31 protein-coding genes, 2 tRNA genes and 2 pseudogenes are annotated in these 47,106 nt (G+C 44.0%); 21 read left to right on the top strand and 14 right to left on the bottom strand.

Annotated features, from left to right (window positions below; genetic code table 11):
- From C234_RS18050 to gnd, 4 genes and pseudogenes are all read right to left on the bottom strand, one after another.
- Positions 1 to 172: pseudogene (locus C234_RS18050) on the bottom strand (IS982 family transposase); the annotation flags it as partial.
- A 185-nt stretch (positions 173 to 357) separates the two neighbouring features.
- Complete coding sequence (pgl, locus tag C234_RS0109940) at positions 358 to 1,107, bottom strand: 6-phosphogluconolactonase (RefSeq protein WP_027325635.1); 750 nt, start codon at positions 1,105 to 1,107, stop codon at positions 358 to 360.
- Positions 1,104 to 2,600: a glucose-6-phosphate dehydrogenase gene (gene zwf, locus C234_RS0109935; RefSeq protein WP_027325634.1), complete on the bottom strand. Its 1,497-nt coding sequence runs from the start codon at positions 2,598 to 2,600 to the stop codon at positions 1,104 to 1,106. Before zwf ends, pgl begins: the two co-directional genes overlap by 4 nt.
- Positions 2,601 to 2,768: 168 nt before the next feature.
- Positions 2,769 to 4,244 carry a decarboxylating NADP(+)-dependent phosphogluconate dehydrogenase gene (gene gnd / locus C234_RS0109930; protein ID WP_027325633.1) on the bottom strand — a complete coding sequence of 492 codons (1,476 nt, stop codon included), beginning with the start codon at positions 4,242 to 4,244 and terminating at the stop codon, positions 2,769 to 2,771.
- Positions 4,245 to 4,379: 135 nt separating this feature from the next.
- Between gnd and C234_RS16315 the strand changes: the two genes are divergently transcribed.
- From C234_RS16315 to C234_RS0109905, 5 genes are all read left to right on the top strand, one after another.
- Entirely contained in the window at positions 4,380 to 5,606 is a 1,227-nt protein-coding gene (locus C234_RS16315; protein WP_051290239.1) for a dicarboxylate/amino acid:cation symporter, read from the top strand.
- 80 nt (positions 5,607 to 5,686) lie between these two features.
- On the top strand, positions 5,687 to 6,757 hold the full coding sequence (gmd, locus tag C234_RS0109920; RefSeq protein WP_027325632.1) for a GDP-mannose 4,6-dehydratase: 1,071 nt from the start codon (positions 5,687 to 5,689) through the stop codon (positions 6,755 to 6,757).
- Between the two features lie 6 nt (positions 6,758 to 6,763).
- Complete coding sequence (locus C234_RS0109915; RefSeq protein WP_027325631.1) at positions 6,764 to 7,834, top strand: GDP-L-fucose synthase family protein; 1,071 nt, start codon at positions 6,764 to 6,766, stop codon at positions 7,832 to 7,834.
- 108 nt (positions 7,835 to 7,942) lie between these two features.
- The gene (locus C234_RS0109910; protein ID WP_027325630.1) at positions 7,943 to 9,601 is read left to right on the top strand and encodes an AMP-binding protein; all 1,659 of its coding nucleotides are present in this window, start codon (positions 7,943 to 7,945) and stop codon (positions 9,599 to 9,601) included.
- A gap of 46 nt (positions 9,602 to 9,647) precedes the next feature.
- Positions 9,648 to 10,799: an LA_2272 family surface repeat-containing protein gene (locus C234_RS0109905; protein ID WP_027325629.1), complete on the top strand. Its 1,152-nt coding sequence runs from the start codon at positions 9,648 to 9,650 to the stop codon at positions 10,797 to 10,799.
- Here the strand turns inward: C234_RS0109905 and C234_RS0109900 are convergent.
- From C234_RS0109900 to C234_RS0109890, 3 genes and pseudogenes are all read right to left on the bottom strand, one after another.
- Positions 10,783 to 12,777, bottom strand: coding sequence for a fructose-bisphosphatase class III (locus tag C234_RS0109900; RefSeq protein WP_027325628.1), 1,995 nt, complete (start codon positions 12,775 to 12,777; stop codon positions 10,783 to 10,785). The genes C234_RS0109905 and C234_RS0109900 overlap by 17 nt on opposite strands.
- A 105-nt stretch (positions 12,778 to 12,882) precedes the next feature.
- Positions 12,883 to 14,548 (bottom strand): annotated as a pseudogene (locus tag C234_RS16310) (putative transporter).
- Between the two features lie 125 nt (positions 14,549 to 14,673).
- A complete protein-coding gene (locus C234_RS0109890) occupies positions 14,674 to 15,117 on the bottom strand; it encodes a hypothetical protein (RefSeq protein WP_027325627.1) in 444 nt (147 codons plus the stop codon).
- A gap of 263 nt (positions 15,118 to 15,380) precedes the next feature.
- On the opposite strand from C234_RS0109890, the gene C234_RS0109885 reads away from it, so the two are divergent.
- The 4 genes from C234_RS0109885 (at position 15,381) to C234_RS0109870 (ending at position 18,180) form a co-directional block, all read left to right on the top strand.
- A tRNA-Ser gene (locus tag C234_RS0109885) sits at positions 15,381 to 15,467 on the top strand.
- Positions 15,468 to 15,897: 430 nt separating this feature from the next.
- A tRNA-Glu gene (locus tag C234_RS0109880) sits at positions 15,898 to 15,969 on the top strand.
- 68 nt (positions 15,970 to 16,037) lie between these two features.
- Entirely contained in the window at positions 16,038 to 17,348 is a 1,311-nt protein-coding gene (locus C234_RS0109875) for an NCS2 family permease (RefSeq protein WP_027325626.1), read from the top strand.
- Positions 17,349 to 17,595: 247 nt separating this feature from the next.
- On the top strand, positions 17,596 to 18,180 hold the full coding sequence (locus tag C234_RS0109870) for a Crp/Fnr family transcriptional regulator (protein ID WP_027325625.1): 585 nt from the start codon (positions 17,596 to 17,598) through the stop codon (positions 18,178 to 18,180).
- A gap of 32 nt (positions 18,181 to 18,212) precedes the next feature.
- On the opposite strand, the gene C234_RS0109865 is transcribed toward C234_RS0109870, so the two are convergent.
- Positions 18,213 to 19,115, bottom strand: a complete 903-nt coding sequence (locus C234_RS0109865; RefSeq protein ID WP_027325624.1) for a helix-turn-helix domain-containing protein — start codon at positions 19,113 to 19,115, stop codon at positions 18,213 to 18,215.
- Positions 19,116 to 19,208: 93 nt separating this feature from the next.
- A complete protein-coding gene (locus tag C234_RS0109860) occupies positions 19,209 to 20,954 on the bottom strand; it encodes a bifunctional metallophosphatase/5'-nucleotidase (protein WP_027325623.1) in 1,746 nt (581 codons plus the stop codon).
- Positions 20,955 to 21,077: 123 nt separating this feature from the next.
- Here C234_RS0109860 and C234_RS0109855 point away from each other — a divergent pair, with 123 nt between their 5' ends.
- Positions 21,078 to 23,210: a Tex family protein gene (locus C234_RS0109855; protein WP_027325622.1), complete on the top strand. Its 2,133-nt coding sequence runs from the start codon at positions 21,078 to 21,080 to the stop codon at positions 23,208 to 23,210.
- On the opposite strand, the gene C234_RS0109850 is transcribed toward C234_RS0109855, so the two are convergent.
- The gene (locus C234_RS0109850; RefSeq protein WP_021644697.1) at positions 23,181 to 24,065 is read right to left on the bottom strand and encodes a CPBP family intramembrane glutamic endopeptidase; all 885 of its coding nucleotides are present in this window, start codon (positions 24,063 to 24,065) and stop codon (positions 23,181 to 23,183) included. The genes C234_RS0109855 and C234_RS0109850 overlap by 30 nt on opposite strands.
- Positions 24,066 to 24,169: 104 nt before the next feature.
- On the opposite strand from C234_RS0109850, the gene C234_RS0109845 reads away from it, so the two are divergent.
- Positions 24,170 to 25,219 (top strand): leucine-rich repeat protein, encoded by a 1,050-nt coding sequence (locus tag C234_RS0109845; RefSeq protein WP_021644696.1) that lies wholly within the window; start codon positions 24,170 to 24,172, stop codon positions 25,217 to 25,219.
- Positions 25,220 to 25,500: 281 nt separating this feature from the next.
- Here the strand turns inward: C234_RS0109845 and C234_RS0109835 are convergent, their stop codons facing one another.
- Positions 25,501 to 27,117: an ABC-F family ATP-binding cassette domain-containing protein gene (locus C234_RS0109835; protein WP_027325620.1), complete on the bottom strand. Its 1,617-nt coding sequence runs from the start codon at positions 27,115 to 27,117 to the stop codon at positions 25,501 to 25,503.
- A gap of 201 nt (positions 27,118 to 27,318) precedes the next feature.
- Between C234_RS0109835 and C234_RS0109830 the strand changes: the two genes are divergently transcribed.
- Positions 27,319 to 27,900, top strand: coding sequence for a nucleotide exchange factor GrpE (locus C234_RS0109830; RefSeq protein WP_027325619.1), 582 nt, complete (start codon positions 27,319 to 27,321; stop codon positions 27,898 to 27,900).
- Positions 27,901 to 27,954: 54 nt separating this feature from the next.
- Positions 27,955 to 29,133, top strand: coding sequence for a molecular chaperone DnaJ (gene dnaJ, locus C234_RS0109825; protein ID WP_027325618.1), 1,179 nt, complete (start codon positions 27,955 to 27,957; stop codon positions 29,131 to 29,133).
- 499 nt (positions 29,134 to 29,632) lie between these two features.
- On the opposite strand, the gene C234_RS0109820 is transcribed toward dnaJ, so the two are convergent.
- Together C234_RS0109820 and C234_RS0109815 are read right to left on the bottom strand one after the other, a co-directional pair.
- The gene (locus C234_RS0109820) at positions 29,633 to 31,267 is read right to left on the bottom strand and encodes a RagB/SusD family nutrient uptake outer membrane protein (RefSeq protein WP_034537410.1); all 1,635 of its coding nucleotides are present in this window, start codon (positions 31,265 to 31,267) and stop codon (positions 29,633 to 29,635) included.
- A 14-nt stretch (positions 31,268 to 31,281) separates the two neighbouring features.
- Positions 31,282 to 33,981: a SusC/RagA family TonB-linked outer membrane protein gene (locus C234_RS0109815; RefSeq protein ID WP_248596500.1), complete on the bottom strand. Its 2,700-nt coding sequence runs from the start codon at positions 33,979 to 33,981 to the stop codon at positions 31,282 to 31,284.
- Between the two features lie 496 nt (positions 33,982 to 34,477).
- Between C234_RS0109815 and C234_RS0109810 the strand changes: the two genes are divergently transcribed.
- From C234_RS0109810 to C234_RS0109775, 8 genes are all read left to right on the top strand, one after another.
- Positions 34,478 to 35,041: a DUF3575 domain-containing protein gene (locus C234_RS0109810; RefSeq protein ID WP_027325615.1), complete on the top strand. Its 564-nt coding sequence runs from the start codon at positions 34,478 to 34,480 to the stop codon at positions 35,039 to 35,041.
- A 10-nt stretch (positions 35,042 to 35,051) separates the two neighbouring features.
- Complete coding sequence (locus C234_RS16305; RefSeq protein WP_052001936.1) at positions 35,052 to 36,503, top strand: OmpA family protein; 1,452 nt, start codon at positions 35,052 to 35,054, stop codon at positions 36,501 to 36,503.
- 69 nt (positions 36,504 to 36,572) lie between these two features.
- The gene (locus tag C234_RS0109800; RefSeq protein WP_027325614.1) at positions 36,573 to 38,213 is read left to right on the top strand and encodes an Mfa1 family fimbria major subunit; all 1,641 of its coding nucleotides are present in this window, start codon (positions 36,573 to 36,575) and stop codon (positions 38,211 to 38,213) included.
- 88 nt (positions 38,214 to 38,301) lie between these two features.
- Positions 38,302 to 39,282 carry a FimB/Mfa2 family fimbrial subunit gene (locus tag C234_RS0109795; protein WP_027325613.1) on the top strand — a complete coding sequence of 327 codons (981 nt, stop codon included), beginning with the start codon at positions 38,302 to 38,304 and terminating at the stop codon, positions 39,280 to 39,282.
- Positions 39,283 to 39,358: 76 nt separating this feature from the next.
- The gene (locus C234_RS0109790; protein ID WP_027325612.1) at positions 39,359 to 40,843 is read left to right on the top strand and encodes an Mfa1 family fimbria major subunit; all 1,485 of its coding nucleotides are present in this window, start codon (positions 39,359 to 39,361) and stop codon (positions 40,841 to 40,843) included.
- A 7-nt stretch (positions 40,844 to 40,850) separates the two neighbouring features.
- Positions 40,851 to 42,320, top strand: a complete 1,470-nt coding sequence (locus C234_RS0109785) for a DUF4906 domain-containing protein (protein WP_034540891.1) — start codon at positions 40,851 to 40,853, stop codon at positions 42,318 to 42,320.
- Between the two features lie 12 nt (positions 42,321 to 42,332).
- Entirely contained in the window at positions 42,333 to 44,633 is a 2,301-nt protein-coding gene (fimD, locus tag C234_RS0109780; RefSeq protein WP_027325610.1) for a fimbrial tip adhesin FimD, read from the top strand.
- A 6-nt stretch (positions 44,634 to 44,639) separates the two neighbouring features.
- On the top strand, positions 44,640 to 46,448 hold the full coding sequence (locus C234_RS0109775) for a hypothetical protein (protein ID WP_027325609.1): 1,809 nt from the start codon (positions 44,640 to 44,642) through the stop codon (positions 46,446 to 46,448).
- Between the two features lie 425 nt (positions 46,449 to 46,873).
- Here the strand turns inward: C234_RS0109775 and C234_RS16300 are convergent.
- On the bottom strand, positions 46,874 to 47,106 hold a 233-nt coding region (locus C234_RS16300), incomplete at its 5' end, for an integrase core domain-containing protein (protein ID WP_034538313.1).

Raw genomic sequence — 47,106 nt, 5'->3', positions numbered from 1 at the left:
CGTGAAAGAGAATCATTATCAGCATAACTTCTGCTTTGGACATAGTGGAGGAACGATGATACTTTCTCTTGTGAACCAGCCTTATAGTATATTTTGCCATCATGGCATCAAAAAACTTGCAGAAATCGTCTGCCATACAAAATATTTCAATAACTTTGTCTTCGGTGATCATAGCGATTTTTGTTTGTAATCCTTTGTTTTTTAGTACTATAAAGTTACAACAAATTTCGCTAATCACCAAATTTATAAGCACTTACAATTCGTCGAACTCACGTTAAGTTATGTTTGCTTGCTTCATTGTTCGGTATCCGGAGATTTTGCCGGAAGACAACAGTTTGAAAACAGGTTGGATTGCAATCAACTCGATTTTTCTTCGTTGTTGCAACTTTCTGAGGAGCAAATATATGCCGCTGCTACCGCATCGACAAATAAAGCCATGTGATTCTTCGCATGGTGAGCTATATAAGCTGCGGGTCCTGCATCAGCAGATTTACACATGTCTTTCACGACCTCAGCCTTTCCTTCCCCATTGATAAGAAAAATAACGTGGCGTGCATTCATTATCGGATATCCGGTCAATGCAATACGTTGCTGGCCGGTAGAGGGATGCACGCTGACCGCATACACAGAATCGGAAAACAATAAATTTTCTTGTCCCGGGAAAATGGAAGAAGTGTGTCCGTCATCGCCCGCTCCCAAAAGCACCACATCAAATTCCGGCCAACCATTCTGGGAAGGCACTTGTCCACTCACCAGTTCTGAATAGCGTTCGGCTTCTTCTTCCGGGTTCTTTTCTCCACGAATACGAAAAACATGATCGGATGAAACCGGAACAACACTTAATAAGAGCTTTCGTGTCATTCCGTAATTGCTGTCCACACTTTCGGGAGGGACGCAACGTTCGTCCACCCAATAAATTCTTATGCGCTCCCATGAAGTAACATTCGCATATTCATTGGCCCATAATTCGAACATTCGGGCAGGAGTGCTTCCACCACTTACTGCGATATTGAATATCTTGTCAGGCTGTTCGTCTATCAATCCGAGCAAATGTTTTATTAACGCACGAGCCGTTTCTAACGGCGAAGAGTAAACAAACAGTTTCATAGTTCGCAATATTGATCGGTATTAGTGAGATTCTTACACGGATTAGTCCATTCTGCACCATGTTCGTGCATCATGGCTTCACTCTCGAGAGGTCCCCATGTTCCTGCAGGGTATCCATAAAGCGGAGCGTCGTGATTTTGATTCCAATACTTAAGTATCGGGTCGAAGAATTTCCATGAAGCCTCCACCGCATCGCTGCGTGTAAACAAAGTCGGATCGCCTTGTATACAATCATCAATTAAACGAGCATAAGCATCGCCGCTCGGCACTCCTCCCAATTGGTCGTAGCTGAAATCCATCGTTACCTGACGAACTTCAAACCCAGCGCCGGGAACTTTCATACCAATTTTCAGCACAATCCCTTCATTGGGCTGAAGGCGCAAAATAAGCTTGTTGGCACGAGGGCAATTGCCGTCTGCACAACGAAACATCTGGTGAGGTGTTTCACGGAAATGAACCACAATCTCCGTAACCTTTGTCGGCATTTGCTTTCCTGTCCGGATATAAAAAGGCACACCGCTCCAGCGCCAATTGCTGATACCCAACTTCATCGCAATATATGTTTCTGTACGGGATTCCGGGGCGACGCCCTTCTCTTCACGATATCCTTTTTTATCTCCTGAAGCCGTATACTGTCCACGGACAATATGTTCGTTTAAATCGACATCATCGAGCGGCATTAACGAGTCATATACCTTCACAACCTCATTACGGAAATTATCGGCATTAAAGATTGCCGGCGGTTCCATCGCCGTAAGAGCCACAAGCTGAATAAGATGATTTTGAACCATGTCACGCAAAGCGCCTGTTGTCTCATAAAAACCTCCCCTGTCTTCAATTCCCAGATTCTCTACGGCAGTCACTTCCACGTAGTCGATGTAGTTCCGATTCCATAACGGTTCGAATATTCCATTCGCAAAACGGAAAGCAAGTAAATTCTGCGCAGTCTCTTTGCCCAGAAAATGATCGATACGATAAATCTGGCGTTCTTCGAAAACAGAGGTGTAAATACGATTCAGTTCACGCGCCGATTCCAGATCATAACCGAATGGTTTCTCTATAATAATCCGCGACCCTGAAGTATTCAACCCGGCTTCTTTCAGATGCAAAGGCACTAATCCATAAAGCGATGGCGGTGTGGCCAAATAATATAAAAGATTGTCAGGCTGTTCGTCATGAGTCAGTTTCTCCAGTCTTTCGCGAAGCGTAGCATACCCATCGGGTTTTGCGGGATCCATCGGAAGATAATAGAGATGAGACACAAAGGAATTCATAATCTCCTCGTCCCGATCTTCAGCTTTGACGAAATGCTGTAATTCTTTCAATATATAAGAGCGGAATTCTTCATCGGAGTATGCTGTACGGGCAATACCCAATATAGAGAAAGCACCGGTGAGACGCTTATCCCGATAAAGAGAATAAAGCGCCGGCATCAGTTTACGCTTTGTCAGGTCTCCGGAAGCACCGAAAATAATCATTGCAAATTTATCCATAGTTTCTATTTTTTCAATGTTTTCTTTCAACTCATCTTTCTTTCTAAGCGGCAACCATTCTCTCTGATATCGATAAAAGATGAATATTCAAGATTATAAAGACGAATCGATCCATACGGCACACTCCTGATATATGAAGCGTACCGGGTTGAAGCGATCTCTTTTTTATTATACGTTATACGTTCCCGACTTTGTATCGCCTCCATGTCCGGTCCAATTCTCATGAAAGAAATCTCCTCGGGGAGTATCTTTACGTTCAAAGGTATGAGCGCCGAAATAATCGCGTTGGGCCTGCACCATATTGGCAGGAAGATCGGCAGAGGTCAGCGAATAGAAGTAATTTAAAGCCGAAGAGAATGCGGGAACGGGCAACTCCTCAGTCATCGCTTCGGTGACAAGTGCTTTCCATTCGGGAAGCAGACTTCTTATTTCTTGTGAGAAGTAAGGTGCCAATAACAGATGTGCAGGTTTGTCGTCAGCTTCAAAAGCAGATGCGATATCGTTCAGAAAAACGCTTCGGATGATACACCCGCCACGCCACATACGGGCAATCGACGCCAAGTCAAGATTCCATCCGAAAGTATCGGAGGCTTGTTGCAAAACAGCGAATCCCTGCGCATAGGAAACCAGTTTGGAAGCATAAAGTGCAGAAAAAATCTTCTTTACCAAATCCGATTCCGTGTAATTCTCTTTTTGATTCGTTTTTTCAAAATGACGGGCTGCCCGATTACGTAATTCCTTTTGCGCCGAGAGGCTGCGTTCAAACACAGCCGTGGCAATTAACCCTAATGGCATACCCAGTTCCATGGCATTGATGACCGACCATTTGCCGGTTCCTTTTTGTCCCGCGGCATCCAGGATCTTATCAATCAGATAATCTCCGTCGATATCTTTATGCCGCAGGATATTTCCTGTAATCTCAATCAGATAGCTTCGGAGTTTTCCTTCATTCCAACGAGTGAACACATCTGCCATTTCATCATTGCTCATATCCGTCAGGTTTTTCATTACCCAATATGCCTCGGCTATTAGTTGCATGTCGCCATATTCAATACCATTATGAATCATTTTCACGAAATGTCCTGCTCCTTCAGGGCCTACCCATTGACAACAAGGAGAACCATCGTCCGCTTTCGCTGCAATACTTTGCAAGACAGACTTAATCTCCGGCCAGGCTTTCGCTGACCCTCCGGGCATAATAGAAGCACCGTTCAATGCTCCTTCTTCACCACCAGATACACCACTGCCGACAAACAGAAAACCTTTCGACTCGGCCAACGCAACACGTCGGTTCGTATCTTCATAATTGGAGTTCCCACCATCAATCAATATATCTCCGGGAGAAAGCAGCGGGAAAAGCTGCTCCATCAGTTCGTCGACAGGTTTCCCTGCACGAACCATCATCATAATTTTACGCGGAGTGGCGATGGATTCAACAAAAGCTTTCATTTCAGTGAATCCTTTAAAATTTTTATCCTTACCGCGTCCGTTAACGAAACGTTCAACCACGCCCTCCTCCACTCCGGGTAATGTACGATTGTATACAGACACTCTCCATCCCTTGCTTTCCATATTCAAGGCCAGATTCTCCCCCATCACAGCCAAGCCAATCAATCCGATATCCGATTTATAACGATTTTCCATATTTCTTTGATTTACGACATTTTATTGAATTATTATGTGGATAACAGATGAAAACGAACAAATGTTCGTAGATTTTACAGATTAAAATATTATTTTTGCGTTTTATCAAACCTTAAATCAAACAAAAACAACCCAATGAGAAAACTTAAAATAGGTTTATTGCCGCGTATCATCATTGCAATTATACTGGGCATCGCCGTAGGCACTATTTTCCCGGCTTCGCTAGTACGACTTTTCGTTACATTCAACGGTATTTTCAGCGAATATCTGAATTTTTCCATCCCGCTTATTATTCTCGGGCTGGTTACCGTTGCGATAGCCGATATCGGAAAAGGAGCAGGAAAAATGTTACTTTTTACAGCTCTGATAGCTTATGGAGCAACCTTGTTCTCGGGTTTCTTGTCGTATTTTACAGGTGCTACTATATTTCCTTCTCTCATTCAGACTGATGTTCCTTTGGAAGAAGTGAGTGAAGCGCAAGGAGTACTGCCATATTTTTCTGTCTCCATTCCTCCGTTGATGAATGTGATGACAGCGCTTATTTTCGCTTTCACATTAGGTTTGGGACTCGCCTCATTAAATACAGAAGCATTGAAAAACGTAGCGCGTGATTTCCAGGAAATAATTATTCGTATGATAAGCGCAGTCATTCTTCCGTTGCTTCCACTCTACATATTCGGTATCTTTCTGAATATGACACATTCCGGACAGGTTTTTTCCATTTTGATGGTTTTCATCAAAATCATAGGTGTCATTTTCATTCTACATATTTTTTTGCTGATTTTGCAATATGTCATTGCATCTCTTTTTGTACATAAGAATCCGTTCCGGCTTTTATGTCGAATGATGCCTGCCTATTTCACAGCGTTAGGTACTCAATCTTCGGCCGCCACCATTCCCGTCACTTTAGAGCAAACAAAAAAGAACGGAGTATCTGCCGATATCGCAGGTTTCGTAATACCACTTTGTGCCACAATACATCTTTCGGGGAGCACCCTTAAAATTGTTGCCTGCGCACTTGCGCTGATGATGATGCAAGGAATGCCGTTCAACTTTCCCATGTTTGCGGGCTTCATATTTATGTTGGGCATAACAATGGTGGCCGCACCGGGAGTTCCTGGAGGAGCCATCATGGCAGCGTTGGGAATCCTGCAATCGATGTTGGGGTTCGACGAATCGGCACAGGCATTAATGATTGCGCTTTATATTGCCATGGATAGTTTCGGAACAGCTTGCAATGTAACAGGCGACGGAGCCATCGCTCTGATTATCGACAGAGTAATGGGGAAAAAGCAGTTTGCTACAGTAAACAACTTCTCACCAGAAGTCTTGAAAAAACATTCTCCAAAGGAATTCTCTTAAGAAATAAACATAAAGAATCTTGCGTATCTAACAGCAATTAGCGACATTTGCAACAAATACTCAAACAAAATAATTAGCGTATGAAAAAAGCTCTTATTTCAGGTATCACAGGTCAAGACGGTTCTTTTCTTGCTGAATTTCTTTTGCAAAAAGGCTATGAGGTTCACGGAATTCTCCGCCGTTCTTCCTCTTTCAATACAGGCCGGATTGAGCATTTATATTTCGACGAATGGGTGCGTGACATGAAACAAAAACGTACCATTAATCTTCATTATGGCGACATGACAGATTCCAGTTCGTTGATACGTATTATCCAACAAATTCAACCGGACGAGATATACAATTTAGCAGCGCAAAGTCATGTAAAAGTGTCTTTTGACGTTCCTGAATATACTGCCGAAACCGACGCAATCGGCACACTGCGTATGCTTGAAGCCGTACGGATATTGGGACTGGAAAAGAAAACCCGCATTTATCAGGCTTCCACTTCCGAATTATTCGGCAAGGTGCAAGAAGTTCCTCAAAAAGAAACGACTCCTTTTTATCCGCGCAGCCCATACGGCGTAGCCAAACAGTATGGGTTCTGGATTACTAAAAATTACAGAGAAAGTTACGGCATGTTCGCGGTAAACGGTATTTTATTCAATCACGAGAGCGAACGCCGCGGAGAGACTTTCGTAACCCGCAAAATAACATTGGCGGTAGCCCGAATAGCCCAAGGTGAACAGGATAAATTATATTTGGGAAATCTGGATGCCCTTCGCGACTGGGGATATGCAAAAGATTACATCGAATGTATGTGGCTGATGCTTCAGCACCATACTCCCGAAGATTTTGTAATTGCCACCGGAGAAATGCATACTGTACGCGAGTTTGCCACATTGGCTTTCAAAGAGGCCGGAATCGAAATCCGTTGGGAAGGTAAAGGTGTCGATGAAAAAGGATTTGATGTGGCTACAGGAAAAGCATTGGTCGAGGTAGACCCGAAATACTTCCGTCCGGCAGAAGTGGAACAATTGTTGGGAGATCCTACAAAGGCAAAGACAGTATTAGGATGGAACCCCCGAAAAACCTCATTTGAAGATTTGGTTAAAGTGATGGTCAGACACGATATGGAAAAGGTGAAACGCATGATTGCCGGTAAACATTAATCAATCATGGAAAAAGACGCAAAAATATATGTAGCGGGACATCTGGGACTTGTAGGTTCCGCTATTTGGAAAAACCTTCATGAAAAAGGATATACCAATTTAATAGGACGCAACCATAGAGAGTTGGATTTACTGGATGCAGTAGCTGTACGTCGTTTTTTCGATAAAGAACGCCCGGAATACGTTTTCCTTGCGGCAGCTTTTGTAGGGGGAATTATGGCAAACAGTACCTATCGGGCCGATTTTATCTTCAAAAATCTACAAATTCAGCAGAACGTTATAGGCGAAAGTTTCCGACATCATGTAAAAAAATTACTCTTCTTGGGAAGTACCTGTATTTACCCACGCGATGCCGAGCAACCCATGAAAGAAAATGCGCTTCTCACTTCTTCACTGGAATATACAAACGAGCCATACGCAATTGCTAAAATAGCAGGACTTAAAATGTGCGAGAGCTTTAACCTGCAATATGGCACAAACTACATCGCTGTAATGCCGACCAATCTATATGGTCCCAATGATAATTTCGACCTTGAGCGCAGCCATGTGCTTCCCGCCATGATTCGAAAAATACATTTGGCGCACTGCCTGAAAGAAGGGAATTGGGAAGCTATACGCAAAGATTTAAGCAAACGACCGATAGAAGGGGTCGATGGAGAAAGTTCTCAGGAGAAAATATATGCTGTTTTAAACAAATACGGCATTAGTAAAACTGAAGTAACTTTATGGGGTACGGGTACTCCCCTTCGGGAGTTTCTATGGAGTGAGGAAATGGCGGACGCCAGCGTGTTCGTAATGGAGCATGTCGATTTTAAAGATACGTACAACGAAAATGAAAAAGAAATTCGAAACTGTCATATCAACATCGGAACCGGAAAAGAAATCAGCATACGGGAATTAGCGGAACAAATTGCTACAACTGTGGGATATAAAGGGTTAATAACCTTCGATAGGAGCAAACCCGACGGAACGATGCGCAAACTTACCGACCCGTCTAAACTTCATGCATTAGGTTGGCATCATCAAATCGAAATAGAAGAAGGTGTCCGGAAAATATACGAATGGTATTTGCAGTAACAACTTACGAAAGAATATTCGGAATCAAATTCATTTTAATTCTATATTTTTTCATTATTAATTTAATAATACTATCTTTGCACAGTTTAAAACAGAATGTGCAAAACAATGGAACAAAGTTTTATAGCTTACGTAGAAAACAGTATTAAGAACCATTGGGATTTAGATGCCTTGACAGACTATAAAGGCGCCACCCTACAGTATAAAGATGTAGCCCGCAAAATTGAAAAACTCCACATTATATTTGAAGAAAGCGGTATCCGCAAGGGAGATAAAATAGCCGTTTGCGGACGAAACAGTTCCCATTGGGGAGTAACCTTTCTGGCAACACTGACATACGGTGCGGTTATTGTTCCCATTCTCCACGAATTCAAAGCCGATAATGTACATAATATAGTCAATCACTCCGAAGCCAAATTGCTATTTGTAGGAGATATGATTTGGGAAAACCTCAACGAGTCCGCTATGCCTTTGCTTGAAGGAATTCTGTTGATGACAGATTTCAGCGTATTGGTTTCCCGTACCGAACGTCTCACGCATGCGCGTGAACATCTGAATGAAATGTTCGGAAAAAAATATCCGAAAAATTTCCGCAAAGAACATATTGATTACCATAAAGATCAGCCTGAGGAGCTTGCAGTAATCAACTATACCTCAGGTACTACAAGTTACTCCAAAGGAGTCATGCTTCCTTATCGAAGCCTATGGTCGAACACTAAATTTGCTTTTGAGGTGCTTTCGTTAGAAGCAGGAGACAAAATCGTATCCATGCTGCCAATGGCTCATATGTACGGTTTGGCTTTTGAATTCCTATATGAGTTTTCCGCCGGATGCCAGATTTACTTCTTGACACGCATGCCCAGCCCAAAAATTATTTTCCAGGCTTTTGCGGAAATCAAGCCGAAACTCATTGTAGCCGTGCCGTTGATTATCGAGAAAATTATCAAGAAAAACGTACTGCCTAAATTAGAGACTCCTACGATGAAATTGCTCTTGAAAGTTCCTTTCATTAACGACAAGATAAAAGCAACCGTACGTAACGAGATGATCAAGGGTTTCGGCGGAAATTTCGTACAAGTAATTGTAGGCGGAGCTGCTTTCAACCAAGAAGTGGAGCAATTGCTGAAGATGATCGACTTTCCTTATACGGTAGGATACGGAATGACAGAGTGCGGTCCGATTATTTGCTATGAAGATTGGACAAGATTCAAACGAGGTTCTTGCGGAAAATCGGCTCCTCGTATGGAAGTAAAGGTACTTTCGCCCGATCCTGAAAATATTGTGGGAGAAATCATTTGCAAGGGTCCGAACATGATGGTAGGGTATTACAAAAACGAAGAAGCCACCCAGCAAGTAATTGACAAAGACGGTTGGCTTCATACCGGCGATTTGGGATTGATTGATGCCGAAGGAAACGTCACAATCAAAGGTCGGAGTAAAAACATGCTGCTTAGTGCCAGCGGACAAAATATTTATCCGGAAGAGATAGAAGATAAATTGAACAACTTACCATACGTAGCTGAAAGCATCATCGTACAGCAGAACGAAAAATTGGTAGGACTTGTTTATCCCGACTTCGATGAAGCCTTTGCACACGGTCTGCGAAACAGCGATATCGAACGGGTAATGGAAGAAAACCGTTTGGCGCTGAACGAAATATTACCGGCATACAGTCAGATATCTAAAATGAAGATATATCCCGAAGAGTTTGAAAAGACCCCGAAAAAGAGTATTAAGCGGTATCTATACCAAGAAGCAAAAGGATAAATTTTATGCTTGGGAAATACCGTTAAATGTATTAAATATAACTAAGATGAAGGTAAGTAAAACAATATGTACGGCAGCTATTCTAATGGCTGCCGCTTGTTTATCGGCTCAGAATAAAAGCGCCGGAATCAATCTTTCTCTGTGGAAAGACATCAGTACTCAGCCTGTGGACAGTACGCAAACCAGCTATCTGAACCTCGGTGTTCTTACAAATATGAACCGGCTTAAAGGGATGGGAATAAACATTTTGGGAAGCGTTGTTCAGACAGATGTCAGAGGTGTACAGCTTTCGGGCATAGCAAATATAATAGCCAATGATATGAAAGGTATTCAGTTTTCCGGAATCACCAATATCAACGGAAGAAAAATGACCGGAGTTTCCGCAAGCGGTCTGGTAAATATTACCGGGCAGGACGTTACAGGAGTTGTTTTATCAGGACTTATCAATATCGGGGGAGATCGTGTTGCGGGATTGGCAATCAGTGGGGGAATAAATGTGAGCGGAGAAAGAACTTCCGGCATTCAACTTTCGGGATTGGCAAACATTACAGGTGAAAATATGAACGGTTTAATGGCATCCGGCTTTCTAAATGTAAACGGCAAAAGCGTCAACGGGGCGCAAATAGGCGGCATAGGAAATATAGCAGGCAATGCAATGAACGGAGTACAAATCGGGTTATGCAATTATGCTACTAAAGTACATGGTCTGCAAATCGGCATTTTAAACTACTACAAAGAGGAGATGAAAGGTTTTCAAATAGGTTTGGTAAATGCAAATCCCGATACCAAAATCCAAATGATGCTCTATGGAGGAAACACTACGATTGCCAATATAGGAGTCCGTTTCAAGAATCAACTATTCTATACGATTATCGGATTGGGAACCCAACGCAGACATCTGAACGATAAGTTTTCGGCTACCGCTTCCTATCGGGCGGGATTGGCTCTTCCACTCTATAAAAAACTTTCCGTCAGCAGTGACTTAGGTTATGAGCACATCGAAGCTTTCGACAACAAAGACGAACTGATACCCCGACGTCTGTATGCTTTGCAGGCACGCGTCAATCTGGAGTATCAGCTCACGGAAAAATTCGGATTATTCGGCACCGGTGGGTATGGTCTTACACGCTACTATAATCGTTCCGGCAATTATGACAAAAGACCGATTATAGAAGGAGGACTTATATTTTCTCTTTAATCAATCCTGTACGGTAAGCAACGAGCAACTTTTTCAAATCCTGGATTTGCATTATCAGCTCTTTCCCCTTATCAGTATCTTTCACCATCATGCGCTGAGAGTTTAGCTCAAGCACGAAGCTGATAGACTTAATGTCGAGGCCTTCCTCTATAGCCTTCTGTCTTGATTGGAATGGCTCGTGCTGCACTAGTTGCAAACCGTGAGAATGATATACAAGCGTATAGCCGGCGATTCCTGTTTCCGGCTGATAGGCTCTCGAGAATCCCCCATCGATTACAAAAAGCTTACCATTGGCTTTTATCGGTTGTTCACCTTTGATAGTCTTTACAGGCACGTGTCCATTGATGATATGAGAATGAGGTCCCGAAGCGCCGAACTCTTCTAAGATCTTATTACAAATTTCTTCCTGATTGCGTAATGTGTAATAATGTCCTTTCTTTTCCTTATGCAACTCTTTATCGGCAATAAAATAGCGTTCAAAAGTCGCCATTTTATTTTTATCGAACAACGGAGCGTCAGGACCACACCACATATACCAGATAAAGTCCATGGCATAAGCTTTGTCCTCTTCACTCTCTTCATCAAAATAAGCGATGCGAATCAGTTGGTCTGATTTTTCCAACAATTTACGCCCCCAATATTTTTTACCGCGTATTTTTACATGCCTGAAACTTCCGTCTTCGTTCATGGGGACAGAGGCATGATAAAGCAAATTCGAATTGCACAACAGATACATTCCTCCGTAAGTGAACAAACAGCGCATATGCTTTTTCAGCTTTTCGCTATTCATAAACGAAGAGTGAATTTTGTCCATTAATTCTTGTTCTTCTTCAGTCAGCCGATAGGGGTCGGCAGGGTCTATTGTCGGAAAATTTGTATCCTGCAACGGATATTCCTTTCCTTCGTACACGAGAACCCCTTTTTCAAAATCTATTTTGTGCAGCAATTTTCTATTTTCCATGCCGAACTCAGGACGACGATCGATAATAGCAGCCTCCAGTTTAAACTGGATAATGGCGATAGCTTTATGCATCTGAGTAATCAGGCGTACTGTCTTTTCATTGTAAGATGCATCGGCAAAACTCATTTTAGGAGTAAATACCGTACATGGATCATCGGCGTAAGTATCCATGGCGAATGTGGCCAACGGAAGCAAGTTGATACCATATCCGTCTTCAAGCGTAGACAAATTGCCGTAACGCATAGAAATACGAATTACATTCGCAATACAACTGTCATTCCCCGATGCGGCTCCCATCCAAAGAATATCATGATTTCCCCATTGAATGTCGAAATTATGATAATTGCACAAAGTGTCCATAATAATGTGCGCCCCCGGGCCACGGTCATAAATGTCTCCTACAATATGCAACGAATCAATCGTCAGCCGCTGAATCAAGTTGCACATCGCAATGATAAAATTATCCGCCCGCCTGGTTGAAATTATCGTCTTTATTATCACATCGATATATGCGTGCTTATTCGGCTCGACCGATGACTCGTGCAGCAACTCCTGAATAATGTAAGAGAATTCGGGGGGTAAAGACTTACGAACTTTAGAGCGGGTATATTTGGAAGATACGTTCTGACAAACTTTTACCAACTGGTTCAACGTGATCAAATACCAGTCGTCCAAATCCTTTTCTCCGGCTTTCACCAGTTGAATCTTCTCTTCCGGATAATAAATCAACGTGCAAAGCTCTTTCTTCTCGGCTTCTCTCAATGTATTGCCGAAAATCTCGTTGACTTTTCTTTTCACTGATCCGGAAGCGTTTTTCAGCACATGCTGAAAAGCTTCATATTCACCATGTATATCAGTCAGGAAGTGTTCAGTACCCTTTGGTAAATTTAAAATCGCTTCCAGATTGATAATTTCCGTACTTGCATCGGCTATTGTAGGAAAACTCCGGGACAATAGCTGCAAATAGCGAAGATCGCTTTCAATACTTTCAGATGTTATATTACTTTGGGCAGTCATAAGTTGTTAGGGTTTTATAGTATGTTAATTTATGATATAAGAATTGGCGTAAAAAGATGTTCAGGATTTGGTCGTTTATTACGCTTTATTAACACATCATAGAGGTCAACCCAATAGAAACATCAACAAGACTTGCGCAATAATTACCCGCAAGAACATACACAATGGATATACAGTAGCATAAGCTACAGAAGGATTATCGCCCGGGATGGTATCATTGGCATAATTCAACGCCATCGGATTGGCCATACTGCCACACAGCATCCCGGATACGCTGCCGAAATCGATTTTCATGAATTTGAAAGCGACAAAACCTACCAATAAAACCGGAATAATAGTCAACCCGGCGCCTAATCCAATCCACAAGAGACCTTCAGGACGGATTACCGTTTCAAAAAAATGGGCGCCGGAATCCAAACCGAGGCAAGCCAAATACATCGAAAGTCCCAATGCGCGAAGCATTAAATTGGCACTTCGGGTAGTATACGTAATCATGTGCAAGCGAGGACCGAAAGTTCCCAACAAGATACCTACAATTATCGGACCGCCTGCCAGCCCCAATTTTACAGGCGTGCTGATGCCCGGAATAGAAAACGGGATAGCCCCCAAAGCCAACCCCAAGACAATACCGATAAATACCACTACAAGATTGGGTTCCTTTAAACTTTTGACGGCATTCCCCAACACTTTTTCCACATTTCGTATAGCTGCCGCCTCCCCCACTACGGTCAGCCGGTCGCCGAGTTGGAGCCGCAATTCCGGTGTAGCCAACAATTGTACGCCCGAACGATACACCCGGCTGATATTAATGCCGTAATGGTTTCTCAGGCGAAGCGAACCCAGTTTTTTCCCGTTAAGTTCGGTGCGAGTCACCAAAATACGTTCGGAAATCAATTCACTGTCAATGGCATTCCAGTCGATATCTTCTTTATTCCAATCGGTGCTTTCCTGTTCACCGAAAAGCACGGTCAACGCCATCACGTCTCTCTCTGATGTAATGACGAGCAAGCGGTCTCCTTCTTTCAATATTTTTTCCGATGTAGGGATACTCACATGTCCGTCTCTCCACAAACGGGAAATCACGAACTTAGGATAGCTCATGCTTGCAATATCTTTAATACTTTTATTAAAAACGGCAGGGTTATGAATTTGGAAAGCGGCAACATATACTTTATTCGTATCATCTTTTTCCCTTATTTCCAAGTCTTCGGGACGCGTGAGTAATTTACGGAGAAAAAGAATGGCTAAAATTACGCCTACCACACCCATCGGATATGCCACCGCACATCCTAAAGCAGGCGAATTGCTCGGCATTCCCATTTGTACCAATGTTTGTTGAGCAGCTCCCAAAGCAGGCGTGTTAGTCGTCGCTCCGCAGAGTATCCCCACCATGTCGGGCAGAGAAACTCCCGTAGTATAAGCGGCTATAACCGTCATTAAAGTACCCAAAAGAACAACCCCCAGAGCAAGCATATTCAATGTCATTCCGCCTTTCCTGAAAGAGCTGAAGAAACCGGGACCGACTTGCAAACCAAGGGAATAAACAAAAATAACCAACCCGAAGCTTTCCGCATAATTCAACATCTGCGGATCGACGGAAAGTCCGAAATGGCCTGCCAGAATTCCTGCAAAAAAAAACAAAAGTGACTCCCAGGGAAATCCCCCAGAAATGCACTTTCCCCAAGCCCAACCCAATGGCTGATATTAATGAGATAACTACAACAGCCTGTAAAGCAGAATGTTCGATAAATAAGCTATATAACCATTCCATGTACAATTTGTAATAAATGTAGAGTGCAAAGATAGAAACTATTTAGCCGCGTTCAAAGCTTTTCGTTTCCATTTTGCACCCTCCGCCTAAGGTCTCAGGTTATCTTCTTGAAACAACGAATGTTATCATTTTCCTCTATACTCTACATAATTATCCCGCCCGTCCAAATATCCGGTCAATCGGTTGCCACCGATGTAAACGCCATCAAGGAAAGAAACATCTTTCGGACCGTAAACCATTCGAAGGGAGGTCTGCGCATAGTTATCCCAATTCCAACGGAAATGATTCTCCAATACTTTCACATATCCATCGGGATATTCCACACGAATAAAGTCGACTCCTGTGCGGTTCATATAAAAATCCAACTCTTGCCGGCAGTGATTCCCTTCAGCATCGATATAAAAACTCACCCACGTCCGGCTGCACAATTCGGAAGAACGATTGTAATAACCTCCACCTATATTATCGTCATCGTAAAAAGTGGCGACTTCGACATCGCAGGATGTCAGCCCTATCACCAACATAGCCATTAAGGCTATTCCCCAGTATTTAAAATTCTTCGTTCTCATACTCCTTTATTTTTATGGTTGTTATGTCATTATTCTTTTTTGGATACGACAAAGGTAAAAGATGAATTTTCCCCTTGAAACTGAAAATCCCTATCGGACGGGAGGAATTTGCCTAAATAATAAATACCTGTTTTTAACATTTGAGACTTAGCCGTTTATCTTGTTATTGACGAAATAAGATAAAAAATCATGCTAAAAGATTTGCGTAGTCCAAAAGATACTTCTATATTTGCACCGCATTTGAGAGAAAATGCAAGTTCAAAGGAAGTTTGGGTGAGTGGCTGAAACCACCAGTTTGCTAAACTGACGTACGGGTAACCGTACCGGGGGTTCGAATCCCCCAGCTTCCGCAAAACATAAAGAAAACAAACAAAGAAAATCCCGCCGGTATAATTACTTGGCGGTTTTTTTATTTATGAACCGAACAAGCTGTGCGAGGATTGAAAAAAACACGGCGGGCTTTGAAAAAAAGGCGGCGGGCTTTGAAATCAAACACGGCGGGCTTTTTTAAAAAGGCGGCGGGCTTTTAAAAAGCAAGAATCGCGTTTGGTTTTCTTTTAATCATATATCCCGCTTTTCATAGCCTGGCGGTACATAAGAAAAATGAGAATCCGATTTGCTGAAGTAGAAAAAACAACATTCGTGTGGTAAAAAAACAGGTCTGAAGACTTGCATATATCAAAAGTATGGTCTACATTTGCATCCGTTATCGAAAAAAGCGATTGTCACGTTTCCTAAAAGGCAACAAAGCTTACAGAAATGATACAATACGGTTTATCCGGTGGGTTCGTCTAACGGTTAGGACACATGCCTCTCACGCATGCAATACGGGTTCGATTCCCGTACCCACTACAATCTTTTAAATAGCTATTTACCTTTTTCGTAAATAGCTTTTTTTTATTCCATAATACTATAAACCCATGTTACAAAAACTTTTTAAGCTAAAAGAACACAAAACGAACGTACGCACGGAAATTGTCGCAGGCATTATTACGTTTCTGACAATGTCGTACATTCTGGTAGTAAACCCAAACATCTTGAGTCAGGCAGGTATGGACCGCGCAGCGCTGTTCACCGCAACAGCTATCGCCAGCGTGGCAGGAACTTTGTTCATGGCGCTGATTCCCAATCTTCCCATCGCGCAGGCACCGGGAATGGGTTTAAACAGTTTTTTCGCTTTTTCGGTTGTCCTCGGGTTGGGATATTCTTGGCAGATGGCTTTAACGGCGGTGTTCATCGAGGGTATCATCTTTCTCGTCCTGACCGCCTGCAACATCCGGGAAATGATTGTCAACACCATTCCCAAGTCGATAAAGGATGCCATTCCCGTTGGAATCGGACTTTTCATCGCGCTGATCGGTATGCAAAACGCCGGGCTGATTGTGAAGAATCCCAACACGATGGTTTCTATGGGTAGCATGTCCGATCCGCACATTTGGGTGGCTCTATTGGGGCTGGCGGTCACTGCCGTGCTTTTCATTAAGAATGTGCACGGTTCTTTCCTCATCGGCATCATCGCATCGACCATATTCGCCGTATTCCTCGGCCTTGTGAAGTTGCCCGAAGAGGGGATTTTTTCGTTGCCCCCCGACATATCTCCGGTGTTCATGAGTTTTGAATGGAAACACCTTTTCTCACTCGACATGCTGATTGTGGTGTTCACATTCCTCTTTGTGAATCTGTTCGACACCATCGGAACCTTGCTGGGAGTTGCGTCGAAAGCCAACTTATTGGATGAAGAAGGCAATTTCCCTCAGATTAAAAAAGCCTTGTTTGCCGATGCTTTGGGAACTACCGTAGGCGCCATTCTCGGTACAAGTACGGTTACTTCGTTTGTGGAAAGCACTTCGGGAGTCGCTTCGGGCGGACGTACCGGACTCACTTCGCTGTCTACCGCCATGATGTTCGCCTTGTCGCTGCTGCTTGCCCCGCTGTTTCTGATGGTTCCGGCAGCAGCCACCGCTCCGGCACTGATTATTGTCGGACTGTTCATGATAAGCTCTGTTTTGAAAATTAACTTCAACGATTTGTCGGAATCATTCCCCGCTTTCCTCACCATCGTCATGATGCCTTTTTCGTTCAGCATCGCCAACGGAATCGTTTTCGGAATGCTGTCATTCGTCATCCTCAAAGCTTTGAGCAGCAGAGTGAGACAAATATCACTCACGATGTGGGTTATTTTCACCCTCTTTATAGTCAAACTTACTTTAGAAGGAATGAACATCCTCTAAGGCAACCGCCGAATATAACGGAATAAAAAAAGTCCGACAAAACAATCGGACGCTCACATTATTAAACGCGCATTCATCCAGAAACATGTAACGGAGCTTTATTCTTTACGTGAATCTGAATGGATACGCGTTTTTAAAATATGCTTATCTACACTCTAAGCTTTCCTTTTCTCTCTTCTTTTCAAAACCGGCTTGATTTATGTCAATCGTTTTAGTAATTTTGCGCACAATATGACTGAATAATCAAATGGATACATTATTAAGAGATACGGTAAACGCCGTTGTAAACTCCCGGTTTCCGGAAATGAGCGCGGAAGGGCGGCGGTTGATAGAAAGCATCCTGATACGCAAAGACCTCCCTAAAGGTATAATCGCCCTCAACGAAGGGGAAATAGCCCGTGAAATTATCTTCGTGGGCAAAGGCATGCTCCGACAATATTATTATAAAAACGGGAAAGACGTCACCGAACATTTCTCGTACGAAGGGTGCATATTGATGTGCATTGAAAGTTTCTTGAAACAAGAACCCACCCGCCTTATGGTAGAGACTTTGGAGGCGGCCGTAATTTATCAGTTCCCTTACGCGACGCTTCAGAAGCTGACAAAAGAGAATCCGGAAGTAGACATGTTCTACCGTAAAATACTGGAGCACTCGTTAATCACCTCGCAAATCAAAGCCGATTCATGGCGATTCGAATCCGCGCGCGAGCGATACCATCTTTTATTCGAAAGACATCCGGAGATTATCAAACGCGCGCCGTTGGCAAACATCGCTTCGTACTTATTGATGACACCCGAAACACTGAGCCGGGTACGTTCGGGTGTTTTATAAACACATCGCAGCATGAGCGGAATTCATTTCCGCTATCTGCTTTTACGGTATTCTTTCGGAGACATGCCGGTGTAATGCTTAAAATATTTTCCAAAGAAAGATTGATTGGCAAAATTAAGCTGATCGGCAATTTCCTGAATGTTCAAGTTAGAAGAGTTCAGAAGCGCTTTCGCTTCGAGGATGACAAATTCATCGATCCACTCTCCCACCGTTTTCCCGCTCACACTCTTTACTACGCCCGATAAGTGTTTCGGAGTCAGACACAACTGATCGGCATAAAACTTCACACTGCGCTCCGATTGATAGAAATGAACCAGCGACTCATAAAACCGCTCGAATATATATTCTTTACGGCTTTTGTTTTTAGGCGAACGAGAAACAACCGGAGTATGATCGTGAAAAATACTGTACAGCTCAAAGAAGAAACTTTGCATCAATCCGAATGCCAAATCCCTCCGATAAGCATTCTGCTTGTCTTTCAAACGTTTTCTGATGAAAGCGTAATATTCTTTCACAAGCATTTGTTCTTCGATAGTAAGATCAAGACACGGATAATCTTTCAGATACAGAAAAAGCGACAGCATATTCCTGATTTGCGGCAACAACTCCAGCATATTCATTGAAACAGCAAGGAAGATACCTCGAAATCCATCGCTCTCTCTCCGATATTCCATTATCTGATTCGGTAAAATCACCACCATACGTCCCGGAACCAATTCATACTCGCGAAGATTAAGATTAAGTATAGTACGTCCTTCCAGGCAAAGTCCGATACTCAGAACCTCCAATTTACTCGGTCCGTCGAATAAAGAAAGTATACTCTCCGTATCGAATAGAGCCATATCGTTGTCCACAAACTCAATATTCGCCGGGTCTACACGCTTGGAATGAAAAACAGAAGAAATCCCTATCTTCGGAACACTTTGAACATTCATAAACTCTTATTTTTTAGGTCAAAGATACCAATAATAAAATCATTCGCCTACCCATACAAGAGATTATCAGTTAGAAAGAACAATTATACCTACTTATCGACCATCATCGTACAAATATTCCCGATCGCGGTTAGCGGCAGGAAGTGTCCACTCTTCGGGAATAAACGTCCAATGATTCAAAGGCTTCGGATCAACGATTCCTGCTTTCTCGATGTATTTCATCAGGTAAAACCTCAAGTCTTTGTCGGTAGAAAAGAGCCTGCGTTCGTCAAGTTTTTCCTTCGGTATGCCCGCTCCTTTGGTCAATAATTCGCCTCCGCCGTTTCCCCGATACGAGTTTAATGCCACTTTATAATGTTTGGTGAAAGAAAACGGGGTTCCGTCCGCCATACCGACAATATGTATTTTCTTTCCTTTAGGCTGTCTGACGTCGACCGTATAAATGATACCCGCCGCCGAATCGAAGTTATAACTGTAGTTCTGCAATGCCGACCGCTTTGCAGAGTCGTTGCCACGCGGCTCTTTAAACCACAACAGATGGTCGTCGGGCGAGTTCATCCGGTTGGTCCACAAGTAGTACGACTCCTCCAGATAATCCTTGATTTCCTGCCCCGACAGTCGCATCACGTAAAGCAGATTCTCGTACTTATACAAGTTGAACATGTCGCTGACGTATAAATCTCCCTTTTTTATTTCGGCGTTCGGCGAGAGCGGAGCCGCGAACGAAATATCCGCTCCGCTGATGGCAAGCTGCAAGGAATGGATAAAGTCTACAAAGCTCGAAGGACCGAAAAAGGCAGAACGCGCGGATATCGTTCTCTCGGCTTTTCCTATTTTCTTCGAAACGAACTTGCCGACGGCTTGGTATTGCCCGTCGAAATACCGCATAAAATCCTCGTCCGCCTCGTAGTTCCTCATATCCGCAAGGCTTCCCTCTATTTTCTTGGTCTTCACTTTGCCGTTTTCCAACGTCAAAGCGATGCTTACGGCAGACACAACCAGAGCATTGTTGGCAGGATTCATCACCAACACCGAATCGCCGTCCACATTTACAACCTTTCTGCACTCCCGCATGTGGTCGTGCCCCATCAGCACAACATCGAATCCGGGCACGTTCCTCGCCACTTGCAACGAAGCGTTCTCATTGCATTCTCCCGGCATCGGAGGTTCTTCCCGCTGTCCCGCATGAAACAGGCCGATCACCACATCCGGTTTTTCCTTCTCCCGGATTACGTTCATCCGGCGGCGCGCGGTTTCTTCCATATCGTCAAAGCGCAGTCCTTTCCATAAGTTTTCGGGGAGCCACACCGGCACGGCGGGAGTAATCATGCCCAGAAGAGCGACTTTCACTCCTTCGCGTTCGAAAACTTTATACGGAGGAAGATACGGTTCGTCGGTAGACAAATCGACTATGTTGGCTCCCAATATGGGGAACCGACAGCTCTCCACCCAACGGTCGAACACGGCATGCCCGGTTTCCACATCATGGTTTCCCATATTGCCGGCGTCATACCCCATATAGTTCATTATTTCGGCACAGAGATGCGGCGAAACCGTATCGATGAAATTATAGTAGTATGCCGTAGGCTGCCCCTGCAGAATATCTCCGTTGTCGAACAGCAACAAATTGTCTTTATAGCACTCCCGCTCCTGCTTCACGAAAGAATGCACGCGGGCAAGGCTGCCCTCCCACCCCGTGCGGGTGATAAAATCATAAGGATAATAATTGCCGTGGACATCACTCGTCTGCACTATTTTCAGATTCACGGTCTTTTCTTGCGCCGCCGCCGTAAACACAAGAGAAAGCAGCCAGAGATAAACAAACGCTATTCGATTCATCGTATCATCAATTTCAATTCAGAGATTCATCAATATTAAAAACCTAACGCAAATATAACCAAACTTACCGTTCGTAAAAGATTTATGCGTACTTTTGTGATTCATTTACATAGAAAAAGCGTTATGGAATTATTTCATCAAAAGATATCCGAAGCATTGAACATAGCGGAGAAGCAGGTCGGAAACACCCTTCGCCTGCTGGAAGAAGGCGCTACCGTTCCTTTCATCAGCCGTTACCGGAAAGAAGCGACGGGCGGTCTGGACGAAGTGCAGATAGAGCACATCAAAGAACAATACGATAAGCTATGCGAAATAGCCAAACGTAAAGAAACCGTGTTGAGCACCATCGACCAACAAGGCAAACTGACTGCGGAACTCGAGAAACGAATCCGCGACACATGGAGCCCGACGGAGTTGGAAGACATTTATCTGCCTTTCAAGCCGAAGCGGAAAACCCGTGCGGAGATTGCCCGGCAGAAGGGTTTGGAACCGCTCGCTACCCTATTGATGCTGCAAAGAGAGGGCAATCTCTCGGCAAAAATATCGGCTTTCGTGAAAGGAGAGGTGAAAGATGCCGAAGACGCGTTGAAAGGCGCGCGCGATATCATCGCCGAACGGGTGAACGAAGACGAACGGGCGCGCAACGCCGTACGTCATCAATTCGGCAGGCAAGCCGCGATTACCGCCAAGGTGGTGAAGGGAAAAGAGGAAGAAGCAGTCAAATACCGGGATTACTTCGACTTCTCCGAACCCTTGAAACGTTGTTCTTCGCACCGCTTGCTGGCCGTTCGCCGGGCGGAATCGGAAGGTCTGCTCAGAGTCTCCATAAATCCTGATGACGATGCCTGCACCGAGCGTCTGGAGCGGCAGTTCGTTCGTGGCGACAACGAATGCAGCCGCCAGGTGAGCGAGGCGGTTGCCGATGCTTACAAACGATTGCTCAAGCCTTCCATCGAAACGGAATTTGCCGGACAGTCGAAAGAGAAAGCCGACGATGAAGCCATCCGCGTATTCGCGGAGAACTTGCGGCAGCTTCTTCTGGCGTCTCCGTTGGGACAGAAGCGCGTGTTAGCCATCGACCCCGGTTTCCGCACCGGCTGCAAGGCGGTTTGCCTGGATGAGCAAGGCAATCTTCTGCATAACGAAAACATCTACCCCCACCCTCCCGTAGGCAAAACAGGGGAAGCGGCGTCGAGGCTCCGCAAGATGGTGGAGGCTTACCGCATAGAGGCTATAGCCATAGGCAACAGAACAGCCGGACGCGAAACCGAAGACTTTATACGCCGGCAGACATTCGACCGCCAGATTCCGGTATTCGCAGTGAGCGAACAGGGAGCCTCCGTTTATTCGGCATCGAAAACGGCGCGCGACGAATTTCCCGACTACGATGTCACGGTGCGCGGCGCGGTTTCTATCGGACGCCGCCTGATGGATCCGCTTGCGGAACTGGTGAAGATCGATCCGAAGTCTATCGGTGTGGGACAATACCAGCACGACGTAGACCAAAATAAATTGAAAAAGGCGCTCGACCAAACGGTAGAAAGCTGTGTGAACTTGGTAGGAGTAAACCTGAATACGGCAAGCAGCCATTTGCTGACGTACATTTCGGGATTAGGGCCGCAACTGGCGCAGAACATTGTCGACTACCGCACCGAAAACGGAGCGTTCGATTCGCGCAAGGCATTGATGAAAGTGCCGCGTATGGGAGCCAAGAGTTTCGAACAATGCGCAGGCTTCCTTCGCATTCCGGGGGCGAAGAATCCGCTGGACAACACCGCCGTGCATCCCGAGAGCTATTGCATCGTGGAGCAGATGGCGGCCGACCTGAAATGTACGGTCGCCGAGTTGATCGCAGATAAAGAGCTTCGCCGGAAGATAAACATATCCGATTACATCACTCCTGCGGTCGGGCTGCCTACCTTGCAAGACATTATGCAGGAGCTCGACAAGCCGGGACGCGACCCGCGCAAGGCTATCAAAGTGTTCGAATTCGATAAGAATGTCCGCACGTTGAACGACCTTCGCGAAGGAATGATTCTTCCGGGCATCGTAGGCAACATTACGAACTTCGGCGCTTTCGTGGATATAGGAATCAAAGAAAACGGGCTGGTACACTTGTCTGAAATGGCGGAGCGTTTCGTTTCCGACCCCACTGAAGTGGTATCCATCCATCAGCACGTGATGGTGAAAGTGATAGGCATCGATGCCGAACGTAAGCGTATCCGGCTAAGCATGGCGGGTGTGCCGCAGGAGTAGCCGCTTTTCTCCCCAAAGAACGATGACGGCCGTGCCCAGAATCATGAGCACGGTGCAAATAAGCGATCCTTCGAAACCGAAGGATCCGCCGTTCCACACCGTTTCTTGAGGCAGATGCAGGTCAAGTATACCCTCCCTCTCATTGCCGCTCACCTGATAACCGAGCACAGGACCTTGCAGCCAATTCCAGAAAAGATGCAGAGAAATGGGAAACCAGAGGTTGCGGGTGTAAAGAAAAGAAGCTCCGAGCAGGGAACCCGCAAGCACGAGGTTGATCATCGGCAGCAGGCCAAAGTTAGGATTGAACATATGCAACAGGCTGAATAACAGCGAGGAGATAAAGAGGGCAAGAAACCTGTTTACGTTGTGCCTCAGCATCATCCCCAGCAGATAGCCGCGCGCCATGATCTCCTCCGCCAGCGCCACCAACAGATAGAAACCCCACGAAGCGATCAGGGACAAGAGGGAGAAATGCACCCCTGCCACTTCGACTTCACCGGTAACGAGGCAGAGACCGAAGCCTATGGCGTATATCGACAAAGCCATCAGCATGCCGTATCCGATGTCGGCGGCGCGTCCTTTGACCGAAAGTCCGAGTTCGGAAAATCCCCGTTGCTCCATCCTAAGCAATACGGCAACCGAAGTAAGCACCGCCAGCAGCAGGGCTATTTCCATTACGAACAATACCCAAAGGCTGTCGCTATTCTCCGGGTTTTCCTTCAGCAGAAGCAGGATTCCGCCGGCTATACCGCCGTAAAACAAAGAGCAGACGAATAGCAACACCATAAAAGCCGCCAAATAAATACATACGGCAAAGCTTCCGGATACGAGTTTCTTTCTTTCGGTCTCTTCCATATCAGAGTTAAGTTTATTAAATCGCAAAAATAGATATAAAACGCAAAAAACCGCTACTTCTTCCCTATTTTTCTTATATTTGCGTGTAAAAGAATCTTATTATCATGACTATTAAGCAATTATTGACGAGCCTGCTACTGGCAACCGGTGCGATAGGCATCTCCGCTCAAACGAGCAAGACCTTTTATGTGAGCAAACCCGGAACTTTGATTTCGATGATGACGGAGGCGGAAGCCAACAGCATCACGCATCTGACGCTCACCGGCAAACTGAATGCCGAAGACTTCAGGCATCTGCGCGATGAGTTCGCGCAACTGAAAGTTCTCGACATTTCCAATGCCGAAATCAAAATGTACGCCGGCAAATCGGGTACTTACCCCGACGGCAAGTTCTACATCTACATGCCCAACTTCATACCCGCCTACGCTTTCTCGGACGTGAAAGACGGGGCAACCAAAGGAAAGGAGACGCTGGAAAAGGTGATACTGTCGGAGAAAATCCGGAACATCGAAGACGCCGCTTTCAAAGGATGCACCCGCCTGAAGATCTGCCAGATACGTAAAAAGACACCTCCCAACCTGCTTCCTGAGGCATTGGCAGACAGTGTGACGGCCATCTTCGTACCGCTCGGCAGTAGCGACGCGTATCGCAACAAGAACCGGTGGGAATCTTTCGCCTTCATCGAAGGAGAACCTGTAGAGGCAACATTGCGGGTGGGAATGATGGGAACGCTGGAAGAATCGATCTTAAAAGCAGGGTTGCAGCCGAAAGCTATTAATTTCCTGACGGTGGAAGGCAAGCTCGACAATGCCGACTTCAAACTGATTCGCGACTATATGCCCAATCTGGTTGCCATCGACATGGAACGTACAAATGCGACGGCTATCCCCGACTTCACGTTCGCGCAGAAAAAGTATCTGTTGAGGGTGAAACTTCCGAAACACCTCAAATCCATCGGTCAGCGCGTATTCAGCAATTGCGGGCGGCTTTGCGGAACATTGACGCTCCCGCCCGAAGTGACGGCCATCGAATACGGCGCTTTTATCGGATGCGACAACCTGCGCCATGTATTGGTGACGGGAAAGCAGATTACCACGCTGGGCGACAACTTGTTCGGAAGCGAAACGGGCAGCAAGTTGATTTACAAGAAATAGCATACGCACGCGTCCGATGCAGCAGAGCAATAAAAAGGGTTCCTTTGTTCAGCCGGAACAAAGGAACCCTTTTCGGTTAAACGGAATTTCCGGTTGTTTTCAGCAAGATTACCGTAAAGCTCCGTATAATCCGTTTTCGGTTCAATGAAAATTTTCAGAATATTTCGGCAAACGTTTAGCTTCAATCAAACAGAGCTTCTGTTTATTCCAAACAAAAGCTCCTTTTCAATCAAACAGAGCCTCTGTTCGCTCCAAACAAAGGCTCCGTTCCACCGACATCGTTATTCGCCGTACATACGTGCCCTCAACTCCTTGATGTGATCGGAAGCGATGTACTCGTCATATTCCATCATCTTGTCGATGATTCCGTTGGGCGTCAGCTCGATGATACGGTTTGCCACGGTCTGGATAAACTCATGGTCGTGAGACGAGAAAAGGATGTTTCCCTTATAAGTCTTCAGGTTATTGTTGAACGCCTGAATCGATTCCAAGTCCAGATGGTTGGTCGGAGTATCCAGAATCAGACAGTTGGCATTCCGCAATTGCATCCGGGCTATCATGCAGCGCATCTTTTCTCCTCCCGAAAGCACGCTTACTTTCTTCAGCACTTCCTCTCCCGAAAACAACATACGCCCCAAGAATCCTTTCATATATACCTCGTTGCCCTCGCCGTACTGGCTCAGCCAGTCGACCAGATTCAAGTCGGTATTGAAGAAATCCGTATTGTCGAGCGGCAGGTAAGCCGTGGTGATAGTCACCCCCCAATTGAAGTGTCCCGCGTCAGGCTTCAAATTGCCGTTGATGATTTCGAAAAATGCCGTCATGGCACGAGGGTTGCGCGAAAGGAAAACAATCTTGTCTCCCTTTTCCACATTGAAATTAACATCGTTGAAAAGAACAACCCCCTCTTCCGTCGTTTTGCTTAGTCCCGACACTTCCAGTATCTGATTCCCCGGTTCGCGTTCGGGGGTGAAAATAATTCCCGGATACTTTCTCGAAGAAGGCTTGATTTCTTCCACATTCAGCTTCTCGAGCATCTTCTTGCGGCTTGTAGTCTGCTTGCTCTTCGAAACATTGGCGCTGAAACGGCGGATAAACTCTTCCAACTCCTTTCTTTTCTCCTCAGCTTTCGCCTTCTGGTTCTGCTGCTGGCGGAGGGCCAACTGGCTCGATTCGTACCAGAAACTATAGTTGCCGGCAAACATATTAATCTTTCCGTAGTCGATATCCACGGTATGCGTACACACGGAATCGAGGAAGTGGCGGTCGTGACTCACCACCAATACGGTGTGTTCGAAATTCGAAAGATACTCTTCGAGCCAAGCCACCGTCTCCATATCCAGGTCGTTCGTCGGCTCGTCGAGCAACAGATTGTCCGGATTGCCGTACAAAGCCTGCGCCAGCATCACACGCACCTTCTCTTTTCCGCTAAGCTCGCCCATCAGCGTATAGTGCTTGTCTTCCTTCACTCCCAGCCCGCTCAGCAGCATCGCCGCGTCGCTCTCGGCATTCCATCCGTCCAACTCGGCGAATTTCTCTTCCAACTCGGAAACTTTCAGGCCGTCTTCGTCCGTAAAATCCTCCTTGGCATACAAAACTTCGCGCTGCTTCATGATGTCCCACAACACGGTATGGCCCATCATTACAGTGTCCATCACCGTGTAAGCATCCCACTTGAAGTGGTCCTGGCTCAGTACGGACAGACGTTCGCCCGGTCCTTGCGTAATTGTTCCGGTGGTGGGATCCAAATCACCGTATATAGTACGGAGGAAGGTTGATTTCCCTGCTCCGTTGGCACCGATGATGCCATAACAATTACCGGCGGTAAACTTCAGGTTTACATCATTGAACAATACTCTTTTACCAAACTGCACCGAAACGTTTGAAACTGTAATCATCTTATCTATTTACTATTTTACTATTGACTGTTTTCTGTTTGAGCCGGCAAAGGTAGTCATTTAAAATGAATAATGAGCCATAAGGTATGTGCCAATCTGACATAAAAGTATTACCTTTGCGGCGTTTTACGAGCAGGAAAGCCAAAATGGCAAAGTTTTTGCTGAGGAAAGCAGTAGCATGAATATAAAGAAAATTAAGATATGGATCCAAAAGAAAAAAAAGTGAGAGAAGAAGAGCTGAACGTTGAGGAAACTCACGACGCAGCCGCAGAAGAGACGCAAGACCAACAAACGGAAGAGCAAATCCCGTTGACCCGCGAAGAAGAGTTGGAAAAAGAATTGGAAGAGGCTCAGGCCACCATTGAAGAGCAAAAAGATAAGTTCTTGCGCTTGTCTGCCGAATTCGACAATTACCGCAAACGCACCCTCAAAGAAAAAGCCGAACTGATACTGAACGGCAGCGAAAAGAGTATCGGCAGTATTCTTCCGGTGATCGACGATTTTGAACGCGCCATCAAAACAATGGAAACCGCTACGGACGTAGCTGCCGTGAAAGAAGGAATAGAGCTGATCTACAACAAACTCATGACTACCCTCGGGCAGAACGGAGTAAAGGTAATAGATACGAAAGAGCAGCCGCTGGACACCGATTACCATGAGGCAATCGCCGTAATCCCCGCGCCTTCGGAAGAGTTGAAAGGGAAAATTCTGGATTGTGTACAAACCGGTTACACGTTGAACGACAAGGTTATCCGTCATTCGAAAGTAGTAGTCGGAGAGTAAATAAGTTGATTGGTATCGAACGATACGTTGAATTTTCCCATAACTGAATAAAAAATGGCAAAAAGAGATTATTATGAAGTGCTGGAGGTCTCGAAGGGCGCTACGGCAGACGAAATAAAAAAAGCTTATCGCAAAAAAGCGATTCAATACCACCCCGACAAGAATCCGGGCGACAAGTCGGCGGAAGAGAAATTCAAAGAAGCGGCGGAAGCATACGATGTATTGAGTAATCCCGACAAACGGGCGCGCTATGACCAGTTCGGACATGCCGGAATGAGCGGAGCTGCGGGTAATGGCGGTCCGTTCGGAGGATTCGGCGGTGAAGGAATGTCTATGGACGACATCTTCTCCATGTTCGGCGACATCTTCGGAGGGCGTGGCGGATTCAGCGGGGGCTTCAGCGGATTCGGAGGATTCGGAGGCGGAAGCACTCAACAACGCCGGCATCGCGGAAGCGATCTTCGCGTGAAGGTGAAGCTGACACTGAAAGAGATTTCCACAGGAGTAGAGAAGAAATTCAAACTGAAAAAATATGTGTCCTGCAATCACTGTCACGGAAGCGGGGCGGAAGGCGACGGCGGTTCCGAAACGTGCCCGACTTGTAAAGGCAGCGGAACAGTGATCCGCAATCAGCAAACCATTCTGGGAACCATGCAAACCCGATCCACCTGCCCCACTTGTAACGGTGGAGGAAAAGTCATCAAGACCAAATGCAAAGAGTGTGGAGGCGAAGGTATCGTTTATGGCGAAGAAGTGGTAACGGTGAAAATACCTGCCGGAGTGGCGGAAGGCATGCAGCTTTCTATGGGAGGCAAAGGAAATGCCGGCAAGCAAAACGGTATTCCGGGCGATTTGTTGATATTGGTGGAAGAAGAAACACATCCGGAATTGATCCGCGATGAAAACGACCTGATCTACAATCTTCTGCTCAGTTTCCCGACGGCAGCGTTGGGCGGCGCGGTAGAAATTCCCACCATCGACGGCAAGGTTAAAGTAAAAATCGACTCCGGTACGCAACCGGGCAAAGTGCTTCGCCTTCGCGGCAAAGGACTCCCCAGCGTAAACGGCTACGGAACGGGTGATTTGTTGGTAAACATCAGTATCTATGTGCCGGAAACCTTGAGTAAGGAAGAAAAGAGCACACTTGAGAAGTGGGACGATTCCGACAGCTTCAAACCAAGCGGATCGGTAAAGGAAAAGATTTTCAAGAAATTCAAAAGTTTCTTCGATTAAACAATAACCTCCGCAAAAGTAACGGGCAATCGGGCTTTTGAGAACTGATGAAACCGATTAAGTTGGCCAGTGGTTATGCTCCGTCTGCTTTGCAGTCGATCTTTTGAGAACAGATGAAGCTTCGATGATTAAGCATTAAGTTCCCCAAAAGAGATTGGTGACTGCGCTTCCAAGAAACAATAGGGCTTCTTCTGTCAAGTCACTGTTTCCACAAAATAAGATAGCGTCCGGAGTGTCGAATACTTTTCAAACTGTTTATTCGACACTCCGGACGCTATCTTACTAAAGAAAGAAGCTATCTTTCTAAAAAAGCATTGAAAAGATTCCCGCTTTGCGAAAGCCTTTGTGATTTTGCTTGTAGATTATAAGTAGAGGGCGCTTCTCTACGCTTTTATGCCCTGTATAATATGAATTTTAAAATTCTCACCCTCTATATAGCCCAAGATTTAGACTGAAACTTTCGGTCAATAAATATGAAATACTTTTTCAGTTTCCATTATTAATATCCCGGATTCTGTTTCCACCCCGTATTCATCACCCGTATTTTCTCGGGAATAGGAAATACGGTAGTGTATCCGTTTTCCTCATCCGGCAATTGCGGACGACTGTTGTAAGCTCTGGTAAACATTCCGAAACGGATGAGATCTTGACGCCGCCAACCCTCCCAAGCCAGTTCCAGCTGTCTTTCGATAAGCAGATTTTCCAATGTGGCTGTTCGCCGAGGAGCGTTTACCCGTTGCCGTACTTCGTTCAACTCGGCATCGCCATTCCCGCCGTTACGCACTTTCGCTTCGCTCTTCATCAACAGAATGTCGGCATAACGGAATAAAACAATATCGTTTTCTATCAGCTTGCCATCCTTCGTTCCCGTTTCATCCACTTCATATTTCTTCATTCGCGCGCCCGCCGTTTGCATATACGGAGTATTCGACACATCCAAAGCCACTTTCCAAGGCAGGTATTTCAACACCGTCTTGCCATCATCAAGCAGTACCGGCTTGCCTTTCAGATCGTACACGATGTCGGCAAAATAACAGTAGTCGAAGCGCGGGTCTTGGTTCTTCGTCCCATAACCGAATGCCTCCAATGCTTCGATTGTGGCGCTCGGCCCATTCTCTCCTCCCAATCCATAAGCCTTGGCATGATTGTAATGGCGCGACCGGAACATATATTGCATCTGATTGGTATACATCGTCTTGTTCATCGGAATAGTGAAAATGTTTTCTACAGACGATTCATTGAACACGGCAAAATTAGCCTTATAATCCGGCTCCAACCGATAACCCGCTTCTTTCAGGCGGTCGCAATACGCTATCACTGTCTGCCAGGCATTGAGCCGGTTGCCACCCACCTCAAAAAAGATATTTTTACCATCGGGACGATTGCCGTCCGTCCAGTCGTTATCGGTATAAATTTCGGCGTTTAAAGCGAGCTTGGCGAGCAGGAACATCGCCACCGGACGAGTAACGCGACCGTAATAAGGGCCCGACAAATTGCTATGGGCATCGCTCAACAAAGGAAGAGCTTGCTGCAACTGCTTCACAACAAAATCGAAAACTACCCTGCGTTCGCTCTGTGAGACCTCTGTTATCGACGGAGATGAAGAAAGTACTAACGGCACAGAGCCGAACAAATCCATAAGATAATAATAATACATTGCCCTGATTGCCCGAACCTCCGCTCTAAAAACAGACAAATCGGCATCGGGATGCAAGTCGCCGAACCGGTCGATCTTCTCCAGCGATTTGTTGCAAAGCATCACCACCTTATATAAATACTCCCATGTTGCCTGAACAGCATCATTATCGATTCCCCATTTATGCAAGAATAATCCTTGCCAAAATCCGCCGTCATACCAGTCTCCGCCGCGTGTGGGCACAATGGCCTCATCGGTTGTAAATGTATTCAGGTCATACACTCCTCTGCCCGTCCCTTGCAATCCCTGGCTATCCTCGAATCCTCCTATATAAGTATATAATGAAGCCACAGCATTGAGATACAAATTCGAAAGCGTATTATAGGCTTCTTCTTCCGGAAGCTTGTCTCTCGGCTCTTCCCTCAGAAAATGATCGCACGATCCTAAAACGATTCCTATTCCCAGAAGCCAGACAATCTTTTTATAAAACTGTTTCATTCTTTCTTCCTCCATTAAAAGTTAACACTCACTCCCAACGTATAAGTCCGTGCTATCGGATATCCCCGTTTGTCGTCCACTCCCAGCGTTTCATTCACCGTAGAGCTGTTGATCATAGGCGAAAGTCCGGAGTAACCGGTAATAGTCGCCAGATTATTGACAGTAAATGCCAATCTCAGCGAACGAATGTATTTCTTTACTCCTGAGAGTCGATCCAGCGGAACATTCCACCCGAGCGTCAGATAATCGAAATTCACGTAATCCCCTCTCTCCAGCCAATAATCGGTCGCAGTCTGATCCTTGATATTTTGCGCGGGCGCTTTCTTCATTACATTGTAATCGGGGAAAATATTCATGTTCATATAAGTCAGCGACGTACCGTTGTAAATTTTGTGCCCGAACGCTCCGTTGATTTGCACCGACAAATCAAACCGTTTATATCGGAGGCTGATATTCGATCCCAATATAGCTTTGGGTACAGCCTGCCCTGCCACATAGCGGTCTTCACCGTCTTCCAGGCTGACTCCCCCTCCGTTCAAGTCGGAAACTTCATACAAATAACCTCCGGCCCCATCATCAACCAACCCTTTGCTATGGGGCAAATAGAATACTCCCAAAGGTTGCCCCACCATTTGATAAACAATGTGGTTGTATCCTCCGTGGAATCCCGCTCCATTAAGGCTTGCCAAACTTTTATACGGAGGCCCGTAAAGCATCTCACCATTATAGATGCCGCTCAAAGAAAGCAGTTTGTTCTGCTGAAAAGAAAGATTGGCATTTATATTCAGCTCCATATCTTTCGTCTTTAGAGGAGTCACTCCCACCGCAATCTCCGTACCGGTGTTTCGCATGGATCCGATATTCGCCAACAGAGTATTATAAATAAAAGGCGGAACAGACACATTATAAAGATAAAGCATGTCTTTTGTTTTGGAGTGATAATAATTGACCGAAAACAACAGACGGTTGCCGAACAACGCCGCATCCACGCCGGCATTGAACGTATGCTTTACTTCCCATTTCAAGTCGGGGTTCGTATTCCGCAAATCTCCCAACGATACCACCGGCGAGTTCCCTATCGGAGCCACCCCGTTCGGTTTAACCAGATGTAAAGTCGTATACGAATCTATTCCACCCTGATTTCCCGCCAAACCATATCCCAACCGAATCTTCAGATTATCGATTATCGGGAATCGTTCCATAAATTTCTCCTCACTTATTACCCAAGCTGCGGAAACAGAAGGAAAAAACCCCCACTTATGGTTATCCCCGAATTTAGAGGAAGCGTCGGTACGCGCATTTACAGTCAGCACATACCGGTCGGCAAACGTATAATTGAAACGTCCCATAAATGAAACCGATCGCGGTTCTTCATAGTATGAATTTGTTCCTTCCCACAGCCTGATCGCTCCCGCTTGCAGGTTGTCGTACCCGAACAAATCGGTACTGAAATTAGTCACGGTGGTATAAAATCCCGTATGCGTCTCTTTCTGAAGTTCCGCCAACGCCAACACATCAAGAAGATGTTTTTTCCAATTCTTCTTATATGTCAGCATCATATTCCCGAGCCACGATTCCATCTTTTTCACTCCTTTGTATGCTTGGCCGTGAGCCCAGACCGAAGTAGGCAAATATTGAGAATTCTCCACCATATTATATGTATAGGCTCCGAAACAAGTCAATTTCCACTCGTCCGACAAGTTAAACCTCAGCCGGGCATGTGTACTGATGTGCGAAGTTGCGTCCCGGTCTTTCACTTCCATCCAAGCCAACGGATTCGTAATCTGACTTGCCGTAGTAATCTGATCCCATGAATGAGTGACAGGATCTTTATGATCCGGAAAAGTTGGATTAAACGTGGCAGCCGAATAGAAAGTCTTTTGTATATCTACCAGATTACGGTTTTTCTGAATCGAGCCGAACATTCCCAGCTCACAAATTAAAAAACCGTCGAACACCTGCTGAGACATATTCATGTTCGAGGTAAAATTTTTCATTTTCTCATTCAATATGACTCCCTGCCTATCCATGAAACCAAGAGACACCCGGTAATGAGATGAAGCCGATCCTCCGTTAAAAGCCACATGATGATTCTGTTGCAAACCTACTTGCTCTATTTCTTTCTGAAAGTCGGTATCATTTCCCTTATCGAGTATCGAAATATCCCGCTCTGAAGCTACTCGCCGAAACTCATCTGCCGAAAGCATCTTCAGATTCTTATAAACGGCGGATATTCCCAATGTACTGTTATAACTTACCTGAGTCTTCCCGGAGTCCCCTTTCTTGGTCGTAATCTCGATAACCCCCGACGCTCCTCTCGAACCGTATTGCGCAGTCTCCGAAGCGTCTTTCAAGATTGTAATACTTTCGATATCGGTAGGATAAATAGACGCAAGCATATTTAGATCCCCAAACACTCCATCCACAATAATCAACGGATCATTCCCGCTGGTCAACGAAGTCGTACCTCGCAAACGTACCGCATCCAAAGCCGCCGGTCCATTACTTCCCCGTTGGATGGTCAATCCAGGAACGCGTCCTCGAATTGCTTCCAACGGGTTCGTGATTTGATCTTTGTGCATCTGCCTTTCTGTAATCTTCTCTACAGAACCCGAAATGGTCTTCAAGCTTCCGGTAGCATATCCCACCGTAACCAATGAATCTATGCGTGGAAGTTCTTTCTTCTGCGCATGGAGAGAACAAAGAGAAAGCATCCACAGAATAAGCACAGAAAATACAAGTTTTTTTTGTTTTCTCATAAAGTGATTATTTAAGGTGTTATATGTAAATACAACAATAAAACACCTGTTTCGGTTTCTCAGACGGCAAAAACTTCTCATATTCATTGAGCGAAGAAACTATAACAAAAAAGCCTCTTAACCTTTTTTAATCCTAAAACTTGTATATGCTAATCATATATTGTTTATCTTTGCCGCAGATAAATAAAACACCCCTATCATTATTTATCACAAACAAGGTCTTAAAATATTGGATAACAGGAGAAATGAATAATCATTTATCCATTTAAAGGATGGTAAAGTCTAATTCGTTTGAAAAAATCAAGAAAAAACGATACGAAAACCTAGAAAACAATAAGAATTTAACGAGTTAGCAAAAGGATAATAATTTAACCTATTGAATCAGAAAGTTGATTATTCTGCTCATTGATTCAAAAAACAAACAAGTCACATGGTGCAACAATTTCGACGAATGGGGGTGTTACTGGTATTGGCACTGATAGGAATAGCCAAAGGATCCTCTCAACAGATCGCTATCAAAAACAATTTATTCTACGATGGAGTTTTCTTGACTCCCAACGCTTCAGTAGAAATTTCTACCGGAAAGAAACACACTCTCGAAATCATGGGAGCTGTAAATCCTTTCACTTATAGTAATAATAAAAAGTTTAAGCATTGGTTGCTTCAACCCGAGTACCGTTACTGGTTTTGCTCCCGCTTCAACGGTTGGTTTGTAGGAGTGCACGCCCATGGCGGACAGTTCAATGTAGGCAACTACAAACTTCCTTTCGGAATATTGCATACCGTAAAAGATTATCGTTACGAAGGCTGGTTTGTCGGCGGCGGCGCATCCATTGGCTATCAATGGGTTCTCTCCAAACATTGGGGCCTCGAAGCAGAAATAGGCGCCGGATATGCATATCTCGACTATCGCAAATATCCTTGCGCCACTTGCGGAAAGAAACTGAAAGATTCTTCTAAAGGCTATTTTGGTCCTACCCGGGCTGCTATCTCTTTAGTATATGTCATTAAATAAGTGCAAAGCGATGAACAAATATTTTTCCACAATAATTTTATCAGCCCTGCTTGCCGGCGCAAGCTCCGTATATGCTCAAAAAACGGCTTACACAGGAGGAATCGGTTTCGATACTCCTCAAATCGAACGCAAAGACAATCAAATCCATGCTACGTTCAACATCATTCTCGACAGCCTGCGTCTGAAAAGACAAAGCATGCTGACACTTACTCCCATGCTGGTCTCGGCAGACGGCAATCAAGTTCGCCGTTTTACACCGGTCATGGTAGGAAGCCGCGTACCCATGATTCTTTATAAAAGAGGAGAACTCTCCCCCATGCCCGCCGAGCCCCAACCCGAACAAATGATCCGTCGCCGCAACTCAACGTCGCAGCACATTCCCATAGAGTTTTCAATACCCTTCGAAGAATGGATGCGCAGCGCCAGCATACAAGTCGACGAATACGCCGGCGGCTGTGCCATGTGCGAGCAAGGTTATATGCGCTATAAATTAACCGATCGTTTATTGTCCGAACGTTACGTACCCCAATATACAGTAGCTTACGTTACGCCTGAGCCGGAACCAGTCAAAGTTCGTTCCGACCGTTTTGTAGCCCGCTTCAATTTTGTGGTAGGCCGCTACGAACTGCTTCGCGACTTCCAAGGGAATGCCCGCGAATTCGCCCGGGTAGACAGCGTGGCACGCAACATCATGGGCAATAAAGACCTGACGGTAACCAATGTAGCCATCGACGGATACGCCTCTCCCGAAGGAAGCTATACGTCCAACCTCACCCTTTCACGCAATCGTGCGCAAGCATTTGTGGAATACTTGGCTAAGACTTACGGTTTGCAATCGAACCTGTTTAAAGTCACCGGACACGGTGAAGACTGGGACGGCTTGGTAAAAGCCGTAGAAGCCTCGGAAATGGAAAAGAAAGAAGAAGTGCTCGATATCATCGACCGATACAGCATCGAAGGCGGACGCGAAGCCAAGCTCATGGCTCTTTCGGCAGGCAATCCTTACCGCTACATGCTGACCAATTTCTACCCTCCGCTACGTCGTACCGAATATGCCTTTACATACAATGTGCGTCCGTTCAGTGTGGAAGAAGCGCGCGAAGTTATCAAAACCAAACCCGCACTGCTTAGTTTAAACGAAATGTATTTGGTAGCCAACAGCTATCCCGAAGGCAGCCGCGATCGTGAAGAAGTGCTTGAGACAGCCGCCAATGTCTATCCCGACAATCCTGTCAGCCGTTTGAATCTCATGGCAAGCCGTTTAAATGCCAATCGGACGAATGCCGTAGAAGAAGCCTTGATAGCATTGGGCAATATGCCGGAAGCACAAAACAATTTAGGCATTCTCTATGCCCGCCAAGGTGAAAATGAGAAAGCCAAAGCATGTTTCCGTAAAGCAGGCGACTTGCAAGCGGCCCGGCACAATCTTCAAGAACTCGAGAAGGCGGAAAAAGACCAATAACCAATCGAAACATAAACTAGAGAACTATAAAATATTAAACAGAAATCTTATTTATTAAAAGTTTTATTTATGAAAACAAACAAGTTTTTAGTAATGGCAGCGATGGCTCTGGGATTAGGAGTGTTTGCTGCATGTAGTGACGACGACATTGCCGGCGGGACAACCGGTAAAGAGAATTTAGGCTCTACTTACATGTCAATAAGTTTATCAATGCCTTTTAACGGCGTTACTCGTGCTAACGAAACAGACTATAATTCTATAGGCAAATGGGCTGGTCAAGATGAAGTGAAAGCGATAGAAGTATATGTTTTTAATGCTGCAGGTGACCGTGAAGCTTTTGAAACTTTTCCTATTGGAAAATTCCAAGTTCTTACTCCAGCCTCAGATCAGACGGTAATGATTCGTCCGTTGAAAGGAATCAAAGTTACTCCTGGGGAGAAAAAAGTTTATGTAGTAGTGAATCCAACAACTGAATCTACCAATCATCTGAAAAACCATATTAAAATAGTAGATTTCCAACCTGCCTATCAAGGGATTCTAAATTTAACCTCAGAAGGAAGCAAAACTATTACCCCTAAGACAGCCGCTGACAAAGTTGCTAGAGTTGAAGGAAATAAAGATATTATCTTAATGACTGTAAAAGAAGTAGGAACAGTAGATGTACAGGATGGTGTTACTGAAAGTACTACATTAAATTCAAATACAAACCGAGCTAAAGTTGAAGTCAAACGTGCCGCAGCCCGTGTTATGATTACAACAGCTACTAATATATCTTTAGAGATCAAAGGAGATAACGGTTTGACGCAAACTGTTGAAGATAATTATGTTTTAGGAAAGATTTCCGACATTAAATATGTAGTTGGTCAGGGTGAAAAGAATCTTTATTTTCAACAGAAAGCAGACTTTAAAAGTCCTGCCTATGACGTACTATCTACACAAAGCAGTGAAAATGCTGCCAAATATGATTATTCAGGTTTATGGAAAGGCTATACTGATACTGGAATTTCAGGAATACCTGTTCCTTCTAAGGATCTTTATAATCAGACGCCAGAAACAGCTTTAAATAATATTTCCAATAATCTTAAAACAGCTTTGTGGGGTGAATTTATTTTGCCTACAACTCATGAAGAAGGACTTGATCAAGCAAACACAAAATACCGCAAAGGTAATACCGCCTATGTGTTAGTTCGTGCAAAATTTACTCCTCAAGTGGTGGTTAAAGAAGATGGAACTACATATGAAAACTATACATTCCCTGCAGATAAAGACTTTTTTTTAGGTAAAAATGGTGTATTTTATGAAACCATTAAAGCTGCTCATGATACGGATAAAAAAGGTGTTGCAAACCAAGAAGCTTCTCTTTATATCAAGGGTAAGGTGTTGTATTACGCATGGATTAATCCAGACAAGACCTCTATAGGGTGGTTGAACTCTCCAGTTATCCGTAACAATATCTATCATATTGAAATTACAGGATTCAAAAAAATTGGTGCAAACTGGAATCCTTTGGTCCCTAGCAACCCTAATAATCCGAACGATCCAGAATTCCCAACTAATCCGGACCCGAAGCCTAAGAACGATGACTATGAACCGGAAGATCCTCCTGTAAATCCGAACGATCCTTTGACTCCGAAAGAAACATGGATGTCTGTTGAAACGGTTATCTTACCATGGCAAGTACACTCCTACTCCGTTGAATTGGGTGACTAATGGAATTTAAATTAATAAAATAAAAACAGCAGGGAGGGCGATGCCCTTTCGCCCTCCCTTTTTCTTAAACCTTTAAGCAAAAGTAAAGATGAATTTACGTAACAAGATATTATTGGCAATATTCGCATTGGGAACAATTGTAGGATGTGATTCCCTTATCTATGACGATTTAAAAGATTGTCCCCAAGGTGTATATGTGAGCTTTTACTCCAAGACTCCTTGTGCGGAAGATTCAACTTACCCTGTTGTCGAAAGTTTAAAAGTATTTGCTTTCGATAAAAACGGTATTCTTGCAGCCGAACAAGAAGTGCAAAATCCAAAACTTTCTAAAGATTATGAAATGCTGATTCCTCTGAAAGAAGGCGACTACACCTTCATCGCATGGACGGGAATTAATGCAGAACGATATACTGTAGCCAAAACTGAAATAGGAAAGACTACACTCAATGAGGTATTATTCGAGATCAAAGAAGTCAATAAAATAGCAAACGCAACCCCTACTCCCGGTTTTAAAATATACATGGGAACAAGCGAGAAGGTTTCACTACCTGCAGCTAATGAATTCGGATCGGTTTTCGAACATACCCAAATTAATATTTTGGAACAAACTAACCGTATTCAAGTATCTTTGGTGGGAATAAAGAATCCTGAGAGATACGATATTCTTGTTTTCTCGGCCAATGGCAGCATGAATTTTGATGGTCATATTACAAGGAATAAAGAACAACTCAACTACCCGGGAGAAGTAGATGCCACTTCCACTCCTAAAACATTGATAAGCAAATTCAACACATTGAAATTGCAGACAGGATATCATAATAAGCTGGTAGTGTATGACAAGCATGAAAAAAAGAATATTTTTTATGCGGATTTAATCGGTTCTATCTTATTAAGCAAAGGCGACGACCATGATACGAATATTGATCTGTCCTGCACACATGATTTTAACATTAAATTATATGTCAAAGACGTGTGTGATTGTGAAACATATGAGTTCATAGCTTGCGAGGTAAACTTAATTAAATGGGATTTACACAGTTATAACATCGATTTGGGAGATAACTTTTAATCAGAAATCAATCGGTGGATAACCATGTAATTATAAAAATTAACCTTCCTTATCTTCATAAACAATTAAAAGACAAATGACAAATAGCAAGTTCCATATAATCTCTTTTTTACTTTCTTTGCTATTACTTATTGCTTGTTCGCCTGTTATTGACGGAGAAAGCGAACTTATCAATGATGGTGAAAACGCCTGGCTGACTGTTTCTGTCAATCTGCCTTCATACGCTCCATCAGCTTCAAGAGCAGATATATCCAACAAAGACAACGATGATTTATATGAAGGAACAATAAGTGAACAAAAAGTCTCTTCAGCCCGAATCGTTCTCTATGACTCCCAAAATATGGTACTGTATGCGTTAGACATAACATCGGTCGATGTCTTGGGCGGACAGTTCGCATCACCTTTTGTGCTAAAAGCCCGTTCATTTAAAAAAGAAGATTTGGAAGTATTGGTTTTATTGAACCCCACGGAAAAGGTAAAAGCGGTAACTAATAAAGGCAATACCAAATCTCAATTTGAAGTAGTCGCCACAGAAAGTGTAAATAACTTGGTCTCCTCAGAAGGCATTTTTATGTGTAATGCCTCAGGATATACGAAAACAACTGACGCCAATTGGAAAAGGACCCAACAAGAAGCTGAAGCGCCAGGCGCTCCCGTATCTGTAAGAGTGGAACGCTCTGTCGCTAAAATATTTGTTTCACCCAAAGCAGAAACCGCTATTCCGGCAGAGAACGGGACTGCAACCATGAGAATGTTCGGATTGGATATTATCAATAAAAAGATATATTGGATGCGCCGTCCGGGTCAATGCATCGTCTCTGTCGGAACCATTACTACTCCTGCCTCTTTAGGAACAGAAAATCCAACCACACCCGCTTATTATCAATATGCCATTGATCCGAATATGGGGACTTTCAACTCTTCTGACCATTCTCAATTTTGGTATTATAATGAAGAAGGCATGTTTTCAACATCAACCGGAGGTTTCGATGATGACAAGGGGCTATACGTAACCGAAAACACGATGACTGAAGAATCTCAACGAGGCTTTTCAACCACACGTATTCTTTTCAATATCCAATATTTGCCTGCTTCACTAACTTTCAATAATACAGATAAAAGTTGGGCAAACTATAAAGGCAAATTAATGACTTTGAACGAATTGAAAGAGAAGATTGCTTCTTCCACTTCACAAACCGATGAAGAAATGGAAATGCCTGAGGGCTTTAAAAAAGATATGGGGACATTGGGTATTTCTGATTTCACACGATCATTCGAAAAAAACAATTTGAAATTCTATTATAACGGAGAAAACTATTACACTACATACATCAGACATTTCGATGACGGTAAACAACCGATGAAAATGGCTTACGGACGTTATGGTGTTGTGCGCAATCATGCTTACAAGATAGAAATAGCGAAAATATGGGGCCCGGGTTCACCCCTTCCTCCTCAGCCGGAAGATGAACCGAACGATCAAGAGAAACAATACATTGCCGTTAACATTCTTGTGTCCCCATGGACTATAAGAAAGCAAACAGATATCATATTAGAATAATCGACAAATGAAACGTTATAAAAACACATCATTAGCTTATCGTCACGGAGCGTTCACGCCATTGACAGTGTACTTCCTATTTATACTCGGTACATTTGCGGTTTCATGTGAAAGCAACTATTCCGATATAATGCCGGACAGCAATAATTCCTATATCTCATTCTCTACCCGCTCACAGGGCAGCTCAGCGTCTATTAATACAGACAATGTTGATAATGAAGATAAGGTAGAAACAATACGTCTGTTGATATTCACTCATGCAACAGGCGAATTGAGATACAATAAAACACATGCTGTAGCAGACTTTCAAAACTATGCTGCCAAAATTCCGGTAAAGGCCGATACATACGACTTCTATTTTGTAGCCAATGAAAACTCTTCAATAGCTACCGCTTTACAAAAAATAACTTTCAGAGACGAACTCTATTACGTCCCCGCTTTAGCGGAAATACCATTTGAAAGTATAAATACAAAACCTGCGATTTTCTATATGACGGCACAAGTATCCAACAAGAAAGTGACGACAGCAAATAGTATCGATAATCCGCTGAAAGTAGATGTATTATTAGTCCGCGCTTTGGCCAAAGTGTCACTGCAAGTCACTTCCGCTCTGAACGAAATGTCTCAAGGGGTAACACTGACAGGTATTACACTCAACAACATTCCTAAATACTACTCTCTCTTTCCTTCAAAAAGCGTTTACAAAGGAAGCACCGAATCACAGCGTTTAGAAGGAATCGAAGCCGCCGATTACGCGCAATCGACGGTTTTCAACAAGAGCTTCTATATTCCTGAATATCTCCGTGCCAACGGTAGCGAAAACAATGGCAACACATCGCTTACGTTCGGATACGCTAAGCATGGAGTAGAGCGAGCCGCCAGCACGGTGTTGAACCATATAAGTTTTGCAGAAAGCGCAGATTCTTATGTTCCTTCCAACAAAAACGAACTTACCACATACAGTGTAATACGGAACACACAATATACGCTGAACGCTCAAATTAAAGGCTGGGACGAAGAATCCATCATATTCGGGTGGAAGATTTTACCGTGGACACTGGAATCTTCTATCAAAGATTTCGATGAAATAAAGATGGATCCTCCCGGCAATTTCGAGAACCAGCCGGGCGTAGAGATTGGTGCGGGTGATGGAAATATTTTATTACTTCATTCAGGAATAGCCAACAGCATTACAATAAAAGCCAAAATCAAGAGTCCGGCGGGAGCGGTGTGGCGATTTAGCATCACCAATACACTAGACTTTGAGATAAAAGGAAATCCTGAAGCTGCCGGAATAGCGAGCGATGATGAAATCAATCTTCAAATTATTGCCCGTAAACCATGGCAAGGATACATTCGGAGCACTGAATTGTATTTAACTGTAAACGGAGCAGAGGTACAACTTGTACCTAAGTATATCCGGGATAAAATAAAATCCGGTCCCGGCAAGAGATACATGATACAACAAGTTATATAAAATTGAAATTGTATGATTAAATATATATATCAATTCAGTCTATTATTTAGTGTCTGTCTGTTTATCGGTTCATGCACTTCGGAAGAAGAGCCGATAGCGAAAAAAGCCGACCGGACAAACAGTTATGCCATACGGTTCAACACTTCTGTTTTACAGCCTGTTGCTACCCGGGCGACAGAAGCCGGCAATCATTACGATCCGCTGAACGAGAATGTAATTACGGTGATGGACGCATTCTTATACGATGCCTCAGGAGCTCAACAAGGGTATTATTCCACACGCAAAGGCGATTTGGTAATATCATCCGGCAGCAATCCGGCAAATGGTGCAATAGCCGACGCCGTAGAGGGCACCGCCACTATTTATGTACCTAAAGATCCGGGAATTGCGGGAGCATATACAGGTAAGAATTACACCCTATACGTTTTAGTAAACTATCATGGCAGTGAGAATCTTGAGGATAAAACATTACCGCAGATTCGTACAATCGCGCTGAATTCTTCTGCGCTCAACCCAAATAGCATCGAAAAACAAAAAGATTTTTTGATGGATGGAAATGTCCCAACAGGTTCTATGACATGGGCCACAAGCAATACCTATGACATTACGGCAAACACCGGGAAAGTTGTAGAACTTTCGCGTGCTGCCGCTAAAATTCGGTTGCGTGTAAAAGAAATCGATGTAAAAGACGGGAACGAGAAATTTGTGTTGAACGGAGAACCTACAGTGAGTTTAGTGAATTACTCCGACAAAACGAGTTTATTGGCAGGTTCGCCGTTGAGCCTATCATTATCCGATCTACAAAGCACAGAATACCAACCGATGAAAAGAAAAGAATATGAAGGGGAACAATTTTACGCACGTACAGTACCGTTCTATTCTTATGAAAACAGCTGGACACACAACGGAGACTTCCGTACTTATCTGATCTTGCGATTGAACCTTACCGGACAGACCACGCACATCACCAAAGATTACTATTACAGTATTCCCGTAAACTATTTATTCCCTAAACCGGGCATGAACGAAGAGCAAAAAGCGGGAATCTCCAAATTACAACGCAATCACTTGTATGACATTGTTTGCAACATTCGCCAATTAGGGAATCTCGAACCGGGCAAACCTACGGAAATAACAGGATACGTTACCGTGCAAAAATGGGACGAGCCCGACCAGATAGACGGATCTATCTCGAAAGCTCATTATCTGGTGGTAAAAGAATTAACTCCTGAGATGCCCAACATCCATGTGCGCGATGTACAATATTTGTCGGATTTGGATATCGATTTAAGCAAACTGAATATCAGAACCACGCATACGGAATATGACTATTTGGGAAATGCTCACACAGTGCATGGCACTAATGCAAACGGAAAAATAAAAATCACAACCATAATTAAAAACGGATTAAAATACCTTCATATCGAAAGTCCTATTCCTATCAATTATGTGCCTTTGACAATTGATTTTCGTGTACAGCATGTAAAAGAGCCGGGTGAAACCGGCGCCCCGTTATTTCAAGATGTAAAAGTTACGCAATATCCGCCGATATATGTGACAGCAGAGAAGTCTACGGGTAATCCTATTTATTGGTATTCTGCTTTTGGAAGTTATAATAGGAACGGTTTAGATGCGAACGGAAATCCCCAAGCGGGTTATCAACAAAACAATACCCTCTTTAAAGTCACAACCCTCGTTCCTGAAGAAGGACAAATAGTAGGAGATCCTACTTTGGGCAATTCCGATGGACACACGGGACGTGACGAGGAAGCTAATAAAATCACTTCTCCGGAATTTATTATTGCATCACAATGGGGAATGAGTATACCAGTTCCTCAATACACGACAGTAAACGATGTAAAATATGGTTGGCAAGACTGGCTGAACATAAATACAGAGAATTTTTTTATAGATGAATATAAATATTGGACCCAATATGGTTGGCGCACCTCGAGATATCGTGACTATAATAATGCAGAAAGCCGTGCCCATAACTATTGGGAAGATAAATACGGCAAAACAGGAGAAAAATATATTTATGGAGATCAATATGGAAGAAAAGAGATAGAAGCGTACAGAATGTTTACATTCGAAAAAGACGGCTATTGGCGTATTCCCAGTATGGCGGAATTGGCATTGATTGTCAAGATACAAAGCGATCCTAACAGCGCGGTTAAAAACTTGCTTTGGGGAAGCGAATATTGGTCTGCAAAAAATCATTACGCATACGACTTTAAAAACAAAAGGGAAATACATAAAAGAGCAAAAGATCTAGTGGCTATACGCCCGGTTTTCGACACCTATAATAAATAATGAGCCATGAAAGTATTCATTAAATATATCAGCTTGGCATTGTTGAGCATAAGCGCTCTCTATTCATGCCATAACGATTCCGTCGTGGAATCGAAAGGAGATGAACCGTTATTGGCAGACGGCACTCCCATTACCTTGTCCATCACAGCCAATCTTCCCGGACAAGGCATCGCCACGCGAAATGTTCAATCTATTAAAAACCTCTATCTTGTGGTATTCGATAAAGATCACCGTTATCTTTATCGGGCAAAGGCTGTGTTAAATCAAATTGTAACCTCACCCCCGGGTATAGAGTACCTCCCCAAAGAAGCCAACGAACCTGTGTCTAACGAGCTTTACCGGTTTTCCGTAACTCTGCTTTCAAGCAACAGCCCACGCATTATACATTTTATTTCCAATTATGACTGGGAAGGATTCAAAAAAGATTATGAATTGGAAGGTTCTGACGAAGGAGAAATAATACCTGCATTATATTCCCAGAACAGCAATCAAATTATTTATTGGCAGTCAATTAAATTCAACACGATAGGGAAAAATTCGTTTCACAACAAAGCTTTCAAACTTTTACGAAACGAAGCGAAAATATCTTTGAATAATGAAGACAACGAATTCACTCTTTCCGGTTTTTGCATCAACAATGCCCCCGACAGGGGAACGGTAGCTCCATTTCACTCGAAAATCAACATGAGTGATCCTTCGGAGGAAGCGTACAAAGATGTGCTTTATAATTTTCCATACAAACCGGTTTCCCCCACAATACTTCCCAATACGGCGTTGCATAAAGTAGGGAATGAACAGAATAACAAAAGTTCATTGACTGTTTTCGAATACAATAATACAGAAGCCGATGCCGATAAGAAAATGGCGATCATCGTATATGGTAAACGTAAAGGAGGCAAAAGACACGGATATTATAAGATCGACATCAAAAAAGAAGTCGTGGACGATGACGGAAATTATATAGGTTCCGTACCTTTCAATATTTTGCGCAACTGGCATTTTACGATTACCGTGAATAAAGTATCCACCGATGGATATCCCACTTATGATGAAGCGGTAAGAAATCCGGCAGGAAACAATATATTCGCATCGGTTGAATTGGAAGATTATCCGCAAGTGAGCGACGGCGACTTCATGCTGTCGGTCGACCAACCGGATATTGTAAGAGTATCTCCCGGCTCCTTTGCCACAACCATCAGATTCGCAGGTCCAAAATTAAGTTCCCCGGCTACGCAACATGTAAATGTGTTCTATAACGGTAAGATCTTAGCAGGAGCTTTCACAGACGACGAATATATAAACGACGCAAGATTTGACAAACAAACCGGCACGCTCACTGTCAATGTAAAAAAAATACCGGTCAACGAAGAGAAGAATTACGTATTTACGGTCATTGGAAGTTCTGTCGACAAACAAGTCCATATACAGCGCACGATCAGACTGAAACTACATCAAAAATATAATTTTAACCTCGAACTGAAAGAGTATAACCACAGTTCGAACCCGCAAGGGGAGCGAATAGATCTTATTTTTACAGTACCCGGTACATTGCCTAAAACATTGTTTCCGTATAGCGTATACATCCAAGCAGACCAACTGAGTCCGTATGTGAACAAAAACGACAACATATACGACGAGATGAAAGTCGTGAAACAAGACAAGAAGATTTATTACGAATATATTGTTAAAAATCCATCATCCGATGGACACGACCGTAGAGAAACCATACATTTCCAACGTACAACAACAAATGGAAAATGTACCGTAACTTTCATTTCCGGCTATTATAATAACGGTACGGTAGAACTAAAATAAATCACCAGCTCTTAAAAAATCGATTTCAAGTAATTCACCCCCGCCACAACCATTAATGGCGGGGGTGAAGCGTATATATGCAGACTGTCAGTTTCCCACTGGGGAAACAAAAGTTTCAATAGCGGGAAACAAAAGTTTCCCACCGGGGAAACTTTTGTTTCATCGAAGGGAAACTTTTGACTTTGTGGTTTAATGTTTTTAGTTGACCACTTTACGGCTTATTTTCAAATTCGGTTGACTCAGTTAATACTTATTTTTATTAGAAGTTGACGCTCGTTTTTCGCTATTTGCTATTTAGGTTGACTTTAAAAAATATCAAACAATAACCAGTAAGAGTATCTCAGGGTATGATTCCTTTCCTGCCCCTCGACCTGTGGTTGTGTAGGATATTCTTTGTCGGTCAATGCAAAGTTAGTGATATTTTCCTAAGCAACAACCTCTTTGATGGCTTTCTCGCGGTAGCTGATCCATCTTTTTTTTATTTCTCCAACCTGCTTGCTCGCCTCTACCGGCGTCATTCCGTCCAGACTCATGTGAGGACGTTCGTTGTTGTAGAAGTCTATGGCAGCTTCCAGGGCAGCTTTCACCCCGTCGATGCTGAAAAATTCCATATCCTTGAGCAGCTCGTTTTTGATGGTGTTGTTTACCCTCTCGGCCA

The sequence above is a fragment of the Bacteroides pyogenes DSM 20611 = JCM 6294 genome (assembly GCF_000428105.1).
GTDB lineage: Bacteria > Bacteroidota > Bacteroidia > Bacteroidales > Bacteroidaceae > Bacteroides > Bacteroides pyogenes.
The sequence above is the reverse complement of the archived record's forward strand: the minus strand, read 5'-3'. Positions and strand labels throughout refer to the sequence as shown.

What these genes read in the sequence shown, in the direction of transcription:
- pgl (WP_027325635.1), bottom strand. Translation starts at nt 1,107, where the DNA reads ATGAAACTGTTTGTTTACTCTTCGCCGTTAGAAACGGCTCGTGCGTTA.
- zwf (WP_027325634.1), bottom strand. Translation starts at nt 2,600, where the DNA reads ATGGATAAATTTGCAATGATTATTTTCGGTGCTTCCGGAGACCTGACA.
- gnd (WP_027325633.1), bottom strand. Translation starts at nt 4,244, where the DNA reads ATGGAAAATCGTTATAAATCGGATATCGGATTGATTGGCTTGGCTGTG.
- C234_RS16315 (WP_051290239.1), top strand. Translation starts at nt 4,380, where the DNA reads ATGAGAAAACTTAAAATAGGTTTATTGCCGCGTATCATCATTGCAATT.
- gmd (WP_027325632.1), top strand. Translation starts at nt 5,687, where the DNA reads ATGAAAAAAGCTCTTATTTCAGGTATCACAGGTCAAGACGGTTCTTTT.
- C234_RS0109915 (WP_027325631.1), top strand. Translation starts at nt 6,764, where the DNA reads ATGGAAAAAGACGCAAAAATATATGTAGCGGGACATCTGGGACTTGTA.
- C234_RS0109910 (WP_027325630.1), top strand. Translation starts at nt 7,943, where the DNA reads ATGGAACAAAGTTTTATAGCTTACGTAGAAAACAGTATTAAGAACCAT.
- C234_RS0109905 (WP_027325629.1), top strand. Translation starts at nt 9,648, where the DNA reads ATGAAGGTAAGTAAAACAATATGTACGGCAGCTATTCTAATGGCTGCC.
- C234_RS0109900 (WP_027325628.1), bottom strand. Translation starts at nt 12,777, where the DNA reads ATGACTGCCCAAAGTAATATAACATCTGAAAGTATTGAAAGCGATCTT.
- C234_RS0109890 (WP_027325627.1), bottom strand. Translation starts at nt 15,117, where the DNA reads ATGAGAACGAAGAATTTTAAATACTGGGGAATAGCCTTAATGGCTATG.
- C234_RS0109875 (WP_027325626.1), top strand. Translation starts at nt 16,038, where the DNA reads ATGTTACAAAAACTTTTTAAGCTAAAAGAACACAAAACGAACGTACGC.
- C234_RS0109870 (WP_027325625.1), top strand. Translation starts at nt 17,596, where the DNA reads ATGGATACATTATTAAGAGATACGGTAAACGCCGTTGTAAACTCCCGG.
- C234_RS0109865 (WP_027325624.1), bottom strand. Translation starts at nt 19,115, where the DNA reads ATGAATGTTCAAAGTGTTCCGAAGATAGGGATTTCTTCTGTTTTTCAT.
- C234_RS0109860 (WP_027325623.1), bottom strand. Translation starts at nt 20,954, where the DNA reads ATGAATCGAATAGCGTTTGTTTATCTCTGGCTGCTTTCTCTTGTGTTT.
- C234_RS0109855 (WP_027325622.1), top strand. Translation starts at nt 21,078, where the DNA reads ATGGAATTATTTCATCAAAAGATATCCGAAGCATTGAACATAGCGGAG.
- C234_RS0109850 (WP_021644697.1), bottom strand. Translation starts at nt 24,065, where the DNA reads ATGGAAGAGACCGAAAGAAAGAAACTCGTATCCGGAAGCTTTGCCGTA.
- C234_RS0109845 (WP_021644696.1), top strand. Translation starts at nt 24,170, where the DNA reads ATGACTATTAAGCAATTATTGACGAGCCTGCTACTGGCAACCGGTGCG.
- C234_RS0109835 (WP_027325620.1), bottom strand. Translation starts at nt 27,117, where the DNA reads ATGATTACAGTTTCAAACGTTTCGGTGCAGTTTGGTAAAAGAGTATTG.
- C234_RS0109830 (WP_027325619.1), top strand. Translation starts at nt 27,319, where the DNA reads ATGGATCCAAAAGAAAAAAAAGTGAGAGAAGAAGAGCTGAACGTTGAG.
- dnaJ (WP_027325618.1), top strand. Translation starts at nt 27,955, where the DNA reads ATGGCAAAAAGAGATTATTATGAAGTGCTGGAGGTCTCGAAGGGCGCT.
- C234_RS0109820 (WP_034537410.1), bottom strand. Translation starts at nt 31,267, where the DNA reads ATGAAACAGTTTTATAAAAAGATTGTCTGGCTTCTGGGAATAGGAATC.
- C234_RS0109815 (WP_248596500.1), bottom strand. Translation starts at nt 33,981, where the DNA reads ATGCTTTCTCTTTGTTCTCTCCATGCGCAGAAGAAAGAACTTCCACGC.
- C234_RS0109810 (WP_027325615.1), top strand. Translation starts at nt 34,478, where the DNA reads ATGGGGGTGTTACTGGTATTGGCACTGATAGGAATAGCCAAAGGATCC.
- C234_RS16305 (WP_052001936.1), top strand. Translation starts at nt 35,052, where the DNA reads ATGAACAAATATTTTTCCACAATAATTTTATCAGCCCTGCTTGCCGGC.
- C234_RS0109800 (WP_027325614.1), top strand. Translation starts at nt 36,573, where the DNA reads ATGAAAACAAACAAGTTTTTAGTAATGGCAGCGATGGCTCTGGGATTA.
- C234_RS0109795 (WP_027325613.1), top strand. Translation starts at nt 38,302, where the DNA reads ATGAATTTACGTAACAAGATATTATTGGCAATATTCGCATTGGGAACA.
- C234_RS0109790 (WP_027325612.1), top strand. Translation starts at nt 39,359, where the DNA reads ATGACAAATAGCAAGTTCCATATAATCTCTTTTTTACTTTCTTTGCTA.
- C234_RS0109785 (WP_034540891.1), top strand. Translation starts at nt 40,851, where the DNA reads ATGAAACGTTATAAAAACACATCATTAGCTTATCGTCACGGAGCGTTC.
- fimD (WP_027325610.1), top strand. Translation starts at nt 42,333, where the DNA reads ATGATTAAATATATATATCAATTCAGTCTATTATTTAGTGTCTGTCTG.
- C234_RS0109775 (WP_027325609.1), top strand. Translation starts at nt 44,640, where the DNA reads ATGAAAGTATTCATTAAATATATCAGCTTGGCATTGTTGAGCATAAGC.